Consider the following 53373-nt stretch of genomic DNA (forward strand, 5'->3'; position numbering starts at 1 on the left):
AAAGCACGGTCGAGTCGCATCTTGACGCGATAACTGCGGCTCTGCCCCGAGCTGGTGAACATGAGCGGGCTCTCACTATCGCCGCCGGAGAAACCGCCGCGCTGGCCGGCTGGGTGGCTTGGGATCTCGGTGAGCATGACAAAGCCGACGCCTACTACACGGTCACGTCGCAGTGCGCGGCGACCGCCGGGCACCCTCCGCTCCGAGCCCTGGCCCTGACCTACAGCAGCTACGGCGCCTCGACGCCGAAGGCGAAGTTGGAGTTGCTTTCCCAAGCGGCCAGCGATGTGCGAGGCCGTGGCAACGCTACTGCTGCCGCCTGGGTCCTCGGCAGACATGCGGAGGAGGCTGCGGCCGCCGGTGACGAGATGGGGGCGCTCCGGGCATTGGAGCGAGCGCGCTTCGCCTACGACTTCGCCGATCACGCCAGCGAGCAGGCATGGGTCCGGTTCGTTACTCCGTACCGCATGGACTCGCTGGCTCTCTCTGTATATGGGCAGTTGGGGCGTCCCGAACTCAACGCTGCAGCAGGCACCGCAGTCGACCGCCTCGGAGACGAACTCCCGGGCGGCGGCGTCGTGGTTCTCGGTGATCTCGCTTCGGCCCTGCTGCGCGGAGGTGACGTTGACCAAGGGGTCTACGTGTCAAACCAGTTCGTGGCAGCGGCACAGGCCAAGCCCAACACGATGGGCAAGGAGCGAGCATCGGCTATCGCAGCGTCGCTCCCAGACAGTGAGCCGGAACTCGGCCGCGTTCTAAGGCAGTTCGCGTCCTGAGTTTTCACACGCGGTAGGCGGGGAGGCTGGCCCAGGACGCGAACGCCGTCATACGGTCGGCTTGGCGCTCCGCAGAACCTAGGCCGTCTCCTCGACAACCCAGGACAGATACGCCTCGGATCCTCCGGTCACGGGCAGCGTGATCCACTGGGGGACGTCGTACGGGTGCTTCTCGTGCAGCCATGCCTCCAGCGCCGGGAGCCGGTCCGTCGTAGTCATGTACGAGATCCGCCACTCTTGTGCCGTCTCGACCTCCCCCTTCCACCAATAGAAGGCGGTGATTGGCGCATCGATGTGAACGCCCGCTGCCAGCTTGCTCTCGACCGCGCCACGGGCCAGCGCCTTCGCCTGATCCTCGTTGTCGCTGGTAGTCTGCGCGATCACAATCTCGTTGGACATGCAATTCCTCCCCTGCTCGGTTGTCGCGACTCTACCGAGCCGTCAAGGGCACACGGTCATGCTGCTGAAGCAGCATCAACCCAGCCAGTGCCGGAACTTCCGCACAGACCCGACCCGATCATGCCGGTCGCCGAGCCATCGAGGCGGCGAAGCCCCTGTCCGGTGGCATCCGAGGGTAGTTCCGGGATCGAAAGTGGAACCCCGCGATTGGTGGGAGCACAGGCCCACGGGCACACTCGAGTGTGTCGTGAATGGTCACGTGTGAGTTGGCAACGTCGACCGCGCGAACCCGTCCACTACTGATGGACTTCAAGCTGGTCGCCGTCGGGCTGTCGGGCGGTCGGAGTGGGATCTTGACTCTACGGCCACGGAGATGACGACGGCCACCGAGACCGAGTACGCCCATCCCCGCGGGTCCGGGGACCAGACGCTTCCGGAGATACGGAAGCCGTCGCTCTGGGGAACACCCCCGCGGGTGCGGGGATGGTCCCTCTGCTTCAGCAGGGACCGCAAGCCGATGCGGCTGCTGCCTGGGCCCGCGAGTATGGTCCGCAGCGGGCCGTAGGCCTCGGCCACGCCGGGGGCTGCTCCCCGTGCATGCGGGGTTGCCCAGACTGTGCGCGCTGCCGACGGCGGTAGTGGTCTGCAGTTCATGCCAACCAGAGCGTGAACAAGCCGGTTACATGCAAGGAGCGGACGTCGGGCCGCCAGCCTTTGGTGGCGCATTTCGGTCTGCACGGGATGAGCGCACTGCGTGTGCAGGCGGGCGGGGATGAGCGTAAGAGAGACGACCGATGCGCTTTCAAGGCACGTTCGTTGCGGCACACCCGTGTTTGTAGAACCCGCACAAGAGGTCGCCAGGTGAGTCGCTGATCCGTTGTGACTCTCGAAGTCGCTTCGGCCATTGGGTCGTCAGGTGACTGCGGCGCCTCGCGGACTTCCGCAGCCGCACTTCACGAGAGTCGGACGTGCCGCCGCCTCGGAACCTGATTACTCGTCAGTAAAGTCAGCGTTGGGTCAGCATTCGTCCTGGCAAAGCTGCCCACAGATGCCCACACCTTGGAATCGAGAAGCCCCTCGGAGGCGCCGCTGCGGGTGCCTCCGAGGGGGCTCGCATCAGTGACCGTCAAGGTGAGGTGGATGTCCGGGTAGTTCTGGGGATTGGGGCGGGAATTTTGCGTCTTGCCTGGTCAGCGGGCCCGTCCTCGAGGTTTGAGGGGGGGCTCGGGCAGTGCCGGCGCGCGGAGCGGAGCCCCGTCGTAGCCCTTTACTTCGCCGAAGCGGGTGCCCTTGGACCAGTCTTCCCGGGCCTGTACGATCTCCTCTTGGGAGCGGCCGATGAAGTTCCACCACATCACGAGCTCCTCCTCGAACGGCTCGCCGCCCAGGAGCATGATCGCCGCTTCCGACTCGGCGCGCAGGGGGAGTTCGGAGCGGCCGCAGCCCAGGTAGAGCATCGAGCCGGGGAGTACGGGCACGCCGTCGACGTGTACCTCGCCGGACATCGCCAGTACGCCGTACTCGAAGTCGGGCTCCAGCGGCAGCCGCAGCTCCGCGCCGCTCGCGAGCGCCAGGTCCGCGCCGACGATCGGGGTGAACGTCGTGCCCGGGGAGGCCGCGCCGTCGAGGGAGCCGAGGATGACCGTGGCGGTGAGGCCGGGGGCGGTGACCTTCGGCAGGTCGGCGTGGTGTTCGAACCTCGGGTCCGTGTGCCGGTGGGAGTCCGGGAGCGCCACCCACAGCTGGGCCCCGTGCAGGAACCGGGCGTGCGACCTGGGGCTCTCCTCGGAGTGGCTGATCGCCCGGCCCGAGGTCATCAGCCCGAGCTCGCGCGGGCGGATCGTCTGCAGGCTGCCGGTCGAGTCGCGGTGCAGCACCTCGCCCTGGTGCAGCCAGCTCACCGTCTGCAGCCCCATGTGCGGATGCGGCGGCACCTGCATCCCGGGCTCGTCGGCGATGTCGTCGGGGCCGTAATGGTCGACGAACGCCCAGGCGCCGATCATGCGGCGGCCCAGGTTCGGCAGCAGCCGGCGCACCTCGGTCGACTCGCCGAGTTTCACGTGGCGGGGGCTCAGCAGCTCGCGGACGGGTTCGGCGACGACGAATCCGCGGCCGCCGCACACGCTCGGTACGGGCGCGCGGTCAAGGTTGCTCATGCCGCCAAACTTAGCGGCCGAAGGTCCCGGTTGCCGAGCGGTCAGCCGCTCGTACGGAACCCGTCCCGCACGTTGTCGAAGACCGGCCGGTAGGTCTCCCACTTGGCGTCGGGCGCGGAGAGGTAGATGTCGTACTCCCGGCCGCCCTCGCGGCCGTAGCCCAGGTCGATGGCGCGGAAGACGCGGACCCGGCCCTGGAAGGTGAACTCCCAGATCGCGGCCGGCTGCCCGCGGAAGGCGGTCCGCTGCATCCGCAGTCTGCGGTAGGTCGAGTAGTTGACCTTGGTGTTGGCCTCGATGTCGGCGAAGTGCGTGATCGGGTCGGCGCCGGCCGGTTCCACCGTGCCGACGGTGACGCCGGCCAGACCGGTCGGGTCCTTGTAGGTGACCTCGTCGGTGGCCCGGGCGCCGGCCGTCCAGCCGTCGGGGACCGGGAAGGAGACGCCGAGCTCTTTGTCGGTGACGAGGCGGTAGCCCTGGGGGAGGGGAGAGGGCGAGGTGCTGGTCGGCGCGGCGGCCGGGTGCTTCTTCGCCGCCGAGTGCGGACCGGGTACGTGCAGAAGCGTTACGGCCGTCACCGCGGCCGCCGTCGACACCACGATGCCGGCCGCCAGTGCGACGCGCCGACCGCGCCGGGCGCGCCGTCGGCCCCGGCCACCCCGCTCCTGCACGGGCTCGGCCGGCCGCACCACCTCCGTCTCGGCTCCCGACCAGGTCGCCAGCAGGGCCCGTTCCACCTGCTCGGCGGCGGGCCGCTGCGCCGGGTCCTTGGAGAGCAGCAGCTCGACGAGCGGCTCCAGCGGGCCCGCCTGCTTCATCGGCTCGACGGGGTCGGTGACGATGGCGTACGCCGTCTCCATCGCCGTGTCGCGCTTGAAGGGCGGCCGTCCCTCCACCGCCTGGTACAGCGTGGCCCCCAGGGACCACAGGTCCGAGGCCGGTCCCGGGGTCAGCCCGCGCAGCCGCTCCGGCGCCATGTAGGGGATCGAGCCGACCATCTGACCCGTCTGGGTGAGCGTCGACGAACCGGCGGTCAGGGCGATGCCGAAGTCGGTGAGCACCACCCGGTCGTCCGGGCCGAGCAGTACGTTGCCGGGCTTGACGTCCCGGTGCAGGACGCCGGCGGTGTGCGCGGCACGCAGGGCGGCGACCATACCGAGGCCGATGCGGGCGGCCTCCTCGGGCGGCAGCGTCCGGCCGCCTTCGAGGAGGTCGGCGAGGGCGGGCGCGGGCACGTACTCCATGACGATGCAGGGGCGGCCGTCGTCGTCCACCACGTCGTGCACGACGACGACATTGGGGTGGACGACCCGTGCGGCACTGCGCGCCTCGCGGCGGGTGCGTTCGTAGAGGGTGGCCAGTTCGTCGTCGGAGAGGTGGGAGCGGGCCTGGATCAGCTTCAGCGCGACCTGCCGGGCCAGTACCTCGTCGTCGGCCCGCCAGACCGTGCCCATGCCGCCGCGGCCGATCCGTTCGGTCAGCCGGTACCGCCCGGCGACCAGCCGCCCTTCGTCCGACACCGCCCCGTCCTTCGCCAGCTCTGTCCGTGTTCGACAAGTCCCGTCACGATAACCGCCCGTTCCTGATCACCTGCACGGATCTGCCGGAGGCCCGGGCGGCCCGCCTGTGAATGCATGGCCGTCCGGGCTCCTTCCCTTGCGAATCGACAGGGGATGCCTTCGGCCGACTGCAATTAACGGCCCTGGCTTCTCCTGGGTGTGCGCCGGTTCACTGTGGCGTGGTCCAGCACCGGCGTCGTACGTCAGCGCGCCGTCAGTTTCCACAGGTGGTCGGCGGTGCCGTTGTCGTCCCACTGGAGGACCTGGGCGCCGGACGAGGTGCTCATGTTGTTCACCCCGAGCAGCAGCCCGCTGTTGTAGTTGGCGATCTTGTAGTAACCGTCGCCGGACGGGACCAGTTGCCACAGGTGGTCGGCGGTGCCGTTGTCGCCCCAGATCAGGGCCGTGCCGCCGTCGCTGGTGCTCATGCTCGTGATGCCGAGGAGCAGCCCGCTCGCCTGCTGCTGGATCTTGTAGAGGCCGTTGCCCGCCGTCACCAGGGTCCAGTTCTGGTCGGTGCCGGTGGTGGAGGAGGCCTGGACGACGGCGGTGCCCTGGGCGGTGCCCGCGCCGCTGGTGTCCAGGGCGAGGCCGCTGTTCTTGTTGGTGATCTGGTAGCGCCCGGCCAGCGAGGTGGCGGTGCCGCTCGGGGTGATGGTCAGGTGGTAGCCGTCGGAGGCGTTCATCGTGACGGGCACGGTGATCGAGCCGCCGCTGACCGTGTAGTCGGTGTCGGAGATGGTGACGGGGCCGGACACGGTGGTCGTACGGCCCTTGGACGGTGTGTACTCCAGCTTGACGTGCACGGTGCTGCCGAAGGCGGAGAGCGACGACAGTCCGTTGACGGTCACGGCACACGAACCGGTGCAGCCGCCGGTGACCACGCTGATCTGGTTGCCCGAGCCGTTGCGGGACGCGAAGCCGTCGATGCCGGTCTGCGCCGGAGGCGTGGTCACCAGCATGTTGCCGGACATGTCGCCGTACCACTTGTAGAGCCAGTAGGCGCCGTTGGGTGAGCCGCCGGTGTCGGTGAGGGTGTCGCCGAGGGTGCCGTAGTGGTTCCAGAAGGCCAGTTCGGCGTCATGGACCCCCGCGCGCTCGAACTTGGCGACATAGCTCGCCAGCGGTCCGGGGACGCCGACCTCGCTGGTGGTGCCGTACTCCTCGATGGCGATCGGGCGGGCGCTGAGGCCGAGGCTCGACTCCAGCGCCCGGTAGTCGGCCACGTGCGCGGCGATGTTGGCGCTGCTCTGGAGCTCGTGCCAGCTGATGATGTCGGGCACCGCGTTGTTCGCGATGGCGTCCTGGAGGAAGGACTTCATCTTGCTGTCGGTGTACGTCGCGAAGCTCGGGCCCTGGATGGGCGTGCCGGTGTCCTTCGCCCGCACCTCCTTGTACGTCCGCGACCAGCCGTCGTCGAAGGCGCCGGCCGCCGAGGTGTCCCAGGTGCCCTCGGGCTCGTTCCACAGTTCGTAGGCGCTGATGTTGGTGGCGCTGGACGCCTTCACGGACGCGACCTGCTTGTCCACGGCGGCCAGCCAGTCGCTCCAACTCACCCACTTGTAGGGGAAGTCGGGATACCAGTCCGGCATCCGTACGACCACCTTCGCGCCGGCCTTGGCGGCCTCGGGGGCGACGACCAGGGCGTCACCGCCGGGGCTGGACTCGCCGTTGGGCAACTGGCTGCCGCCGGGCGCCATCTGGACGAAGGTGTTCGGCTTCAGCGGCTCCACCAGGCTGTCCGTCGGGACGCTCGCGGTGTCCAGGCCGTACAGGCTGCCCGTGGCCACGTGCGTGACCGAGCGCAGGGTCTGGTTCGCGCTCACCACGAGCGTGGTCGAGGAGGTGGGTGCCGCCTGGGCGGGGGCCGTGGTGCCGAGGGCGGCGGCGGTGAGGGCGACGGCGCCCAGGGTGGCTCTGAGAGAGGTGCGGCTCATGACATGGGTCTCCTCACGGAGTAACGGAGCAGGGGAAAACAATCGGGTGATCAGTCCTTCACCGCGCCCGCGGTCACGCCTGCGGCCACATAGCGCTGGGCGAGGACCAGGAGGACGGCAGCGGGGACCGATGCGACGACGGCGGTGGCCATGATCGCGTTCCACTCCTGGTTGTTGTTGCCGATGTACTTGTAGATGCCGAGGGTGATCGGCTTCCAGTCGCCGCCGCCGTCCAGGGTGTTGGCGAAGACGAAGTCGGACCAGGCCCACAGGAAGCCGAACAGCGAGACGGTGACGATCGCGTTGCGGCTCAGCGGGAGGACGACCGAACGGAAGGTGCGCCAGGTGCCGGCGCCGTCGATCCGGGCGGCCGAGATCAGCTCGCCGGGGATGCCCGACATGAACGCGGTGAAGATCATGACGCCGAACGGCACGGCGATGGTGGAGTCCGCGATGATCAGCCCCCACCAGGAGTTGAGCAGTCCGAGGTCCAGGAAGATGCCGTAGAAGCCCATCGCCATGACGATGCCCGGGATCATCTGGGCGATCAGCAGGACCAGGCTCAGGGCACCGCCGGCCCGCGGCCGCAGCTTCGCCAGCGAGTAGCCGGCCGGGGCGGCGATCAGCAGCGTGAGGGCGACCGTGCCGATCCCGATCAGCAAGCTGGTGCCCAGATAGGGGAGTTGGTCGTCGAGGACCGCCCGGTAGCCCTCGAAGGTCGGATGCAGTGGAAGCAGATCCGGCGGGTCCTTTCGCATGTCCTGCTGCGGGGTGAGGGACACGTTGAGCATCCAGTACACCGGGAACAGCATCAGCGCCGTGAGGAGGAGACCCAGCACGGTGTAGCCACGGGACTTCACGTCTCCTGCCTCCTCTGGACGCGGATGTAAAGGAGGCCGAAGACCAGGGCGATGAGGATCAGGATGTTGCCGACGGCCGCACCGGGACCGAACTTGGGCAGCAGCGTGCCGAAGCCCAGCTGGTACGACCAGGTCGCCAGCGTGGAGGAGGCGTCGCCCGGACCGCCCTTGGTCATGATCCAGATCAGGTCGAAGACCTTGAGGGTGTAGACGAGCCCGAGCAGCAGGGTGATCGCCGACACCGGGCGCAGCAGCGGGAAGGTGATCCGGCGGAACTGCTGCCAGGCGCCGGCCCCGTCCAGGGCCGCCGCCTCGTACAGCTCACCCGGGATGTTCTGCAGCCCGCTGTACAGGATGACCAGGTTGAAGGGGATACCGATCCAGATGTTGGCGACGATCACCGAGGTCAGCGCCCAGTCCGGCGAGGTCAGCCAGCCGACCGGGTCGACGCCGAAGAAGTGCAGGAAGTAGTTCACCACCCCCGACTCGCTGTTGAACATCCACGACCAGGTCGACGCCGACACGATCAGCGGCAGCAGCCAGGGGATCAGGAACAGCGCCCGCAGCACGGTCGACAGCCGGAAGTGCCGGTTGAAGAAGACCGCCAGGGCGAGACCGGCGGCGTACTGGAAGACGATCGACACGAAGGTGAAGACCATCGTGTGCCGCATCGCGGGGCCGAAGGTCGGATCGTCCAGCACCGTCCGGAAGTTGGCCCAGCCGGAGAAGGGCGCGTCGCCCGCAACGAAGGACCGGACGGTGTAGTCGCGCAGGCTCAGGTCGAGGTTGCGGTAGAGGGGGTAGACGTAGAAGGCGACGAGGTAGGCGAGCAGGGGTGTCACGAAGGCGAGCGCGGTCAGTCCCCGCCTGCGGCGCAGGGACCGGGCGCCGCTCTCGCTCGCCCCCGCCGCGGCGGCCGCAGCGCGCCGCGGACGGTCGACCCGGGCGACTGTCATGCCGGACCTAGCCCTTCTGCGCGCTCGACTGGGCCGTGGCCAGGGCATCCTGCGGGCTCTTGCTGCCGGACAGCGCCGCCTGCACCGCGGTCCACATCGGCTGCGAGATGGTCGGGTACTTGGTGCCGAGCCCGCCGCTGGTACGGCCCCGGGCCGCCGCGACCGCCGCCACCCAGGGCTTCAACTCCGCGTTCTTCTTCACCTGTTCGGCCTGTACGGTGGCGGTGGGCGCCACGTACATCAGCGTGGTGTCGGTGGGCAGCAGGTTGGAGTCGCTGGTCAGGCAGCTGACGATCTTCTTGCTGATGCCGTAGCGCGAGGTGTCCTTCTGCACGGGCACGGTCACGAACTCCCCACCCGTCGGCACCGGCGCCGAACCGCCGTTCTGCCCCGGGATGTTGACGATCCCGTACGGGAAGCCGGCCTTGTCGGCGTTGCCGAGCTGCCAGGTGCCGTTCTCGCTGAACGCGTAGTCCCCGGTGGCGAACTCCTGCCAGCTGGTGGTCTGGGTGTTCTGCAGCACGTCCTTGGGCGCGTATCCCGCGTCCACCCACTGCTTCCACAGCGCCAGCGCCGCAACCCCCTTGGCGGAGTCCAGCTTGGTGAGGTCGCCGCCCGCGCCCCAGAACCAGGGCAGGAACTGGAAACTGCCCTCCTCCGTGTTGATCGCCGAGAAGGTGATCCCCTTCTTCCCGGCCGCCTTGACCTTCTTCAGCGCGGTCGTGAGCGACGCCCAGTCCTTGACCGAGGCCGGGTCGACACCGGCGGCGGAGAGGATCTTCTTGTTGTAGTAGAGCGCGAGGGTATTGGCGCCGATCGGAACGCCGTAGGAGGCGCCGTCGATCGTGCCGGCGCCGATGATGTTCTGCTGGATCGACGAGGTGTTCAGACCGAGGTCGCTCGTCTTGTTGAGGATCCCCGCCTCCACCAGCGTCGAGACCACCGGGTTGTCGACCAGCATCACGTCCGGCGCGTTGCCCTGCTGCGCGGCCAGCAGCGCCTTGTTGCCCAGGTCGGTGGTGTCGTACGCGGTCCGCTTGAGCTTCACCCCGGCCGCGGTGCCGCACGCGGTGACCCGCTTGCCCCAGTCCGAGGAGGCGTCGAACTGCGGGTACGGGTCCCAGAAGGTGTACGTCCCGCCGGCCGAGGACGACGATCCCGAGGAGCCGGAACCGCCACCGCAGGCGGTGAGGGGGAGAAGGGTCGCCATGGCGACGACCAGGAGGGTACGGCGGGTGGGTATCACGGGGTGACCTCGTTGTCGTAGTGCGGGGTGGGTCAGGAGGTGGGGAGCCAGACGCGCATGCTGCCGTCTTCGCGGTTGGCCCAGACGGGGTACGGGACCGCGGTCAACTCGACCGGCTCGCCGTCGGGTTCGGGACCCGCGTCGGTCGCGGAGGGGTACGGCCACCAGCCCCGGTCGGGGACACGGCGCCGTCGCCCGGCGGCCACCACGGTGGTGACCCCGCCGAGCAGGTCCGGGCGGTGCTTCACGGCGAGCGGCCGGGACGGGTCGAGGACGATGTCGTCCAGACCGCCGCCCGGATGATCGGCCTGTTCCAGGCAGTGCACGAGCGGCCCGCGCTCGATCGCCACGCAGCCGCGTACGGCGTCCACGCGCGGGTCGGCGGCGGTGAGCCGGGGCTCCAGGACGAGTTCCAGGACCACGCGGTCGCCCGGCGTCCAGGTCCGCGACAGCCGCAGCCAGCCGTCGTCCACGGGGGAGTCGTACGTCTCCTCCCCGCACCGCACCCGGAACTCGCGGCACCACTGCGGGATGCGCAGCGACAGCGTCCAGGGGCTGTCGGCCGGGGTCTCCTCGACGGTGAACGCGATGGTGCCGTGCCAGGGATAGTCGGTCTCGGCGCGTACCCGGACCCGGTCGGTCCCGTACGTCCCGGTGACGAACTGGTGGATCTGCAGCCCCTGTTCGTCGCTCGACGCCAGGTAGTGCTGCAGGCTTGCCAGCAGCCGCATCACGTTGGGCGGGCAGCAGGCGCAGCGGAACCAGCGGGTGCGGCGGGCCGACTGGTCGCCGCCGGTGTCGGTGTGGCCGTCGCGGACCTGGAGCGGGTTGACGTACAGCCACCGCTCGCCGTCCAGGGAGACCCCGGCCAGGAAGCCGTTGAAGAGGGTGCGCTCGATCAGGTCGGAGTAGCGGGCCTCACCGGTGAGCAGGGCCAGCCGCCAGCTCCACTGGACGGAGGCGATCGCGGCGCAGGTCTCGCAGTAGGCACGCTCGTTGGGGAGCTCGTACGGGTCGCCGAAGTCCTCCTTGTCGTGGTGCGCGCCGAGCCCGCCGGTGAGATGGGTCTTGGTGGTGGTCATGGCCTGCCACAACCGCTCACCCGCGGAACGGAGTTCGGCCTCCCCGGTCTCCGCGGCCAGGTCGGCGGCCGCCGCCAGCAGATACAACTGCCTTACGGCATGGCCCTCGACGTTCGTCGCCTCGCGCAGCGGGACGCGGTCCTGGCAGTAGGCCTCGCCGCCGAGCAGGCCATGGCCGTGCCGGTCCACGAAGTAGCCGGCCAGGTCCAGATAGCGTCGCTCGCCGGTCTCCCGGTACAGCTCCACCAGAGCCGTCTCGATCTCGGGATGGCCGTCGATGCCGTCGAGAGGCCTGCCGCTGCCGGGCAGGCCGAACACGGAGTCGAGATGATCGGCGAACTTCCGTGCCACGTCGAGGAGTTCGGCGCGGTCGGTGGCGCGGTGGTGGGCGACGGCGGCCTGGATCAGATGGCCCGCGCAGTACAACTCATGGCCCCAGCGCAGGTCCTGGTACCGCTCACCGCCCTTGACCAGCTGGAACCAGGTGTTGAGATAGCCGTCGGGCTGCTGGGCGGCGGCCACGAGGGCGATGATCCGGTCCACCTCGGCGGCCAGTGCTTCGTCGTCCTCCTGGGCGAGTTGCCAGGAGGCCGCCTCCAGCCACTTGTAGACGTCCGTGTCGACGAACGGGTACGCGCCCCGGAACCCGCCCTCGGCCGTGCCGGCCGCCAGCCGCAGGTTGTGCAGGTTCCCGGCGGACTCCAGCAGGTCCGGGCCCTGCGGGAGGGAGACCCTGGCATTGGTGGTGCGACGCTCGTGCCAGAAGCCCGCGCCGATGGTGGCGGCCGCCGGGCGCAGCGCGGTACGGGCGTCGGGGGTGAGACGGACCGGGCCGACGGGGGAGGGCAGGGCGGAGCGGGTGCGGGGCATGGCTCTCCGGGGTGAGGAGGGGACTGGGCGCCTCGGCGCCAGCGCTGTCGATATGTCGAACACCGTCTGGAGCATCGGGCGCGACACGGCGAGGAACTGTTTTGAGCAACCGTTTTCTCGCCGAGAAGTACAGGGCAGGCGAGGGGAGGGGTCAAGACACCCGGCACAGATTTTTCAAGTTGCCAGACGGGTCTGGCACTTCACTCCGCAGGCTGCGAGGATGTCAGGCGGCTTTGCCGCCGTGAGACGGTCGGCGCAGTCGAGAAACCGTCTAGGAAAAGGTTTGCCCGTGACCTCTGCTGCAGACTCTCCGCCCACCGGCCGGGCCAGGCTCGCCGATGTCGCCGCGCTCGCCGGCGTCAGCGTGGGCACGGCGTCCAAGGCGCTGAACGGAGCCGGCCGGATGCGCCCGGAGACCAGGCAGCGGGTGCTCGACGCGGTGGAGGAGCTCGGCTTCCGGCCCAACCAGCACGCGCAGAGCCTGCACAGCGGCCGCAGTTGGACGGTCGGCCTGATGACGACGGACGGCATCGGCCGTTTCAGCACCCCGGTCCTGCTCGGCGCCGAGGACGCTCTCGGCGCCGGGAAGATCTCCGTCCTGCTCTGCGACACCCGCGGCGACGCCATCCGCGAGCAGCACCATCTGCGCAACCTCACCGACCGGCGGGTGGACGGCATCATCGTCACCGGCCGCCGTACCGACCCCCGCCCGCCCCTCACCGGCATCGACCCGGCGATCCCGGTCGTCTACGCCCTCTCCCCGTCCACCGACCCCGCCGACACCTCCGTCGTCACCGACGACCGCGGCGGCGCCCATCTCGCGGTGGAACACCTGCTGGCCGCCGGCCGTACCCGGATCGCCCATGTCACCGGGCCCGAGCACCACCAGGCCGCCCGCGACCGAGCTCGGCACGCCGTCGAGCACCTGGCCGGGGCCGGCCTCGAACTCGCCACTGGGCGGGTGCACTTCGGGGAGTGGAGCGAGGCCTGGGGACGGCGTGCCGCCGACGCCGTGCTGCGGACGGCGCCCGACACGGACGCGGTCTTCTGCGGCAACGACCAGATCGCCCGCGGTGTGGCGGACGCACTGCGCGAGCGCGGCAAGGAGGTGCCGGGGGACATCGCCGTCGTCGGCTACGACAACTGGGACACGATGGCGCTCGCCTGCCGCCCGCCCCTCACCACCGTCGACATGAACCTGGCCGAGATCGGGCGGATCGCCGCGCTGCGTCTGCTCCAGGCCATTGACGCCGAGCCCGATCCGGGCGTGCACACCGTGCCGTGCCGGCTGGTGGTGCGCGAGTCCAGTTGACCCGCAGTTCACCCGACGGGGGTCAGTCGGCTGTTGGCTGCCGGGCCGCCCACAGGCCGCGGACATGGTCCAGGTGACGGGTCATGACCTCGCGCACGGCCGCCTCGTCGCGGGCCAGCAGGGCGTCCAGGAGCTCCAGGTGCTCCTCGGCGGAGGCCTTCAGACGCCCGGCCGCCACCAGCGCCGTCAGCCCGTACAGCCGCGAGCGCTGCCGCAGGTCCCGTACGACCTCGACGAGATGGTCGTTGCCCGCGAGAGCCAGCAGCCCCAGATGGAACGTCAGGTCCGCCTCGACGTAGGCGATGAGGTCACCCTTCACGGCCGAGGTGACGATCTCCAGGGCGACCGGGCGCAGCGCCTCCAGATCGGCGGTGCCGGCGGTGGCCGTGAGGCCGACGGTCGTCGGGATCTCGATCAGGGACCGGACGTGGGTGTACTCGTCGAGCTGCTTCTCCGAGACGGCGGTGACCCGGAACCCCTTGTTCGGAACGATCTCGACCATGCCCTCCTTCACCAGTTCGAGCATCGCCTCGCGCACCGGGGTCGCGGAGACGCCCAGGCGGGGTGCGAGCCCCGGCGCCGAGTACACCTCGCCGGGGCGCAGCTCACCGGAGATCAGCGCGGCGCGCAGTACGTCCACGACCCGTTCCCGGAAGTTGGGTTTCCGGCCGCCGAGCGCGGGGATGGCGGGGCCGGGGGCGGGCGGGCTGCTGGGCCGGTCGGCCATGGCGGAACTCCTGGGAGAGACGGGAGAGACGGGGGAGACGGGGGAGATGGGAGAGACGGGAGGGACGGGAGAGGTGAGAGAGATACAGGGCGATCAGAGTACGAAGCCCGCCGGGAACGGGTCGGTGGGGTCCAGCAGGTACTGGGCGGTTCCGGTGATCCAGGCGCGGCCCGTGAAGCTTGGCAGGACAGCGGGCATGCCGGCGACCTCGGTGGTGCCGAGCAGCCGGCCGGTGAAGCGGGTGCCGATGAAGGACTCGTTGACGAACTCGGTGTCGAGGGGAAGTTCGCCGCGGGCGTGCAACTGGGCCATCCGCGCGCTGGTGCCGGTGCCGCACGGCGAACGGTCGAACCAGCCGGGGTGGATCGCCATCGCGTGCCGGGAGTGACGGGCCGTGGAACCCGGCGCGATCAGGTGGACATGGTGGCAGCCACGGATGGACGGGTCCTCCGGATGCACCGGCTCCCCCTCGGCGTTGATCGCCTCCATCAAGGACAGCCCGGCGGCGAGGATGTCGTCCTTGCGGGCCCGGTCGAAGGGCAGACCGAACTCGTCGAGCGGGAGGATGGCGTAGAAGTTGCCGCCGTATGCCATGTCATAGGTCACCGTCCGCCCGTCGGCGAGGGTGATCTTGCGGTCGAGTCCGACGGCGAAGGACGGCACGTTCCTGAGGGTCACGTTCTTCGCGGCGCCGTCCTCCACGGCGACCTCGGCGACGACGAGACCGGCCGGGGTGTCCAGCCGGATGGTGGTGACCGGCTCGACGACCTCCACCATCCCGGTCTCCACGAGGACGGTCGCCACGCCGATCGTGCCGTGCCCGCACATCGGCAGATAGCCGCTGACCTCGATGTAGACCACGCCCCAGTCGCAGTCCGGCCGGGTGGGCGGCTGCAGGATCGCGCCGCTCATCGCCGAGTGCCCGCGCGGCTCGTTCATCAGCAACTGCTTGATGTCGTCGCGGTGTTCACGGAAGTACAGCCGCCGCTCGTTCATGGTCGCGCCGGGCACGGTCCCGATCCCGCCGGTGATCACGCGGGTGGGCATGCCCTCGGTGTGCGAGTCGACGGCGTGCAGGACGAGTTTGCTGCGCATGACACTCCTGGAGAGTAGGTCCGGGGCCGGCTACGTCAGTCCGTTTCGGCTACCGCCGTCCGTGGCGGTCACGACAGTCCGGCCGCGACGGCCTTCTCGGTGGCCGCGCGGATCACGGCCTCCTGCTCGGGCAGCAGCGGCACCCGCGGCGGGCGGCAACCGCCGCCGTGGCGGCCGACGATGTCCATGGACAGCTTGATGGCCTGTACGAACTCGACCTTGGAGTCCCAGCGCAGCAGCGGATGCAACTGCTCGTACAGCCGCTTGGCGGTGTCCAGGTCCCCGCTGACAGCCGCGTGGTACAGCTCCACCGTCGCGGCCGGCAGGGCGTTCGGATAGCCGGCCACCCAGCCCTTGGCGCCGGCGAGCGCGAGCTCCAGCAGGACGTCGTCGGCGCCGATCAACAGGTCCAGTTCCGGGGCCAGTTCGGCCAACTGGTAGGCGCGCCTGACATCGCCCGAGAACTCCTTGACGGCGTGGATGCACCCCTCGCCGTGCAGCTTCGCGAGCAGCTCCGGTACGAGGTCGACCTTGGTGTCGATGGGGTTGTTGTACGCCACGATCGGCACACCCGCCTTCGCGACCTCCGCGTAGTGCGCCAGCACCGACCGCTCGTCGGCGCGGTAGGCGTTGGGCGGCAGCAGCATCACGGCCTGGCAGCCGGCGTCCCGGGCCTGCTCCGCCCAGCGGCGGGCCTCGGCCGAGCCGTAGGCGGCGACCCCGGGCATGACCCGGGCCCCGCCGATCGCGGCCACGGCGGTCTCCACGACCTTGGCACGCTCCTCGGGAGTGAGCACCTGGTATTCGCCGAGGGAGCCGTTCGGTACGACGCCGTCACAGCCGTTCCCGACCAGCCAGTCGCAGTGCTCGGCGTACTTGTCGTAGTCCACGGTCAGTTCGTCGGTGAGCGGGAGCGCGGTGGCGACGAGGACACCGTGCCAGGGGCGGGTCTGGGGGGCGATGGTCATCGGGCTCCTTCGGTGTGATGTGACATATCACTGATGGTCGACGTCAACGTCATCGGGGTCGGCATCGGCTTCGGGATCGCCATCGGGATCGCCATTGGGATCGGCTTCGGGATCGTCTCGGCCGGCCCGGGCGAGTACCCCGAGCGGCACCGGCCGTGCGAACGGCCTGCGTGCCGCCGTCTCCGGGCAGCTGGTGAGCCCGGCGACCGCCGGCCCGCACACCCGGCCCTGGCACCAGCCCATGCCGGCCCGGGTGAGCAGCTTGACGGTCCGTACGTCCGCGGCTCCCAACTCGGTGACGGCACGGCGGATCGTGCCGCCGGTGACCTCCTCGCAGCGGCAGACCACCGTGTCGTCGGTGACCTGCTCGGCCCAGTGGGCGGGCGGCGCGTAGGCCTCGTCGAGCGTGGCGAAGAACCTCCGCAGGTCGGCACGGGCCCCGGCGGCCTCCGTCCAGCCGTTCGGATCCGGCGTCGCACCCGACAGCCTCGCGGCGGCCGACCGCCCCGCGATGTGCCCCTCGGCGAGGGCCAGGACCGCACCGCCGATGCCGGTCGCCTCCCCTGCCGCCCACACGCCCGGCACGTCGGTGCGCTGTTCGTCGTCCACGTGCACCGCGACGCCGTCGACACGGCAGCCGAGTCCCAGGGCGAGATCGGTGTGCGGCAGCATGCCGTGCCCGACGGCCAGGGTGTCGCAGTCGATACGCCGCCGGGTACGGGGCCGTACCCGGCCCTCGGCGTCGAGCGCGGCGACGGTCACCGCCTCCAGACGCCGGTCGCCGTGCGCTTCGACGACGGTGTGGTGGACCAGGGTGCGCACCCGGTGCCGTACCAAGCGGGCCGCGTACCCGGCGCCTTCGGCGAGCTTCGCGGGCCGCGCCGCCAGCGCCGGGGACCGCCGTACGAAGGACCGCGGGTCGGCGGACTCCACCAGGGCCGCCACCCGTGCACCCGCCGCCGCGAGTCCGGCCGCGACCGGCAGCAACAGTGGTCCGGTGCCGGCGACGACGGCCGTGCGGCCGGGCAGCACCAGCCCGCCCTTGAGCATGGCCTGCGCACCGCCCGCCGTGACGACACCGGGCAGCGTCCAGCCGGGGAAAGGCAGTACCTTCTCGTACCCGCCGGTCGCCAGCAGCACCCCGGCCGCCGCACGCACCTCGACCGGCCTCTCCTGCTCCGGCCCGAGCAGCGCGTGCACGGTGAAGCCCTCCGGCCGCCGCTCCACGAACCACACGTGATGGTCCCGGAGATGGTTGACGTGACCGGCCGCGATGTACCGGTCGAGCCCCTCGCGCAGTCGCCGCCAGCTGCGCCACTGGTGGTGCAGCACCTGCGGGCGGCGCGCTCCGAGCCCGGCGGCGGGCTGCCGGTAGAACTGGCCGCCCGCCTCGGGCGCCGAGTCGATCAGGCTGACACGCAGGCCGTACCGGGCGGCGGCCAGGGTGGCGGCGAGACCGGCCGGGCCCGCACCGATGACGGCGATGTGCGGTCGTTCAGTCATCGTGGCCCGTGCCCTCCTGGGTGCGGATCGCGTCCCCCGGGCGCAACGGCACCAGGCAAGCCCGTTGGTTGGGGCGGTCGTTGACGGTGACCAGGCAGTCGAAGCAGACACCGATCCCGCAGAAGATCCCGCGGGGACGGCCTTCGCCGCGGGTGGACCGCCATGACGTGACCCCGGCCGCCCAGAGCGCGGCCGCGACCGTCTGACCGGGCAGTGCCGCCAGCTCCCTGCCGTCGAAGGTGACGGTGAACGCGGGGCCCGGCCGGGCCCGGGCCAGCTCCAGGGGGTTCACGCGGCCTCCTCGGCGAAACGCTCGGGACGGAACGGTGTCAGGTCCAGCGCGGGGTCTGTGCCGCTCAGCACCTGGGCGATCAACTGCCCGGTGCCGGTGGCGAGTCCGATGCCCGCGCCCTCGTGCCCGCAGGCGTGGAAGAGGCCGGGGACCCGCGGGTCGGGGCCGATCGCGGGGAGATGGTCAGGCAGGTACGGGCGGAAGCCCAGGTAGCTGCGCATCGCCCGGACCTCGGCCAGGAACGGGAACAGCCGGGTCGCACCCGCCGACAGGGCCCGCAGCACCGGCAGCGAGAACGACCGGTCGAAGCCGACGCGTTCACGGCTCGCGCCGATCAGGACCGGTCCGGCCGCCGTGCCCTCGACGACCGGCGAGGTCTGCAGGGCGGCCGAGTCGCTGGCCACGTCGGCCACATAGTCGGCGGCGTACACCTTGTGCCGTACCCGGCGCGGCAGTGGCTCGGTGACCAGCACGAAGCCGCGCCTGGGGAGCACGGGGAGGTGTGCACCGGCGAGCGCGGCCAGCTCGCCGCCCCAGGTCCCGGCCGCGTTCACCACCGCGGGGGCGTGGATCTCGCCGCGGTCGGTACGGACACCGCGTACGGCACCGTCGGCACCGCGCAGCACCTCCGTCACCGTCCACCCGATCGCCCGCCGGGCGCCCGAGGCCCGTACGAGGTGCGCGGCGGCCAGCGTCGGCATGACCTGGGCGTCCTGGGGGTAGAGCACTCCGCCCGCCAGGCCGGGGGCCAGGTACGGTTCCAGCTCGTCGAGTTGATCGGCGGCGACCCCCAACGCAGTCACCCCGGCGGCCCGTTGCCCGGCCGCGAACGCCTCCAGGGCGGCGAGCCCCTCGGGTTCCGCGGCGACCACGAGCCCGCCCTTGGGCTCGTACTCGATCCGGTCACCGAGCTCGCCGGCCAGGTCGGTCCACAACCGGGCGGACAGCAGGGCGAGTTCGAGCTCGGGCCCCGGCTCCTTGTCGGAGACGAGCAGATTGCCCTCGCCCGCTCCCGTCGTACCGCCGGCCACCGGACCACGGTCCACCACGACGACGTCCAGCCCCGCCCGGGACGCGTACAGGGCGCATGCGGCGCCCATCATGCCCGCTCCGATGACCACGACATCGCAGGTCAGTCGCACGCTCACGTCAGTAATATGTCACATTGCACACTGCCCGGGGAATACCGGTGACGAGGTAACGGCCCCGAAGCCTCCCCTTCCGGACGAATGGCGCTCCCGACTTGACAGGCAGACGATGGAGTGGTCGAAGGAAGGACACAGTCATGCTGGAGATAAAGACGGTCGACAAGCCGGACGAGCGGCGTGACTTCCCCCGCGGCCACCTGGAGGCCGTGCACATGACCGGCCTCGACTTCGCCGTCGCCACCTTCGAGCCGGGCTGGCGCTGGTCGGAGTCGGTGGCACCGATCGCGGGCACCGGGACCTGCATGGTCCACCACAACGGCTATGTGGTGCAGGGCAGGATGCATCTGGCGATGGACGACGGCGGTGAAGGCGAGGTCGGTCCCGGCGACGTCTTCGTCTGCCCGGCCGGGCACGACGCCTGGGTCGTCGGCGAGGAGCAGGTGATCGTGTACGACTTCGCCGGCGGCATGGCGACGGACTACGCGAAGGCCAAGGAGAGCTGAGGACGGTCATCGGGTGCCGTCACCGTGCGTGGGTGACGGCACCCTCTCCTGTGCGCACCTACACCGGCAGCAGTCGCGCGATCAGCCCACTGAGCTGGCGGGCCGTGCGGCACTCGTGCATCTCCACCAGTTCCGCGTAGTCGGGCGCGGCGGAGTCGCCGGTGCCCCAGAGGGAGCGCTGCTCGGGGTTCAACCAGTAGAAACGGCGGGCCTGCCGGGCGAGGTTCCGGACGGCGGCGAGGTTCGGGTCGAGGTTGTTGGTGCGGGCGTCACCGAGCACGAACACCGTGGTACGCGGGCCCACCGCGGCGCCGTACCGCTCCGCGAACTCGCCCAGCGCCATGCCGTAGTCGCTGCTGCCGTGCCAGCCGGTGAGCGTCGCCTCGGCGCGGATCCGGGCGCCGAGCCCCTCGGGGTCGGCCCGGCCGTGCTCCAGCAGCCCGGTCACCTCGTCGATGCGGTTGACGAACGCGAACACCCTGACCTTGCTGAACTGGTCGTGCAGCGCCTGCACCAGCAGCATCGTGAAGTCCGAGAACCCCGATACCGAGCCCGAGACATCACACAGCAGCACCAGCTCGGGGCGGACCGGCCGGCGGCGGCGCAGCACCGGCCGCATCGGCACCCCGCCGGTCGACAGCGAACCGCGCAGGGTGCGGCGCAGATCGATCGTGCCCCGTGCGGCCCGGCGGCGGCGCGCGGCCAGCCGGGTCGCCAGCTTGCGGGCCAGCGGCTGAACCGTTCTGCGCAGCTCGGTGAGTTGGTCCCGCCCGGCGAACAGGAAGTCCACCCGGTCGGCGCTCGGCGCCACCGCCCGCCGGGCGATCTCGTCCCGCCCTCGCCGCTCCGCCACCCGTCGCCGAGCCTCCGCAGCGACCATGCCCCGGAACGCCTCGATCCGCCGCCGGATCTCGTCGTCGAGCAGCCGGTCGGTGAACTCGCCATCGCCGCCGCCACCACCGCGGCCACCGACCCCGTCCCGCGCCCGGACGTCCGCCCGGACCCGGGCGAGGAGCGTCTGCGGCCGCAGCCGGTCCAGTGTCTGGTACGACGACCAGCCGTCCGATCCTGGTGAACTCCCGTAGCCGCCCAAGCCGTTCACAGCCTCGGCCGCCAACTGCCGCAACAGCGCCGTGTCGTCGTCGGCCAGCGCGGCCGCCAGCCGCTCCCGCAGCTCGTCCCGGTCGCCGGATCCGGTCTCGGGTCCGCCCGTTCCGCGCGGAAAATAGAGGTCGAAGACCTGGTCGAACACGGCCCGTTGGCCGGTGCCGTGCAGCAGGGTCGCGGCCAGCCCCTCGCGCAGCGGCTCCCGCTCGGCCAGACCCAGCGCCTCGATGGCCCGGCCCGCGTCCACGGTCTCCCCGGTGCCGATCCGTACACCGTGCGCCCGCAGAGCTCCGACCAGCCCCGTCAGGCGGTCGGCGAGGTCGGCGAGGCCGGCCCGGGCGTCGGCCCCGGTGCTCACAGCGCGTCCAGGTCCAGCTTGGCGGCCGCCTTCTGGATGTCGTCCTGGTGCTTGAGGATCACGCCCAGGGAGTCCCGTACGACCTGCTCGTCCAGCGTGTCGGCGCCCAGGGCGAGCAGGGTGCGCGCCCAGTCGATCGTCTCGGCCACCGACGGCACCTTGCGCAGGTCCATCGCCCGCAGCGCCCCGACCACCCGTACCACCGACTCGGTGAGCGCCTCGGTCAGCCCCGGCACCTTCAGCCGTACGATCCGGCGCTCCAGCTCCTCGTCCGGGAACCCGATGTGCAGGAACAGGCAGCGGCGGCGCAGCGCCTCGGAGAGCTCACGGCTGGCGTTGGAGGTGAGGACGACGAAGGGGCGGCGGGTCGCGGTGACCGTGCCCAGCTCGGGGACCGTCACCTGGAAGTCGCTGAGCACCTCCAGGAGCAGTCCCTCCACCTCGACGTCGGCCTTGTCCGTCTCGTCGATCAGCAGCACCTTCGGGTCGTCGCCGCGGATCGCGGTGAGCAGCGGGCGGGGGAGCAGGAACTCCTCGCTGAAGATGTCGGTGCGGGCCTCGTCCCAGGTCTCGTCCCGGCCCGCGCTGATGCGCAGCAGCTGCTTGGCGTGGTTCCACTCGTACAGCGCCCGGGACTCGTCCACGCCCTCGTAGCACTGCAGCCGCACCAGCCGGGCTCCGGCGACCTCGGCCACGGCCTTGGCCAGCTCGGTCTTGCCGACCCCGGCGGGGCCCTCGACGAGGAGCGGTTTGCCCAGCCGGTCGGCCAGGAAGACGGTGGTGGCGACGGCGGGGGAGGCGAGGTAGCCGGTCTCCGCGAGGCGGGCGGAGACGTCGTCGACGGAAGTGAACAACGGGGCCTCCGGCTGATCAGGTTCGTGGAACGTATGCGGGGAGCAGGTCAAGCTCCTATCTAAGCGCTTGTTCACTTCGCCTGCCACCCTGTATACCGATCGGTTTCCTCGCAGTGTCCCGCGCGGTAACCGCGGCCCTATGGCCACCACGGACAAGGCGTCTCCCCGGGACCGGCTTCTCGACGCCGCCGCCGAGCTCTTCTACCGCGACGGCGCCTCCATCGGCGTCGAGGCGCTGTGCAGGTCGGCCGGGGTCTCCAAGCGCTCCATGTACCAGCTCTTCGACAGCAAGGACGAGGTGCTGGCCGCCAGTCTGGAGCGCCGCAGGCCCTGGTACGAGGCCCAGCTCAGGTCCCCGGACGCCGAGGCGGCGACCCCTCGCGAACGGATCCGCTACGTGTTCCGGCGGGTGGAGGAGAACGCGGCGGAACCCGGCTACCGCGGCTGCCCGTACCTCGCCGTCCTGGTCGAGCTGAAGGACAGCGAGCATCCCGCGAGCGTGGTGGCCCGAGCGGCCAAGGAACTGCTGCGGGGCTACTTCGAGGAGCAGGCCGGACAGGGCGGCGCGGCGGACCCGGCCCTGCTCGCCCGGCAGCTCGTGCTGGTCTTCGACGGGGCCGGCGCCCGGGCCGGTGCCCACATCGAACGCCTCGACGACGGGCTGGTCACGGCGACGGTGACCACGCTTCTCGACGCGGCCGGCATGAAGTAGCCGCCCGGACGGATCACCACAACGCGCCGAGCCGGTCGGCCACCCGATGCAATGGACGCGTGACCGCGCCCCCGAACGACTGCCTCGCGCGCAACGAGTGGATCTGCGGCGCCTATCTGTCCAGCCGCCGCCAGATCCTCCTCGACGCGGTCGGCCAGCACCTGCGGCTCACCGCCGTCTCGGTGCTCATCGGGCTGGCCGTCGCCGTCCCGCTGGCCGTGCTGGCCCGCCGCCTGCGCTGGTCGGCCGGTCCCGTCCTCGGCGTCACGACCATCCTCTACACCATCCCGTCCCTGGCGATGTTCTCCCTGCTCCTGCCCGTCTATGGCCTCTCGGCCACCCTCGTCGTCGCAGGGCTGGTGCTCTACTCGCTCACCCTGCTCGTCCGGAACATCCTCGCGGGTCTGCGGGCCGTCCCCGAGGAGACCCGGCAGGCCGCCCGCGGCATGGGCTACGGCCCGATCCGGCTCCTGCTCACCGTCGAACTGCCCCTCGCCCTGCCCGCCGCGATGGCCGGGCTGCGCATCGCGACCGTCTCGGCGGTCTCCCTGGTCACGGTCGGCGCGATCGTCGGATTCGGGGGGCTCGGCAACCTGATCTACGCCGGCATGAACACCTACTTCAAGGCCCAGGTCCTCACCGCGTCCGTGCTGTGCGTGGTGATCGCCGTCGCCGTCGACCTGTTGTTGCTCGGGGTGCAGTGGCTGATCACCCCGTGGACGAGGGCGGCCCGGGCATGAGCACCCTCGCCGAGGCCTGGGCCTGGCTCACCGCCCCCGCGCACTGGGCGGGCGACGACGGTATCGGGCACCGACTGCTCCAGCACCTCGTCCTCACCGTCGTCTGCCTTGTGATCAGCTGTCTGATCGCACTCCCGGTCGCCCTGGTCCTGGGCCACCTCGGCAGGGGCGGCGCGCTCGCCGTGAACATCTCCAACGTCGGCCGGGCCGTCCCCACCTTCGCCGTCCTGGTCCTGCTGCTCCTCACCCCCATCGGCACCTGGGGCGAGGGCCCCACCGTGGTCGCCCTGGTGCTGTTCGCCGTACCGCCCCTGCTCACCAACGCCTACGTCGGGATGCGCGAGGTCGACCGGGACATCGTGCAGGCGGCGCGCGGGATGGGGATGACCGGGCGACAGATGCTGTTTCACGTGGAAATGCCCCTTTCGCTCCCCATGGTCCTCACCGGTGTGCGGATCGCCGCCGTCCAACTCGTCGCCACCGCCACCATCGCCGCACTCGCGGGCGGCGGCGGACTCGGCAGGATCATCACCGCCGGCTTCAATCTGGCCAGTACGCCCATGGTGGTCGCCGGAGCGATCCTGGTCGCCGTCTTCGCCCTGATCGTCGAGGGCGTCTTCGAGCTCGCCGAACGGCTCGCCCCGGTCCGGGCGCGAGGCTCGCGGTGAGGTGCCGTACGGCGGGACCGGCCGCGCTCCTGCTCACCCTCACCGCCTGCACCACCGGCCCCTCCCTGGAGAACCGCGAAGAGGTCACCGCACCCCCCGGCGACAGCAAGCACCTGACCATCGGCTCCGCCGGATTCACCGAGAGCGACCTGCTCGCCCAGATGTACGCGCAACTGCTCGGGCAGGCCGGCTACCGGACGTCCCTCATCACCGTCGCCAACCGTGAGATCTACGAACCGGCCCTGGAATCCGGGCAGATCGACGTCGTCCCCGAATACGCGGCCACCTTCGCCGACTGGCTCAACGCCAAGACCAACGGCCCCGACGCGCCGCCCGTCGGCTCGCCCGACCTCGCCGCCACGATGGAAGCGCTGCGCCGCCTCGCCACACCCCGCGGCCTCACGGTCCTCGACCCGGGCCGGGCCGTCGACCAGAACGCCTTCGCGGTCACCGCCGCCTACGCCCGGCAGCACCACCTCAGAACCCTCAGCGACCTCGGCGCCTCGAAACTGGAGGTACGGCTCGCGGCAGGCGACGAATGCGTGCAACGGCCGTACTGCGAACCGGGGTTGAAGAGGGTCTACGGCATCGACATCACCGGCGTGGACCCCAAGGGCGTCGGGACCACCCAGGCCAAGCGGGCCGTGCAGAACGGGCAGGACCAGATGGTGCTGACCACGACCACGGACGCCACCCTCGACCAGTTCGGCCTGGTCCTCCTGGCCGACGACAAGCACCTGCAGAACGCGGACTACGTCGTCCCGGTCGTCAACCGTTCCCGCGCCGGAAGCGAGCGCGTGACCAAGGCGCTCGGCAAGCTCAACGGCGTCCTGACGACCGCCGACCTGGCCACCATGAACCAGGAGGTCGACAGCTGGCGGCGGCTCGCCTCGGACGTCGCCCGTACCTATCTGAAGGACAAAGGCCTGGCGAAGTGAGGTCCGGGGCCCGTTGTCAGTGGCGGGCGGTACGTTTCGGGGCATGGGGATCTATCTGGTGAGCGTCAGCGCGGGGGACTGGTTCGGCGACGCCGAGGACGACGACGAGGGCGGCCACGGCGCCCTCGCCGTAGCCCTCGACGCGGAGTTGCGACAGCGCGGTCTCGCGCCGTACACGTCGGTGCCCGAGAAGGCCGACCTCGTACGGGGCTCAGGGCAGTCGTTCGAGGAGAAGCTGGCGCCGTCCATGGACGGGTTCGGCGCATTGTGCCGGGAACACCTGTCGGAGCGGGAGTCGGGGCTGCTGCTGACCTGGTCGGTGCTGGTGCCGCTGTCTCTGGACGAGGCGCTCCGACTGCCCGTCGAAAACGCCTACGACGATGAGACGACGGTCGCCGGCGCACCCCAGGTGCTCGCCGTCGCCGAACGGCTGGCGGCGGCGATCCGGCTGCCCCTCGACGTGATACCGGAAGCCTGCGACAACCTCGATCTGACGATGTGGTTCCTGGAGGGCGCGGCCGAGGAAGCCGCCGCCGCCCGCCCCGGCCCGTGGGCCGAGGACCTGGACGCCGCCTTCTACGTCGCGCTGTACCTGCGGGCCGCCCAGCACTCGCTGCGGCGCGGCTGCCCGATCACCTACTGCTGACGCGGATCCGGTCGCTGCCGGTCAGGCGTCGGACACCGAGTCGAACGGCACCTGGCCCCGCGAGATCCCGCGCGCGTCCGCGTCCACCGAGCGGCGCAGCGCCTCGTGCAGCTTGGCCGGGGTGAGCACCCCGAGAAAGCGTGAGCCGTCGAGGACCGCGACCCACCCCGCGTCATGCTGGAGCATCACACCGAACGCCTGCTTCAGCGGGGCTCCCACCGGCACCCATGCGGTCATCCGGTGGGCGAGTTCCCGGACCGGGCCGCCCACCGCCAGTTCGTCGAGACCGACCCAGCCGTGCAGATCGCCGTGCGCGTCCAGGACCACGGCCCACCGGGCACCCTCGTCCCGCATCCGCGCGGCCGCGCCCTCGGCGGACTCGTCCAGCCGGACGACCGGCGGCTGCTCCAGGTCGTCCGGCTCGACATCGGTCACCGACAGCCGCTTGAGCCCCCGATCGGCGCCCACGAAATCCGCGACGTACGCAGTGGCCGGGGTCCCCAGTACGGCCCCGGGCGTGTCGAACTGCTCGATGCGCCCCTGCCCGTACACCGCGATCCGGTCACCGAGCCGCACCGCCTCCTCGATGTCATGGGTGACCAGCAGCACCGTCCTGCGCACGACCGCCTGCATCCTGAGGAACTCGTCCTGCAGCTGCTCCCGCACCACCGGGTCGACCGCGCCGAACGGCTCGTCCATCAGCAGCACCGGGGGATCGGCGGCCAGCGCCCGGGCGACGCCCACCCGCTGCCGCTGACCGCCGGAGAGCTGGTCGGGGTAGCGGGGACCGTACGTCTTCGGGTCCAGCCCCACCAGATCGAGCAGTTCGGCGGCGCGCTTGCGGGCCCTGTCCCGCTTCCAGCCGAGCAGAGCCGGGACGGTCGCGGTGTTGTCGAGGACGGTGCGGTGCGGGAACAGGCCCACCTGCTGGATCACGTAGCCGATCCGGCGGCGCAGCCGCACCGGGTCGGCCTGCGCGATGTCCTCGTCGTCGACGAAGATCCGCCCCGAGGTCGGTTCGATGAGCCGGTTGACCATCATCATGGTGGTGGTCTTGCCGCAGCCGGAGGGTCCGACGAGAGTGACGAGTTCGCCCTCGGCCACCTCGAAGGACAGACCGTCCACGGCGGTCGTACCGTCCGGATACCGCTTGGTGACCTGCTCGAACCGGATCATTCCCTCACGCTAGCCGCGGTCGTCGCCGGACGCCCGACGACCCACCCCGGCCGCTACGAGTCCGCCTTCGCGCTCGGCCGATCGCCGCTGACGAGCACCACTTCCAGGGTGCGCGGACCGTGTACCCCCTCGACCCGGTCCAGCTCGATGTCGCTGGTGGCGGACGGCCCGGAGATCCAGGTCGACGGGCGGGTCGGGTCGAGGCGATCGAGGGCCTGCGGCACGGAGGACACGACCTGGTCCGGCACCCGGACGACACAGATGTGGTGGTCGGGGACCAGCGTGATCCGTCGGCGGCCCTGGTCGGGGCCGCCGTCCAGCACGATCGTCCCGGTCTCGGCCACGGCCACCGCACAGCCGGTGACCACACTGTCGACCCGGTCGAGCTCGGCAGGCGTGCTCTCGGCATGGTCGGGGACCTGTTCTGCATCGGTCGCCGCAAGCCAGTCCACGGACAGCCCCGCAGGCGTGACCACCTTCTTCGCACCACGCTCGGCGAGCAACCGACCGACCACAACGGCCAGTTCACCCTCAGTGCAGCGGTGCACGATCGCCCGGTAGTCCGCCAGGTTCTCGGCGAGCAGCTCCACCGTCTCCTCGACGCTCCGCTCCCCGTGCTCCCGCAGGTACGCCCGCTCGACCGGCGCGTCCTCGCCCCGCACATCGGCCAGCGCCCGCCGCACCCGGCCCAGGATCCGCTCCCTGCTGCTCACTTCGCACCGCCCTTTCCGCCGTTCGTCCGCTGCCACCAGTCACGGAACGGCTCCGCCGGTACGGCGGGCAGGTCCCGGGTCCCGCTCCACGCCCTGCCGGGACCCGGCAGCGTACGGGGGTGCAGGCGGCGGCTGCGGGAGGCGAGCCGCTGGCCGGTGCGCAGGGCGGCCGGGTGGGAGAACGCCCAGCGGGCCGCCCGCATCGCCGCCCGTTCGGCCGCGTGCCCCTTGGCCGGTTTGAGCAGCACCTTGTTGCCGCCCCGGACCGCCTTCCCGCCCTCGACGACCCGCTCCCGCAGATGTACCAGCACCTCGGGGATGTCGATGGCGACCGGGCAGACCTCGTAGCAGGCCCCGCACAGCGACGAGGCGTACGGCAGCGAGGCGTCGATCTCGCTCTGCGTGCCCCTCAGCTGGGGGCTCAGGATGGCGCCGATCGGGCCGGGGTAGACCGAACCGTAGGCATGGCCGCCGGCCCGCTCGTACACCGGGCAGACATTGAGACAGGCCGAGCAGCGGATGCAGCGCAGGGCCTGGCGGCCGACCTCGTCGGCGAGGCTGTCGGTGCGGCCGTTGTCGAGGAGCACCAGGTGGAACGTCTGCGGGCCGTCGCCGTCCGTGGTGCCGGTCCACATCGAGGTGTACGGGTTCATGCGCTCGGCCGTCGACGAGCGGGGCAGTGTCTGGAGGAACACCTCCAGGTCCCGCCAGGTCGGCACGATCTTCTCGATGCCGACGACCGAGATCAGTGTCTCGGGGAGGGTCAGGCACATCCGCCCGTTGCCCTCGGACTCGACGACGACCATGGTGCCGGTCTCGGCGACCATGAAGTTGGCCCCGGAGACTCCGACCTTGGCCCGCAGGAACTTCTCGCGAAGGTGCAGCCGGGCCGCCTCGGCGAGTTCGGCCGGGGTGTCGGTCAGCCCCTCGGGGGCCGGGCGTCCCCACTCGCCCATCTCGCGCCGGAAGATGTCCCTGATCTCACCCCGGTTGCGATGGATGGCAGGGACGAGGATGTGCGAGGGCCGGTCCTTGCCCAACTGCACGATCAACTCGGCGAGATCGGTCTCGTAGGCCCGGATGCCCTCCGCTTCGAGGGCCTCGTTCAGCCCGATCTCCTGCGTGGCCATCGACTTGACCTTCACGACCTCCGACTCACCGGTCTCCTTCACCAGTCGGGTCACGATCCGGTTGGCCTCGTCGGCGTCCGCCGCCCAGTGGACCGTACCGCCCGCCGCCGTCACCGACTCCTCCAACTGGACCAGATAGCGGTCGAGATGACGGAGGGTGTGGTCCTTGATCTGCTTGCCGGCCTCCCGCAGTGCCGACCAGTCCGACACCTCGGCGACGGCCTTGGCCCGCTTCGCACGGATGGTGTGGGTGGCATGGCGCAGATTCCCGCGCAGGGTCTGGTTGTTGACGGCCTCATGCGCGGCGGCCGGAAAGGCCGGCATCCCTACGAACGTCCCGCTCATACGGCCGGCTCCTCCTCCGTGCTCGCCAGGATCTCCGCGATGTGCACCGGCCGCATGTCCGTGCCGAGCCGGGTCATGGTGCCGCCGATGTGCATCAGACAGGAGTTGTCGGCCGCGCACAGCACCTCCGCGCCGGTCGACTCGGCGTTGCGCACCTTGTCGGCACCCATCGCCGCCGAGACGTCGGAGTTCTTCAGCGCGAACGTCCCGCCGAACCCGCAGCACTCCTCCGCCCCCGGCAACTCCGCCAACTCCAGCCCCTTGACGGCCTGGAGCAGCCGACGCGGCCGGTCACCGAGGCCGAGGCTGCGCAGCCCGTGGCAGGTGGGATGGTAGGTGACCCGGTGCGGGTAGTAGGCCCCCACGTCCGTCACCCCCAACACGTCCACCAGGAACTCCGTCAGCTCGTACGTCTTCGGCACCACCGGCGCCACGGCCGTCGCGAGCCCGCTGCCGCGCCCCTCCGCCCGCGCCCGCTCGCCCATCCGCGGATACAACTCCCGCACCATCGCCCCGCAGGACCCGGACGGGGTCACGATCGCCTCGTACTCCCCGAAGACATCGGAGAAATGCCGGGCCAACGGCTCCGCCTCATGGCGGTACCCGGTGTTGTAGTGGGCCTGTCCGCAGCAGGTCTGAGCCATCGGGAAGTCGACCTCGACACCCAGCCTGGTCAGGAGTTTCAACACGGCGCGGCCGGTGTCCGGATAGAGCGTGTCGTTGACGCAGGTCAGGAAGAGAGCGACACGCATCGCGGCTCCTTGGGGTCGATCATCCGATGAGTGCTGGGGGCACCCCCACACGCGCTTAGCGTAGTGGGGGAGTAGTGGGCGGGTGCGAGGAGCGGGAGACCCGGTCACGGCCTGGCGAGTCGTGCCTCGGCCGCCTCCCAGCGGGCGGTGTCGCCGCGTGGTGCGTACCGGGTCAGCGGCTGGGTACGGGTGAGCAGCCGCCGTATGCCGGCGAGGTCGCCGACGAGACCGTGTGCCCGGGCCTGGACCAGTACGTTCCCGAGGGCCGCCGCCTCCGTCGGACCCGCCACCACCGGCAGCCCGCAGGCGTCGGCGGTGAGTTGGCAGAGCAGTGTGTTACGGGTGCCACCGCCCACCACGTACACCGTGTCGACCGGGTGATCGGCCAGCCGCTGCGCGTCCACGACCGCCCGCCGGTGAGCGAGCGCCAGCGAGTCGAGGATGCACCGGGTGATCTCTCCGGGCGTCCGCGGTACCGGCTGCCCGGACTCCCGGCACGCCTCCTCGATCCGCTCCGGCATCCGGCCGGGGGCCAGGAACATGGCGTCCCCCGCGTCCACCACCGACCGCAGGGCCGGCACGGTGGCCGCCTCCCGCAGCAGCCCGCCCAGGTCCGGTTCGCCCCAGGCCCGTACGCACTCCTGCAACAGCCACAGCCCCATGATGTTGCGCAGATAGCGGACCGTGCCGTCGAGTCCCAGTTCGTTGGTGAAGTTGGCGGCCCGGCTCTCCTCGGTCAGCACGGGCGCGGCCAGCTCCAGACCGGCCAGCGACCAGGTGCCGGTGCAGATGTAGGCGAACCGCTCGCCGAGCGCCGGTACCGCGGCCACCGCCGACGCCGTGTCGTGCGAGCCGACCGCGGTCACCGGCACCGGCCCGGTCAGCCCCGTCTCCTCCAGCACCTCGGGCCGCAGCACCCCGGCCGGATCGCCGGGCCGCCGCAGCGGCGCGAACAGCCCGAGGTCGATGCCGACCCGCTCCGCGACCTCGTACGACCAGTCGCGCGTCCGGGGATCGATCAGCTGGGTGGTGGAGGCATTGGTCAGCTCGGTGCCCTGCTCGCCGGTCAGCCAGTACGACAGCAGGTCCGGGACGAGCAACAGCCGCTCGGCGTGGGCGAACTGGGCACTCGACCGGGCGGCCACCAGTTGGTAGAGGGTGTTGAAGGGCGCGTACTGCAACCCGGTGCGGGCGTACAGCTCCGCGGCCGGCAGGGTCGCCCACACCTTCTCGGCGACGCCCTCCGTCCTGGCGTCCCGGTAGTGCACCGGGTTGCCGAGCAGCGCCCCGTCGGCGTCCAGCAGTCCGTAGTCCACGGCCCAGCTGTCGAGCCCGACGGAGTCCACCTGCCCTGCCGCCTTCAACCCCTCCAACACCCCGGCGTACAGGGCGAGTACGTCCCACCGCAGCCCCTCCGGCACCCGCACCGGCCGGTTCACGAACCGGTGCGCCTCGGACAGCTCCAGCGAGTCCGTGCCCACCCGGCCGACCATGACCCGACCACTGGACGCGCCCAGGTCGACCGCGGCGTACGCCCTCAGACCACCGCTCATCGCAGGAACGCGGCCGCCACACCCGCGTCGACGGGGACATGCAGCCCGGTGGTGTGGGTGAGTTCCCCGCCCGTCAGTGCGAACACGGCGTTCGCCACATGCTCGGGCAGCACCTCGCGCTTGAGGATGGTCCGCCCGGCGTAGAACTCGCCCAGCTGCGATTCCTCCACCCCGTACACGGCGGCCCGCTGGGCGCCCCACCCGCCGGCGAAGATCCCCGACCCCCGCACCACACCATCGGGGTTGACCCCGTTGACCCGGATCCCGTGCTCGCCCAACTCGGCGGCCAGCAAACGCACTTGGTGAGCCTGGTCCGCCTTGGTGGCCGAGTAGGCGATGTTGTTGGGCCCGGCGAACACAGCGTTCTTCGAGGCGATGTACACGATGTCACCGCCCAGCCCCTGCGCGATCATCACCCGGGCCGCCTCCCTGGACACCAGGAAGGAACCGCGGGCCATGATGTCGTGCTGCAGGTCCCAGTCCTTCGCGGAAGTCTCCAGCAGCGGCTTGGAGATGGAGATCCCCGCGTTGTTGACGACGAGGTCGACCCCGCCGAAGGCGAGCGCGGCGGCCCGAAAGGCGGCGGCGATCTGCTCCTCGTCGGTCACGTCGACGGTGACGGCGACGGCCTTGTCGGACCCGCCGAGCTCCTCCGCGACCGCGGACGCACTCCCGGCGTTCAGATCGGCGACGACGACACACGCCCCCTCGGCCACCAGCCGGTGGGCGATCGCCTTCCCGATCCCGCTGCCGGCCCCCGTCACCAGCGCCACCCGGGTTGCGAGCGCCTTCGGCCTCGGCATCCGCCGGAGCTTGGCCTCCTCCAGCGCCCAGTACTCGATCCGGAACTTCTCCGACTCCTCGATCGGCGCGTACGTCGACACGGCTTCGGCCCCGCGCATCACATTGACGGCGTTGACATAGAACTCACCCGCGACCCGGGCGGTCTGCTTGTCCTTGCCGAAGCTGAACATGCCGACGCCGGGCACGAGCACGATCGCCGGGTCGGCCCCGCGCATGGCGGGGGAGTCGGGCAGGGCGTGCCGCCGGTAGTAGGAGGCGTACTCCTCGCGGTAGACGGCGTGCAGCTCCTTCAACCGGGCGATGGCCTCGTCGAGGGGCGCGGTCGGCGGAAGGTCGAGCACGAGCGGCCGTACCTTCGTCCGCAGGAAGTGGTCCGGGCAGGAGGTGCCCAGGGCGGCGAGCCGCGGGTGCTCGGCCCGCGCCAGGAAGTCCAGTACCACCTCGGCGTCGGTGAAGTGCCCGACCTGCGCCCGGTCCTGGGAGGCGACGGCACGGACGTACGGCGCGAGGGCGGCGGCCCGCTCCCGCCGCTCGGCCTCGGGCAGCGCGCCGTACCCCTCGATCACGGGCCCGAAGGGCTCCGCCTTGCCGCGCTCGGCGAGGAAGGCCTCGGCGGTACGGATGATGTGCAGCGAGTTCCGCTCGCACTCCTCCGAGCTGTCGCCCCAGGCGGTGATCCCGTGCCCGCCGAGGATGCAGCCGACGGCCTGCGGGTTGGCGGCCTTGACGGCGGCGATGTCCAGCCCCAGCTGGAATCCCGGCCGCCGCCACGGCACCCACACCACGCTGTCCCCGAAACACTCGGCGGTCAGCTTCTCCCCGTCGGCGGCACACGCCAGCGCGATCCCGGAGTCCGGGTGCAGATGATCGACGTGCGGGGCGTCGACGAGCCCGTGCATGGCGGTGTCGATGGAGGGGGCGGCCCCGCCCTTGCCGTGCAGGCAGTAGTCGAAGGCGGCGACCATCTCGTCCTCGCGCTCGACACCCGGGTAGACGCCGGTGAGCGCCCGGAGCCGGTCGAGCCGCAGCACGGCGAGCCCGGCCTCGGTGAGCGTCCCGAGATCCCCACCGGACCCCTTCACCCACATCAGCTCGACGTCGCCACCGGTGACGGGGTCGACATCAACGCCCTTGGCGGACGCATTCCCGCCGGCGTAGTTCGTGTTACGAGGATCAGCACCGAGCCGATGGGAACGCGAGAGAAGAGCGGCGGCTTCGGGGTGTGTGGTCATGAAGTTTCCTGATTTCTTGAAGGAGGGGGACACCAGTGCGCCCCGTCAGGGGCGCTGGGGGTACCCCCCCCGGCCGAAGGCTGGGGGAGGAACTGCGCGACCAGCCACATCCGGCCCGCAGCCCGCAACGAAACAGATCAGGGCAGACGCTTACGCACCCCACCCCGCCTGCTGTCCTCCAACACGCTCAGCGACAATCTTCTCGGCCCACCCGGACCGGCGGTACGCGGCAAGCGGCTCGGGGTCCAACCCCATCTCGTCCCGCACCTCCCGCAGCAACGGCCGCACATCCGTGTCGTACGCGTCCATCAGAACCGCGTTCGCGGCCAGCACATCCCCCGCGGCCTGGGCCTCGCCCAACGCACCCCGGTCCACCAGCAACGCCTTCGCCGTCGCCTCCTGCACGTTCATCACCGACCGGATGATCGCCGGGATCTTCGCCTCGATGTTGTGACACTGATCGAGCATGAAGGCGACCTCGGAGGTGAACCCGCCACCGCCCACCACCTCGAACATGATCCGGAACAACTGGAACGGATCCGCGGCCCCGACCATGAGGTCGTCGTCCGCGTAGAACCGTGAGTTGAAGTCGAAGCCACCGAGCTTCCCCTCCCGCAGCAGCGTGGCGACGATGAACTCGATGTTGGTGCCCGGCGCGTGGTGCCCGGTGTCGACGACGACCTGCGCCTTCGGCCCCAGCTTCAGACAGTGCGCGTAGGCCGTGCCCCAGTCCGGCACATCGGTCGTGTAGAAGGACGGCTCGAAGAGCTTGTACTCCAGCAGCATCCGCTGCCCGTCGCCCAGCCGCGCGTACACCTCGGCCAGCCCCTCCGCGAGCCGGTCCTGCCGCCCCCGGATGTCGTCCTGCCCGGGATAGTTCGTGCCGTCGGCGAACCACAGCTTCAGGTCCTTCGACCCCGTCGCGTCCATGATGTCGACGCACTCCAGCAGATGATCGACGGCCTTGCGCCGTACCACCGCGTCGGGATGGCAGATGCTGCCCAGCTTGTAGTCGTCGTCCTGGAACGTGTTGGAGTTGATCGCCCCCAGCCGCAGCCCGCGCTCCTCGGCGTGCTTGGCCAGGTCGGCATAGTCATCCACCTTGTCCCAGGGGATGTGCAGCGCCACCGTCGGCGCCACCCCGGTCACCGCGTGGACCTGCGCCGCGTCGTCCAGCTTCTCCTTCGGCGAGCGCGGCACACCCTGCTGGGCGAACACCTTGAAACGGGTCCCCGAGTTTCCGTACGCCCACGACGGCGTCTCGACGGCCTGGGTCTTCAGCGCGGCCTTCACCGCGACGAGGTCGGTCACTTAGGGGCTCCCGGGGTGAATGATGAAACGATTCAGAACCGCAAAGTATGAGTCCATCGAGGAGGTGTCAAGCGCTCCGGCCAACCGCGTTTTCCGTGACTCCGCCGTGACCTTCGGCTATCGAAATTTTTTCGACACGGACCCATTGACGTGACATGCCCGTGGTGCCTACGGTCCCGGCAATCCAGTTGAAACCTTTCACGACGCCGTGGGGTCGGTACGTACCGTCTCGCCGGTGTCGTCGAGGAGCCCTCATGACCCACCCGTCCGACACGGGACCGGCCCCGGTGCTGGCGCTGAAGGACGTCTCCAAGTCCTTCGGTGCCGTACGCGCTCTGCGGGACGTCTCCCTGGAGCTGTTCCCCGGCGAGGTGCACGCCCTCGCCGGGGAGAACGGCGCGGGCAAGTCGACGCTGATCAAGACCCTCGCCGGAGTGCACCGACCGGACGCCGGCCAGGTGCTGCTCGACGGTGAGCCCGTCGTCTTCCACGGCCCCGGCGACGCCCGCGACGCCGGAATCGCCGTGATCTACCAGGAACCCACGCTCTTCCCCGACCTGTCGATCGCCGAGAACATCTTCATGGGCCGTCAGCCCCGGCGGGCGCTGGGCCGGATCGACCACAAGGCCACCCACGCGGCCACCGCCGCCCTGATGAAGCGGCTCGGTGTCGCCCTCGACCCCGACCGCCCCGCCCGTGGAATGTCGATCGCGGACCAGCAGATCGTCGAGATCGCCAAGGCGCTCTCCTTCGACGCCCGGGTCCTGATCATGGACGAGCCCACGGCGGCCCTGACCGGCAGTGAGGTCGCCCGTCTCTTCGGAGTCGTCCGCACCCTGCGCGAGCAGGGCGCGGCGGTGCTCTTCATCTCGCACCGTCTTGAGGAGATCTTCCAGATCTGCCGGCGGGTCACCACGCTCCGGGACGGCGCCTGGATCGCCTCCGAACTCCTCGACGGCATGAGCGAGGACGACCTCGTACGCCGGATGGTCGGCCGGGACCTGGACGAGCTCTACCCCAAGCAGGACGTCCGCCCCGGCGAAGTGGCGCTCAGCGTACGGCGGTTGACCCGGGAGGGCGTCTTCACCGATGTCTCCTTCGAGGTGCGGTCCGGCGAGATCGTCGGCCTCGCCGGACTGGTCGGCGCCGGCCGGACCGAGGTCGCCCGGGCCGTGTTCGGCGTGGACCGCTGGGACGCCGGCGAAGTCGAGGTCAGGGGAAGGAAGCTGACGAACGGTGCGCCCTCCGTCGCGATGAACGCGGGTCTCGCCCTCGTCCCCGAGGACCGACGCGCCCAGGGTCTGGTGATGGGGATGTCCATCGAGCGGAACATCGGCCTGACCGGGTTGCGTACGACCGTGAAGGCGGGCCTTGTCGACCGGGGCGCCGAACGCAGCCGGTCCCTCGACTGGGCGGTCAGGCTCCAGGTGAAGTACGCCCGGATCGCCGACGCCGTCTCCACCCTCTCCGGCGGCAACCAGCAGAAGGTCGTCCTCGCCAAATGGCTCGCGACCGGACCCAAGGTGCTGATCGTCGACGAGCCGACCCGCGGCATCGACGTCGGCACGAAGGCCGAAGTACACCGGCTGCTCGGCGAGTTGGCGGCCGACGGGGTCGCCGTGCTGATGATCTCCTCCGACCTGCCCGAGATCCTCGGCATGGCCGACCGCGTGCTGGTGATGCACGAGGGCCGGATCACCGCCGAGATCCCGCGCTCCGAAGCCACCGAGGAAACCGTGATGGCCGCAGCGACCGGGAGGGCCGCAGCATGACGGCGACCACGTCCGAACAGACCCCCGTCGCGGAGGCGCCCGAGACCAGCGGGACCCGGCTCGTCGACCGCGTCTTCAAGATGCGCGAACTCGCCATCCTGGTCGTCTTCCTGGTGATGATCGCCGTCACCCAGGCCGGCAACAGCGAGTTCCTCTCCGAGCAGGGCATCAAGGACCTGCTGCTCAACGCGACCATCCTGGTGCTGGTCGCCACCGGCCAGTCCCTGGTGGTGATCACGAGGAACGTCGACCTGTCCGTCGGCTCCACCCTAGGCATCACCGCCTTCGCCGCCGGCGACTATCTGCACGGCGGCGGCAACCCGGTCGTCGCGATCGTGCTCGCCGTACTGCTCGGCATCGGCTGCGGACTCCTCAACGGCCTGCTGGTCAGCCTCGGCCAGGTGCCCGCGCTCGTGGTCACCCTCGGCACGCTGTACATCATCCGGGGCGTCGACTCCATCTGGGTCGGCTCCCGGCAGATCACGGCCGCCGATCTCCCCGGCTCCTTCGTCGACTTCGGCTCCGGCGGACTGTCGGCGATCCCCTGGCTGGCGCTGATCGCCCTCGCCGTCCTGGTCGCCACCGCCTACTACCTCAGACACTTCGGCAGCGGACGGGAGTTGTACGCGCTCGGCTCCAACCCCGAGGCCGCCCGGCTGGCCGGCATCCCGGTCCGCAAGCGGATCCTGACCGCGTACACCTTCTGCGGCGCCCTCGCGGGGCTGGCCGGCGCCATGTACCTGGCCCGGTTCGGCAACGTCGACTCGGGCACCGGCACCGGCTACGAACTCACCGTCGTGAGCGCCGTGGTGGTCGGCGGCGTGGTCTTCACCGGCGGCTCCGGGAGCGTGTACGGCGCCGCGCTCGGCGCGCTGCTCCTGACCTCCATCAACAGCGTGCTGCCCGCCCTCGGGGTCAGCTCCGTGTGGGTCCTCGCGATCAACGGCTTCCTGCTGCTCCTCGCCATCGCCGTCGACCGGGTCGTCGCGCTGCGGGTGGCGGCCGCGCTGAAGAAGAAGTCGGCCCTCAAGAGGACCGCGATCAGCAAGGAGAACACCAGCCATGCCTGAGTCGTTGGCGCGTGCGATTCGCTGGGACACCGTCGTCGGCGCCCTGTTGGTCGTCCTGCTGCTGTTCTCCTTCGGTTTCGTGGACGGCTTCGGGAACTCCCTCAACCTGTCGTTCCTCATCGGCAACACGCTTCCGATCGCGCTGATCGCGCTGCCGATGACCCTTCTGGTCGTCGCCGGCGAGATCGATCTGTCGGTCGCGTCGACCGCCGGGCTCTCGGGTGCGGTCATGGGCAAGCTCTGGAACGAGGGCATGGCCATCGAGACGATCATCCCGCTGTGCCTGCTGCTGGGCGTCGTCTGCGGGCTGGTCAACGGCCTGCTGGTGACCCGGCTCGGCCTGCCGTCGCTCGCCGTCACCATCGGCACGCTCGCCGCCTACCGGGGCATCGCGCAGATCGTGCTCGGCTCGGACGCGGTGACCGACTTCCCGACGCAGTACCAGAATTTCGCGGCGGGGCGGCTCGGCGACACGTTCCTGCCGCAGGCCTTCCTGCCGTTCCTGGTGCTCCTCGTCATCGCCGTGGTGGTGCTGCACGCCACGCCGTTCGGGCGCTCGCTGTTCGCGGTGGGGGCGAGTGAGGAAGCGGCGCGGTTCGCGGGGATCCGCGTCAAGCGCAACAAGCTGATCCTGTTCGTCGCGACCGGGTTCATGGCCTCCCTGACGGGGATCTTCTGGGCCCTGCACTACGCCAGTGCGCGGTATGACAATGCGACCGGGCTCGAACTGGGCGTTGTCGCCGCGGTGTTGCTCGGCGGGATCGATTTCGACGGGGGCAAGGGGACGCTCGGTGGGGCGATCGCGGGGGTGTTCCTGCTGGGGGCGCTCCAGAACGTGATGAGTCTGCTGAACGTGTCCGCGCAGTCTCAAATCGTGGTGACCGGTGTTCTGCTCGTCGTCTCGGTGCTCGGCCCGAGGGTGGCGCGACAGATCTCGCTTGCAAGGCACAGGGCGGCCAAGACCGTCTGAACGCTGCCGGCCGTTCGTGGCCGGTCGCGCCCACGCGGCGGTAGCCGCAAATTCAATGCAGCCTCGCGTCCCCAAGAGGGGGCGCTTCCACAGCCGTCACTCAAAAAGGAACCCGTCATGCGCAAGTCGTCCCTCCGGCGTGTCTGTGTGGCCGTCGCCGCCGTCTCCTCCCTCGCTCTCTCCGCCACCGCCTGCGGCGGTACCACCAAGAACAACTCCGGCAGCGACGAGTCGTCGGCTGCCACCTCCACAGCCAAGGCCGATCCGAACGCGGCGCTGAAGAAGGGGCTCACCGTCGGGTTCCTGCCCAAGCAGGTCAACAACCCCTACTTCACCTCCGCAGACAAGGGCGGCGAGACGGCGCTCACCGAACTGGGCAGCAAGTACAAGGAGGTCGGTCCCTCCAGCGCCACCGACACCTCCGGGCAGGTCTCCTACGTCAACACCCTCACCCAGCAGCAGGTCAACGCCATGGCCGTGTCCGCCCAGGACCCCGGCGCCCTGTGCACCGCGCTCAAGCAGGCGATGAGCAACGGCATCAAGGTCGTCACCTATGACTCCGACACCAACGCCGGCTGCCGCAACGCCTTCGTCTCGCAGGCCAGCGCCGAGGACCTCGGCCGTACCGAAGTGCAGCTCCTCGCCGAGCAGATCGGCTACAAGGGCGAGATCGCGATCCTGAGCGCCGCGCAGACGGCCACGAACCAGAACACCTGGATCGGGTTCATGAAGGACGAGCTGAAGGACCCGAAGTACAAGAACGTCAAGCTGGTCAAGATCGCCTACGGCAACGACGACGCCCAGCAGTCCTTCCAGCAGACCCAGGGCCTGCTCCAGCAGTACCCGAACCTGAAGGGGATCATCTCCCCGACCACCGTCGGCATCAAGGCCGCCGCCCAGTACCTGTCCGGCTCCAAGTACAAGGGCAAGGTCAAGCTGACCGGCCTGGGCACGCCCAACGACATGCGCCAGTACGTCAAGAACGGCACCGTCGACGCCTTCGAGCTGTGGGACCCGGCCAAGCTCGGCGACCTCGCCGCCCGCACGGCCGTCGCGCTCGTCTCCGGGCAGATCACCGGCAGGGAGGGCGAGACCTTCAAGGCCGGCGACACCACGTACACCATCGGCAAGGACGGCGTGATCAACCTCGGCAAGCCGACCGTGTTCGACGCGAAGAACATCGACCAGTTCAACTTCTAGGCTTCTCTATCCCGCAGGGGGTCGGTACTTCATGCAGCGCGTCTGTTTCCTTCTCAAGGTCCGGCAGGACCGCCTCGCCGAGTACCGCGAACGCCACGCGGCCGTGTGGCCGGAGATGCGCGAGGCGCTCTCCGCCACCGGCTGGCACAACTACTCGCTCTTCCTGCGCGACGACGGCCTGCTGGTCGGCTATCTGGAGACCGAGGACTTCGAGGCCGCCCTCGCCGGTATGGAGGCCACCGAGGTCAACGCCCGCTGGCAGGCCGAGATGGGCCCCTTCTTCGAATCCCTCGACGGCGCCCGGCCCGACGAGGCGATGAAACCGCTCACCGAAGTGTTCCACCTCGTCTGAAACACGATTTCCCGCCTGCATCACGACACCTCGCCTGCATCACGACAGGAGCCGCTCGTGAAAAGACGTACCGTGCTCGGTGCCGCGCTCGTCGGCGCCATGGCCACCCCCGCCCTCGCCGCCGGCACCGCCCGCGCGGCCGACCCCGGACCGTCGGTGAACAAGCAGCAGAGCACCCGACTCGACGCCCAGGCGATCTTCTTCGTCTCGTACGACGGCCTGGTCAACAACAACTCGTTCCAGAAGAACGGCCTGTTCACGTACAAGGGCTACCAGTACGCCGGCTGGTACACCTCGACCGGTTACGCGGTGATCGGCCGCCGGGTGCTCGGCGGCTCGTCCTGGTCGACCGTCACCCTCTCCCACCAGCTCAAGTCCAGCGACTCGCACAACGTCATCTCCATGGGCGTGTCCAAGGTCGACGGCCGGCTCCACATCAACATGGACTCGCACAGCGACGGCTTCTTCTACGTCAAGTCGGTCGCCGGGCTGCTGGACAACCCCGCCTCCACGTCCTGGACCTCGGCCGTCTTCGGCTCCGTACAGACCTCCCTGGACGGGGTGTCGCTCACCTCGCAGTTCACCTACCCGCAGTTCGTCTCCACGCCCGAGGGCAAGCTCCAGCTGAGCTACCGGGTCGGGATCTCCGGCAACGGCCGCAACGCCCTCGCGGAGTACGACGGTTCGAGCTGGACCGCGCTGGGGGAGTGGACCAGCTCGACCGGGACGTACACCAGCTCACACGGCTCAAGTACCGCCCGCAACATGTATCTGCACGGCATCGACTACGACGTCAACGGGCGGCTGCACTCCTTCTTCACCTGGCGCGAGCAGTCGTCGTCCGTCATGTGCAACAGCGGCGGCATCACCAACCACGACACCGGCTACGTCTACTCCACCGACCGCGGCCGCACCTGGCTGAGCGACACCGGCACCCTGGTCGCCACCACCGGCACCTCGGACACCGTCGCCGTCACCGACTCCGGGCTGGTCGTCGACTCCCTCAACCCGGACCACTCCCTGATGAACCAGGAGAGCCAGTGGACCGACTCCACCGGCCTCCCGCACGCGATCATCAGCTACGTCCCCGGCCGCTTCGGCCAGTGCACCACCGACTACGTCGCCGACCGCACCGCCAACGGCCGCGCCTTCCACGTCCGCAAGAACTCCTCCGGCACCTGGCAGAAGACCGAGATCCCCGTCGTACTCGACTCCAGCCAGCGCACCAAGCTCCTCCTGGACAAGTACGACAACGCCTACGCCGTCTTCCCCTACGGCCGGATCGCCGGCGCGTCCAAGTCCTCCGGCTACACCGACTGGGCGCTGCTCTACGACGGCAGCGATCTCAACGCCTTCGGCGAGGTCGTGATCGACGAGATGCGGGTCAAGGCGGACAACGTGCTGTCGTTCATGTACCAGGAGACATCGAGCGGTACGACCCCCTCGGCGCTCCATGTCGTCGACTTCGCCCTGCCCGCCTGACCCGCCCCTGGGTGCGAGTCATGTCGTAATGTGAAGCCCTTCCCGTGGTGGTCCGCCCGCCCGGTGTGAAGGGTTTCCCGCCGCCCGCGTTTCCCTGGAGGTCTCTGCCCGATGGCCCAGTCGGTGGGTATCAAGGACGTCGCCCGCGCCGCCGGAGTCTCGGTGGGCACGGTCTCGAACGTCATCAACCGCCCGGACACGGTCGCCAGTGAGACGCGGGCGCGGGTCCAGTCGGCGATCGACCGGCTCGGCTATGTCCGCAGCGAGTCCGCGCGCCAGCTGCGGGCGGGCCGCAGCCGGATCATGGGCCTGCTCGTCCTCGACATGGGCAACCCCTTCTTCGTGGACGTGGCCCGCGGCGCCGAGCGGGCGGCCCGGGACGCCGGCCTCGGTGTGATGGTCTGCAACAGCGCGCAGAACGCCGGCGAGGAGGCCGAGTACCTCTCGCTCTTCGCCGAGCAGCGGGTCCGCGGCGTCCTGCTCACCCCCGCGGACGCGACCGGCCGCAACATCGAGAGTTTCCGCCGGCACGGCATCCCCTTCGTGCTGGTCGACCGGGTCGCCGAGGGCACCACCGAGTGCTCGGTCAGCGTCGACGACGTGGCGGGCGGCGCGCTCGCCGTCCGGCACCTCGTCGACGCCGGGCATCGGTCCATCGCGTATGTCAGCGGTCCGCCCGGCTTCAACCAGGTCCGCGACCGGCGCACCGGCGCCCTGAACGCCCTCGCCGAGGCCGGGCTCGGCCCCGACGCCCTGCGCGAGCTGCCGACCGAGCGCCTCGACGTGGCGGCCGGCCGGGACGCGGGGGCCCGTCTCCTCGGCCTCGCCGACCGGCCCACCGCCGTCTTCTGCGCCAACGACCTCCTTGCCCTCGGCGTCCTCCAGGCCATGTACGCGGCCGGAGTGGTCGTCCCGGACGACCTCGCGATCGTCGGCTACGACGACATCGAGTTCGCCGCCGCGGCCGCCGTCCCCCTCACCTCCGTACGCCAGCCCGCCGTCACCATGGGCGCGATGGCCGCCGACCTCCTCCTGGAGGAGACCGAGGAGCGGGACGGACAGGGCGCCCACGAACACCGCCGGGTGGTGCTCCAGCCGGAGCTCGTGGTCCGCCGCTCCAGCCTCGCCGCCCGCTGATCGGGGATTTCCGGCAGTTTCGTAGTCGCGACGCGGAGTGCTGCGGTATCGCTCGTGTGTGCTTCGCCGGGAGGCGGCCAGGCGCCGTGTGTGGCGGAGCCGATGCGGCGTACATCCGGTGACGTATCACCCGGCTGGGTGACGTGTGGCGAACGTACGGTGGGGCGTCGTGTGCGTGTGTAGCTTTGATGATTGTGAAGCTGGTGGTGCAGGTCAGGCTGTTGCCGACGCCCGTGCAGGCAGCGGCGCTTGAGGCGACCCTACAAGCCTGCGACGAGGCAGCAAATTGGGCCAGTAGCGTGGCGTTCGAGAAAGACGTGAGGAAGAACTTCGCGCTGCGTGAGCGCACCCATAGCGAGATCAAGGCCCGATGGGGTTTGGGTGCCCAGGCCACCCAGCATGTGATCAAAAAGACGTGCGACGCGTACGCCACGCTGAGATCGAACCTGAGGGCTGGGAACCTGGGTAAGCCCGGATCGAAGCGGTACCGGAAGGCGACCGGGAAGCCGGTCGTCTTCCGGTCGCAGAGCGCGCAGCCATACGACGACCGGATGCTGTCCTGGCAGATCGCCGAGAGCCGGGTTTCCATCTGGACGGTGGCGGGTCGGGTGAAAGACGTGACTTTCATCGCGGGTCGCGAGCAGTCGGCCGTCCTGGGTCTTTATCGCAGGGGTGAATCGGACCTTATCTGCCGGCACGGGATGTGGTTCCTACTGGCCACCTGTGAGGTACCCGAATCCGGTGGACTTCCTCGGCATCGACATGGGGATTGTGAACATCGCCACCACCTCCGACGGCGAGATCATGGCCGGACGCGAACTGCACCGCGTCCGGGTGCGGGCGCGCATGCTCCGCGCGAAGCTGCAGCAGAAGAACACCGCGTCTGCCAGGCGTCGACTGAAGAAACGGCGGGGCAAGGAGGCCCGGCGGGCCAAGGACATCAATCACAAGATCGCGAAGCATGTGGTGGCCGAGGCGGAACGCACCGGTCGTGGCATCGCCCTGGAGGACCTGACGGGGATCCGCGACCGGGTACGGCTTCGGAAGCCTGGGGGCACCTCCCACGCCCTTAAGGCAGTGGGGGAGGGCCACTCACTGTGGTTGGGCCTTCGCCCAGCTGCGCCAGTTCATCGCGTACAAGGCCCGTCGGGCGGGGGTGCCGGTACTGTACGTCGATCCGGCGTACACCTCACGCACCTGCGCCGAATGCGGGCACATTGACAAGGCGAACCGGGTCTCACAGGCTCGGTTCGCATGCCGGAACTGCGGATTCGTTGATCAGGCAGACCGGAACAGCTCCCGCAACATCCGCGCCAGAGCGTGGGAGTTGTGGCGACGCGGGGCCGAGTCAACGGCCCCAGTCCCACCTTCGCGTCAGCAGGTTGGGGTTGGACGCAAACGCGGTGTCACAGCCAGTGGTGCTCGTTGTGCAAGTCCGTGGCTCAAGCGACGGGCAGTTGACTAACGATTTCATGATCCCGGGGGCGGCCGGGCCCCGGACATGTGCTGAACTGGGACGCGACCGTCCGTTCGTCCCGGGAGAACCGTTGAGCCTCAGCTACCGCCAGCCCGGCGTCGTCCTCACCGACCGCCACTTCACCGTCCCCCTGGACCACGCCGACCCGGACGGCGAGACCATCGGGCTGTATGCCCGGGAGGCGGTCGCGAGCGACAAGGCGGACCAGGAGCTGCCCTGGCTGCTGTATCTGCAGGGTGGCCCCGGTTTCGGGGCGAATCGTTTCGTCGGGCGGCAGGCCTGGCTCGACCGGGCCCTTCAGGAGTACCGCGTACTCCTCCTCGACCAGCGCGGCACCGGCCGCTCCACGCCGGTCAACCGGCAGACGCTACCGCTGCGCGGCGGTCCGGCCGCCCAGGCCGACCACCTGGCCCGGTTCCGCGCCGACTCGATCGTCCGGGACTGCGAGGCGATCCGCCCGCAGGTCACCGGTGGCGCCCCCTGGACGACCCTCGGCCAGAGCTTCGGCGGCTTCTGCACGGTGACGTACCTGTCGTTCTTCCCGGACGGCCTCAAGACCTCCGTGATCACCGGCGGCCTGCCGTCCCTGGACGCCCACGCCGACGACGTCTACCGGGCCGCCTACCCGCGTATCGAGCGCAAGGTCACCGCGCACTACGACCGCTACCCGCAGGACGTCGAGCGGGTCCGCCGGATCGCCGAGCACCTCCTGGACCACCCGGTGGTGCTGCCGAACGGCTACCGGCTCACCGTCGAGGCCTTCCAGTCCCTCGGCCTGATGCTCGGCATGAGCGACGGCAGTCACCGGCTCCACTTCCTCCTGGAGGACGCCTTCGTCCGCACCCCGGCCGGCGCCGAGCTCTCCGACGCCTTCCAGGAGCAGGTCCAGGGCCTCCTGTCGTACGCGAGCAACCCGCTCTACGCCCTCGTCCACGAGCCGCTCTACGGCCAGGACAGCCGCCCCACCGCCTGGGCGGCCGAACGGGTGCGTGCCGAGTTCCCACAGTTCGACGCGGCCAAGGCGCTGGCGGGTGAGGCCCCGGTGCTGTTCACGGGTGAGACCGTGCACCCCTGGGTATTCGAGACCGACCCGGCCCTGCGCCCCCTGCGCGAGACCGCCGAACTGCTCGCCGCCCGCACCAACTGGCAGCCGCTGTACGACCCGGCCCGCCTCGCCGTCAACGAGGTCCCGGTCGTCGCCGCCGTCTACCACGACGACATGTACGTCGACACCGGACACTCCCTGCAGACCGCCCGGGCCATCCGGGGCCTGCGCACCTGGGTCACCGACGAGTTCGAGCACGACGGGCTGCGCACCGGCGCGCCCCGCGTCCTGGACCGGCTCCTTGCGCTCGCGCGCGACGAGGTGTGACATCCCGTAAAAGAAGTTGCGCGCGGGGTGAGCGCGCATAGTCTGCGGCCATGACCGAGCCGGCGATCAGCCGGCTCGGACCCATGCCGGACCGACGGGGGCCATGAACGTGGACACGGAGCTGCTCGCCGACCGCTTCCAGGAACACCGCGACCATCTGCGCGCGGTGGCCTACCGGATGCTCGGCTCGGTCACCGAGGCCGAGGACGCCGTCCAGGAGGCCTGGCTCCGGCTCGGGCGCGCCGACACGGACGAGATCAGGAACCTCGGCGGCTGGCTGACCACGGTGGTCGGCCGGGTCTGTCTCGACATGCTGCGCTCCCGTGCGGCGCGCCGCGAGCAGCCGATGGACGAGACGTTCGTCCCGGACCCGGTGATCCGGCCGCTGTCGGGCATCGACCCCGAACAGGAGGTGCTCGAAGCCGACTCCGTCGGTCTCGCCCTCCTCATCGTCCTGGAGACGCTGGAGCCCGCCGAGCGGCTGACGTTCGTCCTGCACGACATGTTCGCGGTGCCCTTCGCCGACATCGCCCCGATCGTGGAACGCAGTTCGGCGGCGACCCGCCAGCTGGCCAGCCGGGCTCGCCGCCGGGTGCAGGGCGCCACCCCGTCGGCCGACCGGGACCTGGGCAGGCAACGCCAGGTCCTGGACGCCTTCCTGGCCGCCTCCCGAGGCGGCGACTTCGAGGCGCTGGTCGCCCTGCTCCACCCGGATGTGGTGCTGCGCGTCGACTCGGGCGCGCTGGTGCGCGGCGCGGCCGCCTCCAAGGTGGTGCGCGGTGCGAAGACGGTGGCCGAACAGGCGCTCACCTTCCGGCAGTTCGCGGACCTGGCGCGGCTCGCGCTGGTCAACGGCACCGTCGGTATGGTCACCGCGCCCGAGGGGCGCCCGGTCTCGGTCATGGCGGTCACCGTCGCCGACGGCCGGATCACCGAGATGTACATCCTCGCGGACCCCGAGCGGCTCGACCGCCTGGACCTGCCCGCGGACGAGAACTGACAGGACGTCAGACAGCGGCGGCCGGGGGCCGATGAGGGCTCAGGGGTGGCCGTCGGTGCGGGTTTCGCGATCCTGTCGGGCTTCCTGATCTTCGTCGGCTCCTTGGTGGACGTCAGGTCCGTGGAGATGCGTTCCTTGGCGCGGGAGTTGGTGAAGCCGAGGGGGCGCTGCCCGGCACTCGGCAGTCGCCGGATTCTGCGCGGCGCAGCCTGGCAGGCGCAGCGGCCGATCCGAACGGTGCTCCCGTATCGGCCGCCCACTCGCATGGCTGGGTTCTCTGCCCGACGGAACAGGAGCGCACAATGTCACACACTTGACATGGACATGACTTAATCTTGAGTCGATCCCTTTCGCTCTACCCACGAAGGTCTGCGAGTGACCCGAATGATCAAGCTGATCCATGTCCGAGGACTCCGAAAGCCGAGACCTGCCCGCCCCGTCGGCGCCCGCCCGGCCGCATTGCTGACGCTCTTAGGCAGCCTGCTGGCGCTGACCGTCGCGCTGCCGCCCGCCGCCACAGCTCGGACGTCAGCCCCGAGCACCGCAAGCGCCCCGAGCGGCCAGGACACCTCGAGCACCGCGCGCACCCGCCACCTGTGTGCGAGACCCGACAGACCCGACGAGGCGGCCTGCTTCGCGGTCGCCCGCGAGGACGTGGCGTCCGCCCGCGGCCTTCAGCCCCTTCTCGCCCCGGCCGGGCTGAGCCCCGCCGACCTGCAGGGCGCGTACGACCTGCCGTCCGACGCGGCCGGAGCCGGGGCCACCGTGGCCATCGTCGACGCCTACGACAACCCCAACGCCGAGGCCGACCTCGCGGTCTACCGCTCGCAGTTCGGCCTTCCGCCGTGCACCACCGCGAACGGCTGCTTCCGCAAGACCGACCAGCACGGCGGCACGGCCTACCCCGAGCCCGACGGGGGCTGGGCCGGCGAGATCGCCCTCGACCTCGACATGGTCAGCGCGGTCTGCCCGCAGTGCTCCATCCTGCTCGTCGAGGCCGACGACCCGGCCATCGACAGCCTCGGTGCGGCGGAGAACACCGCGGTGGCGCTCGGCGCCTCGTTCGTGTCGAACAGCTGGGGCGCGAGTGAGAGCACGATCGGCGACGTGCCCGGCAGCGCGGCGTACTACAAGCACCCCGGTGTGGCCATCACCTTCAGCACCGGGGACCTCGGGTACGGCGTCAGTTACCCGGCCTCGCTGCCCTACGTCACGGCCGTCGGCGGCACCTCGCTGTTCCGTGACGGCGCGACGGCCCGCGGCTGGCGCGAGTCCACCTGGACCGGTGCGGGCAGCGGCTGCTCCGCCTACCAGGCCAAGCCGTCCTTCCAGACCGACCGCGGCTGCGCGGGCCGCACTCTCGCGGACGTGTCGGCGGTCGCCGACCCGGCCACCGGAGTCAGCGTCTACAACACGTACCAGGACGGCGGCTGGGGCGTGTACGGCGGCACCAGCGCCTCTGCCCCGATCATCGCCGCGACCTACGCCCTCGCCGGCGCCCCGGGACCGAAGACCTACCCCAACGCCTACCCGTACGCCCACACCGCCGCCCTCAACGACGTGACCAGCGGCACCAACGGCACCTGCGCCACCGCCTACCTCTGCACCGCGGTGAAGGGCTACGACGGCCCGACCGGCCTCGGCACCCCGAACGGCACCGCCGCCTTCACCACCGGCCCGTACGGCGAGCTGACCGGCAGAGTCACCGACCCTGACACCGGCGCCGGACTCGCCGGCGTCCGGATCACCGCGGGCGCCGATGCCACGACGACCGGCGCCGACGGCACGTACGACATGACGATCCCGGCCGGTACCTACGACGTGACCGCCGCCATGTTCGGCTACGGCAGCGCCACTTCGGCCGGGGTCGAGGTCGGAGACGGGAAGACCGCGGAGCGGGACTTCACCCTCACCGTCCAGCCTCTGGTCACCGTGACCGGGCGGATCCGGGACGGCTCCGGGCACGGCTGGCCGCTCTACGCGGGCGTCCAGGTCGACGGGGAGCCGGCCACCCGGACGTACACCGACCCGGACACCGGCCGCTACACCCTCAAGCTGCCCGCGGACAGCGCCTTCAGCCTCCAGGTCGACCCCGTCTACCCCGGCTACCAGGTGACGTCCGCCGACCTGACGACGGGCACCGAGGTGGCCCGCAAGGACGTCAGCGTTCCCGTCGACGCCGCCGTCTGCACGGCGCCCGGCTACCGGCAGACCTTCAACAGCCCCACCCAGACCTTCGACTCCTCTGGCACCACGCCCGTCGGCTGGAGCGTCACCGGCAACGGCACCGGCGCCACCTGGCAGTTCGACGACCAGGCCGGGCGCGGCAACCTCACCGGCGGCGCGGGCGGCTTCGCCATCGCCGACTCCGACTTCCACACCGGCCGGCAGGACACCTCGCTCGTCTCACCGGTCCTCGACCTGACCGGCCGGACGACGCCCCTGGTGCGCTTCGACACCTTCTACAAGCCGTTCTCCACCCCCGGTGACTCGTCCCAGGCCGACGTCGACCTCAGCACGGACGGCGGCGCCACCTGGTCGACGGTCTGGCACCGCGACACCGCCCGCTCCGGACCGGGCCCGCAGACCGTAGCCCTCCCGGACGCCGCCGGACAGTCCAAGGCCCGGGTGCGGTTCCGCTACCGGGGCGACGACGACTACTACTGGCAGGTCGACGACGTCACCTTCGCCGGTTCCACCTGCACCCCGGTCCGCGGCGGTCTGCTGCACGGGACGGTGACCGACCGGAACACGGGAGCGCCGGTCAGCGGCGCCACCGTCCGCGGCACTGGGACGGCCACCGCGACCACGGCCGCCGACGGCTCGTACGTCCTGTTCGCCCCGAAGAGCGGCAAGAAGACCGGCAGGAAGAGCTTCGAGGTGACCGCCGACCACTACGCGAAGGCGGCACACAAGGCCACCGTCGAGGACGGCCGCACCACCCGCTTCGACACGAGGCTGCGCGCCGGACAGCTCTCCGTCACCGGAGCCCCGGTGACCGCCACCCTGCGACAGGGCCACACCGCCACCGCCCGGATCACCCTGAAGAACACCGGCTCGGCCCCGCTGACCGTCCGGCTCACCGAGCACTCCGGCGACATCCCGACGGCGACCGCCGCCGACACCCCGCCGCAGTACGTACCCGGTGACTTCAGCCCCCTGCCGCTGACGGCCGCGAAGCCGAAGAAGGAGAGCAGGACGAGGCCGACGGCTGCGGCGGCGCCCGCCGCCTCGGCCTGGACCACGCTCACCGACTACCCGACCCCCGTCATGGACAACGCTGTCGCCACCGGTCCGGACGGTCGCGTCTACTCGGTCGGCGGCGTCGACGGCATGTCACTCCTGCCCACCGGCTCCGTCTACGACCCCGCCACCGCCGCCTGGACCGCCCTCCCCGCCGACCCGGCCGGACCCCGCGAGGCCCCGCAGGCCGCCTTCCTCAACGGCAGGCTCTACGTCACCGGCGGCTGGGACGCCACCGGTACTCCCACCACGACCACCGAGGTCTACGACCCGCAGCAGCACTCCTGGTCCACAGCCGCCGCCAACCCGGCCGGGCTCGCGGCGGCCGCCTCGGCCACGCTGGACGGCAAGTGGTATCTGGTCGGAGGGTGCGCGACGCGCTGCGGCAGCACCGGCGTCCAGGTCTACGACCCGGCCGCCGGAACCTGGACCTCCGCGACCCCCTACCCCGAGCCCGTCTCCTGGCTCGGCTGCGGTGCCGTCTCCGGCCTCCTGTACTGCGCCGGCGGCGAGACCCCGGCCGGCGGCACCCGGCACGCCTACTCCTACGACCCCGCGACCGCCACCTGGACCCCGATCACCGACCTGCCGTACGACCTGTGGGCCTCGACGTACACCGCCGTGGACGGCCGGTTCCTCGTCTCCGGCGGCGCGAGCGACATTCTGGGCGGCCGCATCACCGGCGGATACGCCTACGACCCGGCCACCCGCGACTGGTCCGCCCTGCCCGCCTCCGCCAACGCCCTCTACCGGGGCGGCGGCGCCTGCGGCTTCTTTCACGTCGGCGGCGCCGCCTCCGCCTACGACGCCCAACCGGCCGTCGAGCAGCTCCCGCGCCTGGACAGCTGCGTTCCGGCGGCCGACGTCCCCTGGCTCAGCGCCGACCACACCACCCGCAGGCTCACCCCCGGTGAGCACCTCACCATCACCGTCCGCCTCGATGCCCGCACCACGGCCACCAGCCGCACCGGCACGTACACCGCCGCGTACGCGATCACGACGGACACGCCGTACGTGTACCCGGTACTGCCGGTACGGATGACGGTGCAGTAACCCCCGGCCGTCCGGCCGGGCTCAACCGACCTCGGCCGGACGGCGCACCACCAGCGTGGCACACGCCCGGGTCCTGTGGATTCTGACAGCCCAACAGCCGCGCTCAATGGCGCTGGCCGATGCCACGAGCAGCGGAGGCTCTTGAACCGCACCCGGCCTCTGGACGGGTGAACCATACGAAGGGTTCACTGCTGCCCGCAGATCATCCCAGGTAGTTCTTTCAGCGTGGCCGTTGATCGGGTGGCAAGGCAGACCTCTGCAACTTCGGCGGCGATCGCACCGTCTCTAGGGCGATCGTTCTGTCTGGTCTCGCCGCTCGTTGTCGGCCTGGTCAGTGCGCCTCGCGTACGACCGCGACACCTCCTGCCGGAACGGTGACCCAACCGTTGGTGTCCTTGCCGGTGAGGAGCTCGATGCCCTTGGCGGGTACTTCGGCGCCGCTTCCGCCATGGTCGATCAGGAACAGGTAGTCGGCGTCGGGGCCGGTGCGCCGGACCGCTTCGATCCCGTCCATGGGGGTGGCAAGAACCGGCTGGACGCCGGCCTCGGCGCAGATGCGGTCCAGCAGGGTGGCGAGGGTCGCAGGGTCGGGGTGGGTCGCCAGATACCAGGCGGTTCCGTCGCCGGGAGCGTGCCGGGTGACGGCCGGTACGCCCTTCAGCGGTCCGTCGACGTAGGAAGCAACTGCTTCGGCACCCGCGAGCTGAACGCGCTCCGACCACAAGGTGGCGGTCGCGCCATCGGGGACGGCCCCGGTGAGGTGGAGCGTCTCTCCAGGCAGGAGCGGGAAGAGCTCGTCGGTGCGTACGCCGAGGACGTCTCGGAAGGCGCCCGGGTAACCGCCGAGCCGCACATGGCAGTTCGCGTCGACCATGCCGCTGTGGAAGCCGACGGCCAATGTGCCGCCGCGCTCGGCGAAGCCCGTGAGATTGGCCGCGCCCGCGTCGTCGATGAGATAGAGGCTGGGTACCAGGACCAGGCGGTACGGGGACAGGTCCGAGTCGGGGCGTACGAAGTCCACAGCCACGCCGGCATGCCACAGGGGCCGGTACCAGTCGCGTACGAGGTCCAGGAAGCGCAGTTCGCCGTTGGGCTGGGAGGGCTGTTCCAGGGCCCAGCGGGCGTTCCAGTCCCAGACGATCGCGACCTGGGAGGTTGTCGTGCTTCCCCGCACTTCGGCCAATGCCTGGAGATCCGTGCCGAGTCGGACGACGTCCCGCCAGATCTGGGTATCGGTGCCGGCGTGTGGGAGCATCGCGGAGTGCCATTGTTCGGCGCCCGCCTTGGCGGCCCGCCATTGGAAGAAGGCGATGCCGTCGGCGCCGTGTGCGACGTGCGCGAGGGCGTTGCGGCGCATCTCGCCGGGCCGCTTGGCGCGGTTGACGGGCTGCCAGTTGACGGCTCCCGTGGAGTGTTCCATCAGCAGCCAGGGACCGCCGGCCAGGGAACGCACCAGGTCACCACTGAGGGCGACGTCGATCTGGGACTCGGGGTCGGTGGACTGCAGGTAGTGGTCGTTGGAGACGACGTCCAGCTCCGGTGCCCAGCGCCAGTAGTCCAGCGCGTCGATGCTGAAGTTCACCATGAAGTTGGTGGTGGCGGGTGTCGAAGGGGCGGCCGTCCGCAGCACGTCCCGTTCCGCGGTGCAGAGAGACAGCAGTTCGTCGGAGCAGAAGCGTCGCCAGTCCAGCAGGTGGGCGGGGTTGGGGTCGGCGCCGGTGGCACGGGGTGGCAGGATCTCGTCCCAGTCGTAGTACCACTGGCTCCAGAAGGTGGTGCCCCAGGCGTGGTTGAGGGTGTCAAGGCCGGTGTACCTGTCCCGCAGCCAGTCGCGGAACGCTTGCGCGCTGGTGTCGCAGTGGCACTCGGCGTTGTGGCAGCCGTATTCGTTGTGGATGTGCCACATGGCGACGGCGGGGTGGTCGGCGTAGCGCTCGGCCAGGGCGCGGGTGATACGGAGGGCGGCGGTGCGGTAGTCCGGGCTGGACGGGCAGAACGTCTGGCGGCTCCCGTACGAGAGCCTGCGGCCGTCCTTGTCCACCGGCAGTGCTTCCGGATGCTTGACGAAGAACCAGGCGGGCGGCGCGGCTGTCGGAGTGGCCAGGTCGGCGGCGATGTCGTTCTGGTGCAACAGCTCCAGCAGCCGATCCAGACGGGAGAAGTCGTACTTCCCCTCGCTGGGCTCCAGAAGCGCCCACGCGAAGATGCCGACGCTCACCATGGTCACCCCGGCCTCACGCATCAGGGCCATGTCCTCGGTCCAGAACTCTTCGGGCCATTGCTCGGGGTTGTAGTCCGCGCCGTAGGCGATACCCGGCACGCGGAGCGCAGGCTTCGTGGTCGAGGCGATGGGGGAGTGCGGATCTGTCACCAGGGGCACTTTCGACAAGGAGGGAAGGGGCGAGGAGTTTCGGGTCAGCCCTTCGCGGAGCCGAGGGTCAGACCGCTGACGAACTGCTTCTGGAGTACGAAGTACACGACCAGTGTCGGGATCGCGGTGAGCAGCGAGCCGGCGGCGACCAGGTTGGGGTCGGTGAAGTACTGGCCGGAGAGGTTGTTCAGCGCCGAGGTGATCGGCATGTTCTCACCGGTCGAGATCAGGACCAGGGCCCAGAAGAAGTCGTTGTAGATCCAGATCGACAACAGGGTCGCCAGGGCGGCCATGGCCGGCTTGCACAGCGGCAGTGTGATCTGCCAGTACAGCCGCCACACCGAGGCGCCGTCCACCAGCGCGGCCTCGGTCAGCTCGTGCGGCAGCGAACGCATGTAGTTCGACAGCACGAACGCGCAGAAGCCGGACTGGAACGCGACATGGAT

At 70.4% G+C, this 53373-nt stretch carries 43 protein-coding genes and 1 pseudogene (1 of these 44 cut by a window edge); 19 read left to right on the forward strand and 25 right to left on the reverse strand.

The features are described 5' to 3' along the window. Positions 1–776 carry the 3' portion of a helix-turn-helix transcriptional regulator gene (locus tag ACIRR9_RS44530; RefSeq protein ID WP_403764611.1) on the forward strand. Its footprint begins 463 nt before the window's first position, so the window shows 776 of its 1239 coding nt (coding positions 464–1239); its start codon lies off the left edge, out of view; the stop codon is at positions 774–776. Positions 777–854: 78 nt separating this feature from the next. On the opposite strand, the gene cutA is transcribed toward ACIRR9_RS44530, so the two are convergent. From cutA to ACIRR9_RS44570, 8 genes are all read right to left on the reverse strand, one after another. After that, a complete protein-coding gene (cutA, locus tag ACIRR9_RS44535) occupies positions 855–1175 on the reverse strand; it encodes a divalent-cation tolerance protein CutA (RefSeq protein ID WP_403764613.1) in 321 nt (106 codons plus the stop codon). A gap of 1190 nt (positions 1176–2365) precedes the next feature. After that, on the reverse strand, positions 2366–3331 hold the full coding sequence (locus ACIRR9_RS44540) for a pirin family protein (RefSeq protein WP_403764615.1): 966 nt from the start codon (positions 3329–3331) through the stop codon (positions 2366–2368). A 41-nt stretch (positions 3332–3372) separates the two neighbouring features. After that, a complete protein-coding gene (locus ACIRR9_RS44545; protein WP_403764617.1) occupies positions 3373–4851 on the reverse strand; it encodes a serine/threonine-protein kinase in 1479 nt (492 codons plus the stop codon). Positions 4852–5093: 242 nt separating this feature from the next. After that, on the reverse strand, positions 5094–6827 hold the full coding sequence (locus tag ACIRR9_RS44550; protein ID WP_403764619.1) for an RICIN domain-containing protein: 1734 nt from the start codon (positions 6825–6827) through the stop codon (positions 5094–5096). Between the two features lie 50 nt (positions 6828–6877). Continuing rightward, the gene (locus tag ACIRR9_RS44555; RefSeq protein ID WP_365342191.1) at positions 6878–7639 is read right to left on the reverse strand and encodes a carbohydrate ABC transporter permease; all 762 of its coding nucleotides are present in this window, start codon (positions 7637–7639) and stop codon (positions 6878–6880) included. A 44-nt stretch (positions 7640–7683) separates the two neighbouring features. Further along, positions 7684–8643 (reverse strand): carbohydrate ABC transporter permease, encoded by a 960-nt coding sequence (locus ACIRR9_RS44560; protein ID WP_403764621.1) that lies wholly within the window; start codon positions 8641–8643, stop codon positions 7684–7686. Between the two features lie 7 nt (positions 8644–8650). Next, positions 8651–9853, reverse strand: a complete 1203-nt coding sequence (locus ACIRR9_RS44565) for an extracellular solute-binding protein (protein WP_403764686.1) — start codon at positions 9851–9853, stop codon at positions 8651–8653. A 68-nt stretch (positions 9854–9921) separates the two neighbouring features. Next, positions 9922–11841 carry a glycoside hydrolase family 127 protein gene (locus ACIRR9_RS44570; protein WP_403764623.1) on the reverse strand — a complete coding sequence of 640 codons (1920 nt, stop codon included), beginning with the start codon at positions 11839–11841 and terminating at the stop codon, positions 9922–9924. Between the two features lie 289 nt (positions 11842–12130). On the opposite strand from ACIRR9_RS44570, the gene ACIRR9_RS44575 reads away from it, so the two are divergent. Next, complete coding sequence (locus tag ACIRR9_RS44575) at positions 12131–13153, forward strand: LacI family DNA-binding transcriptional regulator (RefSeq protein ID WP_403258833.1); 1023 nt, start codon at positions 12131–12133, stop codon at positions 13151–13153. 22 nt (positions 13154–13175) lie between these two features. Here ACIRR9_RS44575 and ACIRR9_RS44580 read toward each other — a convergent pair whose 3' ends face one another. The 6 genes from ACIRR9_RS44580 to ACIRR9_RS44605 form a co-directional block, all read right to left on the reverse strand. Further along, positions 13176–13880 (reverse strand): GntR family transcriptional regulator, encoded by a 705-nt coding sequence (locus ACIRR9_RS44580; RefSeq protein ID WP_403764626.1) that lies wholly within the window; start codon positions 13878–13880, stop codon positions 13176–13178. 93 nt (positions 13881–13973) lie between these two features. After that, a complete protein-coding gene (locus ACIRR9_RS44585) occupies positions 13974–14975 on the reverse strand; it encodes a proline racemase family protein (RefSeq protein ID WP_403764628.1) in 1002 nt (333 codons plus the stop codon). 68 nt (positions 14976–15043) lie between these two features. Beyond that, a complete protein-coding gene (locus ACIRR9_RS44590; protein ID WP_403764630.1) occupies positions 15044–15943 on the reverse strand; it encodes a dihydrodipicolinate synthase family protein in 900 nt (299 codons plus the stop codon). A gap of 27 nt (positions 15944–15970) precedes the next feature. Next, positions 15971–17446, reverse strand: a complete 1476-nt coding sequence (locus ACIRR9_RS44595) for an FAD-dependent oxidoreductase (RefSeq protein ID WP_403764632.1) — start codon at positions 17444–17446, stop codon at positions 15971–15973. Next, positions 17439–17738, reverse strand: coding sequence for a (2Fe-2S)-binding protein (locus ACIRR9_RS44600; protein WP_403764634.1), 300 nt, complete (start codon positions 17736–17738; stop codon positions 17439–17441). Before ACIRR9_RS44600 ends, ACIRR9_RS44595 begins: the two co-directional genes overlap by 8 nt. Continuing rightward, entirely contained in the window at positions 17735–18886 is a 1152-nt protein-coding gene (locus tag ACIRR9_RS44605) for an NAD(P)/FAD-dependent oxidoreductase (RefSeq protein ID WP_403764636.1), read from the reverse strand. Before ACIRR9_RS44605 ends, ACIRR9_RS44600 begins: the two co-directional genes overlap by 4 nt. A gap of 137 nt (positions 18887–19023) precedes the next feature. Here ACIRR9_RS44605 and ACIRR9_RS44610 point away from each other — a divergent pair, with 137 nt between their 5' ends. Then, a complete protein-coding gene (locus tag ACIRR9_RS44610; protein WP_403764638.1) occupies positions 19024–19389 on the forward strand; it encodes a cupin domain-containing protein in 366 nt (121 codons plus the stop codon). 58 nt (positions 19390–19447) lie between these two features. On the opposite strand, the gene ACIRR9_RS44615 is transcribed toward ACIRR9_RS44610, so the two are convergent. After that, positions 19448–20854: a VWA domain-containing protein gene (locus ACIRR9_RS44615; protein WP_403764640.1), complete on the reverse strand. Its 1407-nt coding sequence runs from the start codon at positions 20852–20854 to the stop codon at positions 19448–19450. Further along, positions 20851–21708, reverse strand: coding sequence for a MoxR family ATPase (locus ACIRR9_RS44620; RefSeq protein ID WP_123979241.1), 858 nt, complete (start codon positions 21706–21708; stop codon positions 20851–20853). Before ACIRR9_RS44620 ends, ACIRR9_RS44615 begins: the two co-directional genes overlap by 4 nt. 139 nt (positions 21709–21847) lie before the next feature. On the opposite strand from ACIRR9_RS44620, the gene ACIRR9_RS44625 reads away from it, so the two are divergent. Genes ACIRR9_RS44625 through ACIRR9_RS44645 form a run of 5 tightly spaced genes read left to right on the forward strand, consistent with a single transcriptional unit; the run spans position 21848 to position 25412 of the window. After that, on the forward strand, positions 21848–22420 hold the full coding sequence (locus ACIRR9_RS44625) for a TetR/AcrR family transcriptional regulator (RefSeq protein WP_403764642.1): 573 nt from the start codon (positions 21848–21850) through the stop codon (positions 22418–22420). A 59-nt stretch (positions 22421–22479) separates the two neighbouring features. Next, the gene (locus tag ACIRR9_RS44630) at positions 22480–23160 is read left to right on the forward strand and encodes an ABC transporter permease (protein WP_403764644.1); all 681 of its coding nucleotides are present in this window, start codon (positions 22480–22482) and stop codon (positions 23158–23160) included. Further along, positions 23157–23828, forward strand: a complete 672-nt coding sequence (locus tag ACIRR9_RS44635) for an ABC transporter permease (protein ID WP_403764688.1) — start codon at positions 23157–23159, stop codon at positions 23826–23828. Before ACIRR9_RS44630 ends, ACIRR9_RS44635 begins: the two co-directional genes overlap by 4 nt. Continuing rightward, positions 23825–24766: an ABC transporter substrate-binding protein gene (locus ACIRR9_RS44640; protein ID WP_403764646.1), complete on the forward strand. Its 942-nt coding sequence runs from the start codon at positions 23825–23827 to the stop codon at positions 24764–24766. Before ACIRR9_RS44635 ends, ACIRR9_RS44640 begins: the two co-directional genes overlap by 4 nt. 43 nt (positions 24767–24809) lie before the next feature. After that, positions 24810–25412, forward strand: a complete 603-nt coding sequence (locus ACIRR9_RS44645) for a hypothetical protein (RefSeq protein ID WP_403764648.1) — start codon at positions 24810–24812, stop codon at positions 25410–25412. A 21-nt stretch (positions 25413–25433) separates the two neighbouring features. Here the strand turns inward: ACIRR9_RS44645 and ACIRR9_RS44650 are convergent, their stop codons facing one another. The 7 genes from ACIRR9_RS44650 to rhaI form a co-directional block, all read right to left on the reverse strand. Then, positions 25434–26588: an ABC transporter ATP-binding protein gene (locus tag ACIRR9_RS44650; RefSeq protein ID WP_403764650.1), complete on the reverse strand. Its 1155-nt coding sequence runs from the start codon at positions 26586–26588 to the stop codon at positions 25434–25436. Positions 26589–26641: 53 nt separating this feature from the next. Further along, positions 26642–27301 carry a lactate utilization protein C gene (locus tag ACIRR9_RS44655; protein WP_403764652.1) on the reverse strand — a complete coding sequence of 220 codons (660 nt, stop codon included), beginning with the start codon at positions 27299–27301 and terminating at the stop codon, positions 26642–26644. Then, entirely contained in the window at positions 27298–28776 is a 1479-nt protein-coding gene (locus tag ACIRR9_RS44660; protein WP_403764654.1) for a LutB/LldF family L-lactate oxidation iron-sulfur protein, read from the reverse strand. The genes ACIRR9_RS44655 and ACIRR9_RS44660 overlap by 4 nt, the downstream gene beginning before the upstream one ends. After that, positions 28773–29528: a (Fe-S)-binding protein gene (locus ACIRR9_RS44665; protein ID WP_403764656.1), complete on the reverse strand. Its 756-nt coding sequence runs from the start codon at positions 29526–29528 to the stop codon at positions 28773–28775. The genes ACIRR9_RS44660 and ACIRR9_RS44665 overlap by 4 nt, the downstream gene beginning before the upstream one ends. A gap of 104 nt (positions 29529–29632) precedes the next feature. Then, the gene (locus ACIRR9_RS44670) at positions 29633–31081 is read right to left on the reverse strand and encodes a rhamnulokinase family protein (protein ID WP_403764658.1); all 1449 of its coding nucleotides are present in this window, start codon (positions 31079–31081) and stop codon (positions 29633–29635) included. Further along, entirely contained in the window at positions 31078–33117 is a 2040-nt protein-coding gene (locus tag ACIRR9_RS44675) for a bifunctional aldolase/short-chain dehydrogenase (RefSeq protein ID WP_403764660.1), read from the reverse strand. The genes ACIRR9_RS44670 and ACIRR9_RS44675 overlap by 4 nt, the downstream gene beginning before the upstream one ends. Before the next feature lie 150 nt (positions 33118–33267). After that, positions 33268–34428, reverse strand: a complete 1161-nt coding sequence (gene rhaI / locus ACIRR9_RS44680) for an L-rhamnose isomerase (protein ID WP_403764662.1) — start codon at positions 34426–34428, stop codon at positions 33268–33270. A gap of 254 nt (positions 34429–34682) precedes the next feature. On the opposite strand from rhaI, the gene ACIRR9_RS44685 reads away from it, so the two are divergent. The 11 genes and pseudogenes from ACIRR9_RS44685 (at position 34683) to ACIRR9_RS44735 (ending at position 50556) form a co-directional block, all read left to right on the forward strand. Then, positions 34683–36200: a sugar ABC transporter ATP-binding protein gene (locus ACIRR9_RS44685; RefSeq protein WP_403764664.1), complete on the forward strand. Its 1518-nt coding sequence runs from the start codon at positions 34683–34685 to the stop codon at positions 36198–36200. Further along, a complete protein-coding gene (locus ACIRR9_RS44690) occupies positions 36197–37270 on the forward strand; it encodes an ABC transporter permease (RefSeq protein WP_403764666.1) in 1074 nt (357 codons plus the stop codon). Before ACIRR9_RS44685 ends, ACIRR9_RS44690 begins: the two co-directional genes overlap by 4 nt. Further along, a complete protein-coding gene (locus ACIRR9_RS44695; protein WP_403764668.1) occupies positions 37263–38240 on the forward strand; it encodes an ABC transporter permease in 978 nt (325 codons plus the stop codon). The genes ACIRR9_RS44690 and ACIRR9_RS44695 overlap by 8 nt, the downstream gene beginning before the upstream one ends. A 117-nt stretch (positions 38241–38357) precedes the next feature. Further along, positions 38358–39440, forward strand: a complete 1083-nt coding sequence (rhaS, locus tag ACIRR9_RS44700; RefSeq protein WP_403764670.1) for a rhamnose ABC transporter substrate-binding protein — start codon at positions 38358–38360, stop codon at positions 39438–39440. Between the two features lie 31 nt (positions 39441–39471). After that, on the forward strand, positions 39472–39792 hold the full coding sequence (locus tag ACIRR9_RS44705) for an L-rhamnose mutarotase (protein ID WP_365342081.1): 321 nt from the start codon (positions 39472–39474) through the stop codon (positions 39790–39792). 57 nt (positions 39793–39849) lie between these two features. Next, positions 39850–41274 (forward strand): BNR repeat-containing protein, encoded by a 1425-nt coding sequence (locus ACIRR9_RS44710; RefSeq protein ID WP_403764672.1) that lies wholly within the window; start codon positions 39850–39852, stop codon positions 41272–41274. 111 nt (positions 41275–41385) lie between these two features. Beyond that, on the forward strand, positions 41386–42411 hold the full coding sequence (locus ACIRR9_RS44715) for a LacI family DNA-binding transcriptional regulator (RefSeq protein WP_365342077.1): 1026 nt from the start codon (positions 41386–41388) through the stop codon (positions 42409–42411). A gap of 188 nt (positions 42412–42599) precedes the next feature. Continuing rightward, positions 42600–43876 (forward strand): annotated as a pseudogene (locus ACIRR9_RS44720) (RNA-guided endonuclease InsQ/TnpB family protein). An 82-nt stretch (positions 43877–43958) separates the two neighbouring features. Next, a complete protein-coding gene (locus tag ACIRR9_RS44725) occupies positions 43959–45260 on the forward strand; it encodes an alpha/beta fold hydrolase (protein ID WP_403764675.1) in 1302 nt (433 codons plus the stop codon). A 103-nt stretch (positions 45261–45363) separates the two neighbouring features. Beyond that, complete coding sequence (sigJ, locus tag ACIRR9_RS44730) at positions 45364–46260, forward strand: RNA polymerase sigma factor SigJ (protein ID WP_403764677.1); 897 nt, start codon at positions 45364–45366, stop codon at positions 46258–46260. Positions 46261–46644: 384 nt separating this feature from the next. Further along, positions 46645–50556 carry a carboxypeptidase regulatory-like domain-containing protein gene (locus ACIRR9_RS44735; RefSeq protein ID WP_403764690.1) on the forward strand — a complete coding sequence of 1304 codons (3912 nt, stop codon included), beginning with the start codon at positions 46645–46647 and terminating at the stop codon, positions 50554–50556. A 331-nt stretch (positions 50557–50887) separates the two neighbouring features. Here the strand turns inward: ACIRR9_RS44735 and ACIRR9_RS44740 are convergent, their stop codons facing one another. Both ACIRR9_RS44740 and ACIRR9_RS44745 read right to left on the reverse strand, forming a co-directional pair. Then, entirely contained in the window at positions 50888–52927 is a 2040-nt protein-coding gene (locus ACIRR9_RS44740) for a beta-galactosidase (RefSeq protein ID WP_403764679.1), read from the reverse strand. 44 nt (positions 52928–52971) lie between these two features. Next, a partial coding sequence (locus ACIRR9_RS44745) for a carbohydrate ABC transporter permease (RefSeq protein ID WP_403764681.1) occupies positions 52972–53373 on the reverse strand: 402 nt, incomplete at its 5' end.

Origin of the sequence: Streptomyces sp. NPDC101234 (assembly GCF_044767525.1) — a bacterium.
Classification (GTDB): Bacteria; Actinomycetota; Actinomycetes; order Streptomycetales; family Streptomycetaceae; genus Streptomyces; species Streptomyces sasae.

Excerpts from the sequence above, each read along its gene's own strand:
- cutA (WP_403764613.1), bottom strand. The coding sequence starts at position 1,175 with ATGTCCAACGAGATTGTGATCGCGCAGACTACCAGCGACAACGAGGAT.
- ACIRR9_RS44540 (WP_403764615.1), bottom strand. The coding sequence starts at position 3,331 with ATGAGCAACCTTGACCGCGCGCCCGTACCGAGCGTGTGCGGCGGCCGC.
- ACIRR9_RS44550 (WP_403764619.1), bottom strand. The coding sequence starts at position 6,827 with ATGAGCCGCACCTCTCTCAGAGCCACCCTGGGCGCCGTCGCCCTCACC.
- ACIRR9_RS44555 (WP_365342191.1), bottom strand. The coding sequence starts at position 7,639 with ATGCTGTTCCCGGTGTACTGGATGCTCAACGTGTCCCTCACCCCGCAG.
- ACIRR9_RS44560 (WP_403764621.1), bottom strand. The coding sequence starts at position 8,643 with ATGACAGTCGCCCGGGTCGACCGTCCGCGGCGCGCTGCGGCCGCCGCG.
- ACIRR9_RS44565 (WP_403764686.1), bottom strand. The coding sequence starts at position 9,853 with ATGGCGACCCTTCTCCCCCTCACCGCCTGCGGTGGCGGTTCCGGCTCC.
- ACIRR9_RS44570 (WP_403764623.1), bottom strand. The coding sequence starts at position 11,841 with ATGCCCCGCACCCGCTCCGCCCTGCCCTCCCCCGTCGGCCCGGTCCGT.
- ACIRR9_RS44580 (WP_403764626.1), bottom strand. The coding sequence starts at position 13,880 with ATGGCCGACCGGCCCAGCAGCCCGCCCGCCCCCGGCCCCGCCATCCCC.
- ACIRR9_RS44585 (WP_403764628.1), bottom strand. The coding sequence starts at position 14,975 with ATGCGCAGCAAACTCGTCCTGCACGCCGTCGACTCGCACACCGAGGGC.
- ACIRR9_RS44590 (WP_403764630.1), bottom strand. The coding sequence starts at position 15,943 with ATGACCATCGCCCCCCAGACCCGCCCCTGGCACGGTGTCCTCGTCGCC.
- ACIRR9_RS44595 (WP_403764632.1), bottom strand. The coding sequence starts at position 17,446 with ATGACTGAACGACCGCACATCGCCGTCATCGGTGCGGGCCCGGCCGGT.
- ACIRR9_RS44610 (WP_403764638.1), top strand. The coding sequence starts at position 19,024 with ATGCTGGAGATAAAGACGGTCGACAAGCCGGACGAGCGGCGTGACTTC.
- ACIRR9_RS44625 (WP_403764642.1), top strand. The coding sequence starts at position 21,848 with ATGGCCACCACGGACAAGGCGTCTCCCCGGGACCGGCTTCTCGACGCC.
- ACIRR9_RS44635 (WP_403764688.1), top strand. The coding sequence starts at position 23,157 with ATGAGCACCCTCGCCGAGGCCTGGGCCTGGCTCACCGCCCCCGCGCAC.
- ACIRR9_RS44645 (WP_403764648.1), top strand. The coding sequence starts at position 24,810 with ATGGGGATCTATCTGGTGAGCGTCAGCGCGGGGGACTGGTTCGGCGAC.
- ACIRR9_RS44650 (WP_403764650.1), bottom strand. The coding sequence starts at position 26,588 with ATGATCCGGTTCGAGCAGGTCACCAAGCGGTATCCGGACGGTACGACC.
- ACIRR9_RS44660 (WP_403764654.1), bottom strand. The coding sequence starts at position 28,776 with ATGAGCGGGACGTTCGTAGGGATGCCGGCCTTTCCGGCCGCCGCGCAT.
- ACIRR9_RS44665 (WP_403764656.1), bottom strand. The coding sequence starts at position 29,528 with ATGCGTGTCGCTCTCTTCCTGACCTGCGTCAACGACACGCTCTATCCG.
- ACIRR9_RS44670 (WP_403764658.1), bottom strand. The coding sequence starts at position 31,081 with ATGAGCGGTGGTCTGAGGGCGTACGCCGCGGTCGACCTGGGCGCGTCC.
- ACIRR9_RS44675 (WP_403764660.1), bottom strand. The coding sequence starts at position 33,117 with ATGACCACACACCCCGAAGCCGCCGCTCTTCTCTCGCGTTCCCATCGG.
- ACIRR9_RS44685 (WP_403764664.1), top strand. The coding sequence starts at position 34,683 with ATGACCCACCCGTCCGACACGGGACCGGCCCCGGTGCTGGCGCTGAAG.
- ACIRR9_RS44690 (WP_403764666.1), top strand. The coding sequence starts at position 36,197 with ATGACGGCGACCACGTCCGAACAGACCCCCGTCGCGGAGGCGCCCGAG.
- ACIRR9_RS44695 (WP_403764668.1), top strand. The coding sequence starts at position 37,263 with ATGCCTGAGTCGTTGGCGCGTGCGATTCGCTGGGACACCGTCGTCGGC.
- rhaS (WP_403764670.1), top strand. The coding sequence starts at position 38,358 with ATGCGCAAGTCGTCCCTCCGGCGTGTCTGTGTGGCCGTCGCCGCCGTC.
- ACIRR9_RS44705 (WP_365342081.1), top strand. The coding sequence starts at position 39,472 with ATGCAGCGCGTCTGTTTCCTTCTCAAGGTCCGGCAGGACCGCCTCGCC.
- ACIRR9_RS44715 (WP_365342077.1), top strand. The coding sequence starts at position 41,386 with ATGGCCCAGTCGGTGGGTATCAAGGACGTCGCCCGCGCCGCCGGAGTC.
- sigJ (WP_403764677.1), top strand. The coding sequence starts at position 45,364 with ATGAACGTGGACACGGAGCTGCTCGCCGACCGCTTCCAGGAACACCGC.
- ACIRR9_RS44735 (WP_403764690.1), top strand. The coding sequence starts at position 46,645 with ATGATCAAGCTGATCCATGTCCGAGGACTCCGAAAGCCGAGACCTGCC.